We start from the raw sequence: 57,671 nt of genomic DNA on the forward strand, positions 1-57,671 counted from the left end.
ACCATGAAAGTCACTTGGAAGCGATAGCGCCCGTCTTCGACGCACTTATAAGCTTCGGAACGGGGAAACAGCGCCAGCGGCAGCCTGATCCCATACAGCCAGACCTTGCGGCAACGCCAGTACCAGCCGCCGTCGATCACTTCGACCGCCAGACCCAGCCGCACCGGGCCGGTCTGCTCCAGCCATAGGCCGTCCGGCCATGCGCCGACAGGGCGGAAGGTGGAATCCATGCGCTGGCGATCGTCGAAGCGGCGGTTCCAGAGCAAGCGGTCGGACTGGTGGCTGATTTCGACCCTCAGCTCGTGCGGGCCGTCTTGTAGCGGAATCCCCAGCTTGCGCGCGACGGCGCGGCCGAACGGACGCGCCAGACCCTGCCCCAGCGTTATTTCTATCGGACCGGTCAGCACGCCGCCGTGCAGATGAAGCGCCTGCAATAAAGGATGCAGCCGTTCGAATCCGGCGCCGAACCATCGGCTGACCACGCTTTGCATGCGCGTGGAGGCCTGCTTTATCAGCTCGTCCGCAAACGTACGCGTGCGAAGTTGCGCTTGCCGACCTGCAGTACGCCTTCGAATCCGGGGTTGAAATGCGTTTGCGGGTCTTCGACCACCGCGCCGTCCACCCGCACCGCGCGCTCCTTGAGTTTGCGCGTGGCTTCGCCGTTGCTGGGGGTGATGCCGGCCGCGGTCAGCAGCGCGGCGATGCGCAGGCCTTCGGCGGGCACGGTCACCTCCTGCAGCGGCAGCAGCGAAGTGTCGCCTTCGCCGCGGACCACCGCGTGCCAGCCGGCGATGGCTTGTTCGGCCTGTACGGCATCGTGGAAACGCGTGGTCAGTTCGCGCGCCAGGCGTAGTTTGACGTCGCGTGGGTTGAGCGTGCCGGACGCCACTTCGGCCTGCAGGGCTTTGGCCTCGGCCACGCCTATGTCGAAACTGAGCAGCTCTATCCAGCGCCACATCAGCTCGTCGCCGATCTTCATGGTCTTGGTGACGATGTCGATGGCCGGCTCGCTGATGCCGATGTAGTTGCCCAGCGACTTGGACATCTTGTTGACGCCGTCCAGGCCCTCCAGCAGCGGCATGGTCAGCACGATCTGCGGCGGCTGGCCGTAGTGTTCCTGCAACCCGCGGCCCATCAGCAGGTTGAACTTCTGGTCGGTGCCGCCCAGCTCCACGTCGGCCTTCAAGGCCACCGAGTCGTAGCCCTGGACCAGCGGATAGAGGAATTCGTGGATGGCGATGGACTGCTGGGCGGCATAGCGCTTGGCGAAGTCGTCGCGCTCCAGCATGCGCGCCACGGTGTGCTGGCCCGCCAGCTTGATCAGATCGGCGGCCGACATCTGCCCGAACCATTCGGAATTGAAGCGCAGCTCGGTCTTTTCCCGGTCCAGCACCTTGAACACCTGCTCGGCGTAGGTGCGGGCGTTGGCCTCGACGTCTTCGCGGGTCAGCGGCTTGCGGGTGACGTTCTTGCCGCTGGGGTCGCCGATCATGCCGGTGAAGTCGCCGATCAGGAAAATCGCCTGGTGGCCCAGGTCCTGGAACTGGCGCATCTTGTTCAGCAGCACGGTGTGGCCGATGTGCAGGTCCGGGGCGGTGGGGTCGAATCCGGCCTTGATGCGCAGGGGCCGGCCTAGCTTGAGGCGGGCTTCCAGTTCCTCGCGCTTGAGGATTTCGTCGGCGCCGCGGCCGATCAGTTCTAGTGCTGCTGCATGTGGCAAGGGAGGGCTTCCAATTAATGAACAGGCGCGAAGGCCTGCTGACAAAGGTGAATCTAAAGTTAAACCAAAGTTAATCGTGATGCCAGTCAAAAAAGTCAATTGGCTCAAGGGTTTGACGCAGACAATTCGCGTGATTATGGTACCCGGATTGGACTCGCCGTCTTGGGTCCGGGGAAGTCATATAGATGCACACTCACGGTGACGGCCCCGGCCGCAATCAGCGTTTCAAGGAACGCTTGGAAATCCTTCGCGACTCGGCCTTGCATCATCAAGTGAGAGAGCACCTTTCGGCAAGGCGCTGGACGCGGCGGCAGTGGATCCATGCCAGCCTGTTCACCGCTATCGGCGTGATGGTCGCCACCATCGTGCCGGGCTTCTCCACTGTGGTGCAGACTCCGGCCGCCACGCCGCACGCGGTGCTTGCGCTGGACCTGCCCGAGCTCTCCAAGGAACGGCAGGAAGGCACCGCCGGCGACAGCTGGCAGATCGTCAAGGTCAGGCCGGGGCAGACCCTGGGTTCGCTGTTCAAGGAACTGGGCATTCCCCGCGAGACCATGCAACGCATTCTCAAGAACGCCGACGCCAAAGCCACGCTGACCAAACTCAAGCCCGGCACCGAGCTGGCTTTCGACCTGCCCGTCAGCGGCAGCCTGCGCACGCTGCGTTACGACCGCGACGCCGACCACCGCGTCGAGCTGTCGCTGGCCGGCGATACGCTGAAGGAAAAAGTGGTGGCGCGCGAAAGCACCACCCGCACCGTGGTGCTCAGCGGCAAGGTCGGGCGCTCGCTCAACCGCTCGGCGCGCAAGGCGGGGCTGACTTCGGCCAACATCAACTCGCTGACCGACGAGATCTTCAAGTACGACATCGACTTCGATTCGGATCTGGACGCCGACGACCGCTTCAGCGTGGTGGTCGACCAGACCTGGCGCGAGGGCGAACTCATCAGCACCAGCCCGGTGCTGGCCGCCACTTTCACCGTCGACGGCAAGCTGCATTCGGGTTTCCGCTTTTCGCGCCCGAATAGCAAGCCCGAGTACTTCACCGCGCAGGGCCGGCCGCTGAAGAAGACCTTCATCCGCATGCCGATTCCCTACGCGCGCCTCAGTTCCAAGTTCGGCGCGCGCAAGCATCCGGTGCTGGGCACCATGCGCATGCACAAGGGCGTGGATTACGCCGCCTCCACCGGTACGCCGATCATGGCGGCGGGCGATTCGCGGGTGGAATTCATCGGCTGGCAGCGCGGTTACGGCAACGTGGTGATCCTCAACCACGGCCGCGGCTACACCACGCTTTACGGACACATGTCGCGCACCGCCAAGCTGCGCAGGGGCCAGTCGGTTCCGCAAGGCACGGTGATCGGCTACGTGGGCTCCACCGGCATGTCCACCGGCCCGCACCTGCATTACGAATTCCGCGTCAACGGCGTGCACCGCAACCCGCTGTCCATCACCATGCCGCCGCCGGAACCGCTGGCGGGCGCGCAACTGGCTGCATACCGCACCTACACGGCCAACGCGCTGGCCCGCATCCGCACGGTGGAGAACATCATCTACGCCGATGTGGAGCCGGCACCGGCCGCAGCCAAGCCGGTGATGGTTGCAGCGAAGCCGAAAGCCGCTGCGAAGAAAGGCTGATGGGAATCCGGATTGGCGATTTCCGCCGATCATGACACTGCGGCAGCGCGCTCCAAGCGACGCCCAAGCCCATAACCGTTCGTGGTTCGACCAGCTCCCACGAACGGGAATCCAGACAAGCCCGCCATGAGCGAAGCCCTTGGACCGGGAGTTCGTGCAAACTTGCGGAATCTTTCTGGCCACTCTCACTCCATGTCCTCACCCGATCTCTATCTGGGTCTCATTTCCGGCACCAGCGCCGATGGCATCGATGCGGCGCTGGTCCGTTTCGAGCCGCAGTGCGAACTGGTGTTCGGCCGCACCTATCCGTGGGATGCAACGCTGCGCGCGCGCCTGATCGCACTGGGGCAAGGCGGCGAAGCGACGTCCCTGGACGAGCTGGGCGAACTGGACACCACCCTGGCCCGCGCCTTCGCCGATGCGGCCATGCAGGCGATCGCCGATTCGGGAACCGACCGCAACCAGGTGCGCGCGATCGGTTCGCACGGGCAGACGGTGCGCCACCGGCCCGAGTCGTCCGCGGCTTTCACCTGGCAGATGGGCGACGGCAACGTCATCGCCGAACACAGCGGCATCACCACCGTGGCCGATTTCCGCCGCCGCGATGTGGCGGCCGGCGGGCACGGCGCGCCGCTGATGCCTGCCTTTCACGCGGCGATGCTGCGCTCGCCGGACGAAGATCGGGCGGTGCTGAATCTGGGCGGCATCGCCAATTTCACCCTGCTGCCGCGCGCGGGCGAAGTCCGCGGCTTCGATACGGGCCCGGCCAATGCGCTGATGGATGCCTGGTACGAGCGCCATACCGGCCAGGCCTTCGATGCGGACGGCGCATTCGCCGCCAGCGGCACGGTCGATGCGGGCCTGCTGGCGCGGTTGCTGGACGATCCCTGGTTTGCGCTGCCGCCGCCCAAGAGCACGGGACGGGAACAGTTCCATCTGCGCTGGCTGGAATCGCAAAAGGGCGCGGAAGGACCGTCGCCTGCGGATGTGCAGGCGACTCTTCTGGAGCTCAGCGCGATCACCGTAGCGGACGCGCTGCGCGCCACCCAACCGGGCACTGCACGCGTGCTTGGGTGCGGCGGCGGTGTACGCAACGCGGCGCTGATGGCGCGGATTTCGGCGAATCTGCCTGGCGTGGTGGTGGAATCCACGGCGGCGCACGGCTTGGACCCGGACTACGTGGAGGCCATGGGTTTCGCCTGGCTGGCGCGGGAAACCCTCGCAGGACGCCCGGGCAATCTGCCCAGCGTGACGGGCGCGAAGGGGCCAAGGGTGCTGGGCACTATTTATCCAGCTTGAAATCTTGAGCCTTGTGTAACGCCGCGTGGGAGCGCCGTCCCGGCGCGAGCTTTGGAAGGAATGGCATAGAGCTCGCGCCGGGACGGCGCTCCCACGCTCTAGCTGGGTATCGGATTTGAGCGATAAATCGTCAGAAGCCGTGTCCCTGCGGTACGTCTTTCAAGGCGGTGATGGCGGCGGACAGCACGTCCACTTCGCGGTCGTTGAAACCGCTGCGCACTTCGGCCTCGGTGGCGAACAGGCCCTGTTCCAGCAGGTGGAACAAGGTGTCGTGCATGTTCCAGCCGCGCGCCTCGGCCACGCGGCGGATGCGGTCGGCCAGGACCGGGTCTATGTCCTTCATCACGATGTCGGTCATGTCGCCCTCTGGGACCCCGTTCCGCCATCCGCCGGCCCATATTTACGCGTGACCAGACGAATGCACAACAGCAGGGCCGGAATGCCTATCACGGCCGTCCCCACGAAAAACAGGGAATAGGCCTGCAGCAAGGTGCGTCCCGTCTCGAGATGCTCCACCGCCACGCCCGAGAACCCCTTGAATACTTTGCCGAGCAGCGCATAGAACGAGCTCAGCAACGCGTATTGGGTCGCGGTATAGCCGACGCTGGTCAGGCTGGACATGTAGCCCACCAGTGCCACACCAGCGAATCCGTTGCAGAAGTTATCGATGACCATCGCAGCAGTAAATACGCCCGCATCGGCGCCATGCAGGGCGAGGTAGGCGAAAGCCAGATTGGAGCCGGGGCCAAGCACTGCGCCGGCCAGCAGCGTGGGAACGAAGCCGAAGCGCACCGCACACAGTCCGGCCACCGCGATGCCGACGATGGTCGCGATCAATCCGACCGAGCCGCGCACCGCACCGACGGTTTCCTTGGCGATGCCAAGGTCGGCATAGAACGGATTAGCCATCGGTCCCATCACGAAGTCGGGCAGGCGATACAGGCTGATCGTCAGCAGCATCAGCAGCGCCCAGCTGCCGTGCTGGCGGAAGAACGCCAGGAACGGCCCGATCACCGCATCGAACAATCCCTGCGGAGTGAACAGCGCCGGATGCGGCGTTGTCGCCGCCATCACCGTCGCCACCGGTTCGCGCGCCAACAGCGTGGCGACGACGCCCACGCCCAACAGCAGCGCCATCACTTGATACGAGAGCGACCACCCCATGCTCGCGGCAAAGATAAGAATCAGCGAATCGGTGACCAGCAACGCGCCGCGATAGCCCAGCGTCGAGGTCGAAGTCAGCAGACCCTGCTGCTCGTTGCTGTCGGCGCTTTCGATGCGCCAGGCATCGATCACGATGTCCTGCGTGGATGAAGAGAACGCCACAATCAGCGCCAGAATTCCGAACACCACCAACTGGTCGAGCGCAAAGCCGGCGAGCATGAGCTGCCCTTCGACCGGTTGCACCAGAGCCATGCCGATCAAACCGGCAGCGGCGACAAGCTGCGAAAGCAGCATCCAGCCGCGACGCCGTCCCAGCCAGCGGCCCAGTAGCGGCGCATCGAGCTTGTCGACCAGCGGCGCCCACAGGAATTTCAGCGAGTAAGCCAAACCCACCCACGACAGGAAGCCGATGGTGGAAAGCTCGATGCCGTTCTCCCGCATCCAGAAGCCCAGCGTGTTGCCAACCAGGTAGATCGGGATGCCCGAGCTGAAACCCAGCAGCAACATCACCAGCACCTTGGGCTGGCGCAGGTTGATCAGCACTTGCCTCCAGCCTGGATGCTTGGGTTTCGCCACGACTTGGCTCACAGCGCGTAGTCCACGATGAACGGCGCATGGTCCGAGAACCGCGTGGCGTTGTAGATCGAGCACGCTTCCAGCTTCTCCAGCAACGACGGCGTGACGATCTGGTAGTCGATGCGCCAACCCACGTCGTTGGCGCGGGCAGCGCCGCGGTTGCTCCACCAGGTGTAGTCCTGGCCTTCGGCGTGCAGCGCGCGGTAGGCGTCGACCCAGCCGCGGCTTCCATCAGGGTTGCTGTCGATGCACAGGCCATTGAGCCAGTCGCGCTCGGCCGGCAGGCAGCCGGAGTTCTTCTGGTTCGAGGTCCAGTTCTTGATGTCCAGCCGCGAGCGCACGATGTTCCAGTCGCCGCACAACACGTAATCGCGGCCGCTCTTGCGCCACTCCTCCAGGATCGGCGCCAGCCAGTCCATGACCTTGAACTTGAAGCCCTGGCGCAGCTCGCCCGAAGAACCCGACGGGATATAGAAAGACACCACGCTCAGGTTGCCGAAGCGCGCCTCCAGGTAACGTCCTTCCTCGTCGAACTCTTCCCAGCCCAGCGCGGTGCGGATTTCGTCCGGCTCGCGTTTGCTGTAGATCGCCACTCCGCTGTAGCCCTTTTTGGTGCTCGCATCGCGGAACCAGGCCTTGTATCCCGCAGGCAGGAACTCCGGCCCGGCCAGCTGGTGCTCCTGGGCCTTGGTTTCCTGTACGCACAAAACATCGGCCTTCTGCGCCGCGAACCAGTCGAAGAAGCCTTTGTTGGCCGCCGAGCGCAACCCATTGGCGTTGAAACTGATGATTCTCATGAAAACGGTTGCCCGCAGATCAAAACCGGATTGTGCCCGAACTCCGCCATCCGGTGGCCGCACCCGGCGGCGATGGGCTAGGCTTGCCGTCATTCCACCGCAGAACACGCACATCAGAGCACGCCCATGAGCGATCACAGAAGCCGCTTCCTGCAATTGGCCCTGCATTCCCAGGCCCTGCGTTTCGGCGAATTCACTCTGAAATCCGGACGCCTGAGCCCGTATTTCTTCAATGCGGGCCGTTTCGACAGCGGCGCCAAGCTGGCGGATCTGGCTGCCTGCTATGCCGACGCCGTGGAAGCGTCGGGCGTGCACTTCGACCTGCTGTTCGGCCCGGCCTACAAAGGCATCCCGCTGGCGACGGCGCTGGCCTGCGAATTCGCGCGCCGCGGCCGCGATCTGCCGGTGGCCTTCAACCGCAAGGAAGCCAAGGCCCATGGCGAAGGCGGCATGCTGATCGGCGCGCCGCTGGAAGACCGGCAGGTGCTGATCGTCGACGACGTGATCACCGCCGGGACGGCGATCCGCGAAGCCCTGGCGATGATCCAGGCCGGCGGAGGCCGCGTGGCCGGAATAGTAGTGGCGCTGGACCGGCAGGAAGTACTGGGTGAGGTCGCCGGGGCCGGCGCGGCACGGCGTTCGGCTGCGCAGTCGGTGGCGGCGGAAACGGGAGTGCCCGTGATTGCGGTCGCAAACCTGCACGACCTGCTTGCTTTCGCCGGCGAAAGCGCTGAACTTGTGTCCCACCGCGACCGCCTGCTCGCCTACCGTGCCAGCTACGGCAGCAGCGCGTCCGACTAAGGCAAGGGGGCCTGCGACGACGATGCCGAAACGCAAATTACTGCTGTTAGCCCTGTGCGCGGCGCTCGCGCCTTTGGCCATGGCGCAGACGGAAGGTCCCGCCAAGAAACTCTATTGCTGGAACGAGAACGGCCAGCGCGTCTGCAGCGATGCGCTGCCGGCCGAGGCGGTCAACCGCGCGCGCGAAGAGATCAGCGCGCGCAGCGGGATGCGCACGGGCGGCGTGGACCGCGCGATGACCGAGGAAGAGCGCGCGCTGGCGGCCTCGGACGAACAGCAACGCCAGGTCGACCAGGCCGCCGCCGACACCCGGCGGCGCACCGAGCAGGCGCTGCTGTCGTCCTACCAGAGCGAAGACGAGCTGCGCCGCGTATTCAACGAACGCACCGGCATCGTCGACAACAGCATCCGTACCGCACGCTACAACGTGACCAGCCTGCGCGAGGGCCTGGTCAGCCTGTTGCGGACCGCCAGCGACCAGGAACTGGCGGGCAAGCCGGTGGCGCCGAAGATCGCCGAGAGCATCGGCAGCCGCCATCGCGAACTGCAACGCCAACGGCTGCTGCAGGCCAGCTTCGAGCGGCAACGCGTGGAACTGGATGCGGAAATCGCCGAGATCCTGCAACGTTACCGCGAGCTGAAAGGGATCGATGCCGTGGCGGCGGATCCAGCGGCGGCGGTTGCGAGCGCGCCCGCAGAACAATAGACCTGCAAGCGTGGGAGCGGCGTCCCGCCGCGAGTTTCCGGCTTTGCTAAAAGCTCGCGGCGGGACGCCGCTCCCACGCAATTTCGACTAGTTCAACTAGCAATCAGAACGTCGCGGTGATTTCCGGCGCCACTTTTTGCAGGTGCGCGCGGAATTCGTCCTTGATGCGGGCCAGCGCCTCCTTGTTGTCGGCTTCGAAGCGCAGCACCAGGATCGGCGTGGTGTTGGACGCGCGCACCAGCCCCCAGCCGTCTTCCCAGTCGGCGCGCAAGCCATCGATGGTGGTCAGGCGCGCGCCTTCGAACTGCGCGCTGGCGACGAACCGCGCCACGACCTCGTGCGGACTGCCGGACACCGGCACCTTGATCTCCGGCGTGGACAGCGCGTTGGGCAGCGCGTTGAGCACTTCGCTGGGCGTCTCGGCACGGGCGGCCAGCACCTCCAGCAGGCGCGCGGCCGAATAAAGGCCGTCGTCGAATCCGTACCAGCGTTCCTGGAAGAAGAAGTGCCCGCTCATCTCGCCGGCCAGTTCCGCGCCGGTTTCGCGCATCTTGGCCTTGATCAGCGAATGCCCGGTCTGCCACATCAGCGGCGTGCCGCCATGGCTCAGGATCCAGCCCTGCAGCTTGCCGGTGCACTTGACGTCGTAAATGATCAACGCACCCGGGTTGCGCTCCAGCACGTCCGCAGCGAACAGCATCAGCAGGCGATCCGGGAAAATGATCTCGCCTTCCTTGGTCACCACGCCCAAACGGTCGCCGTCGCCGTCGAACGCCAGGCCGATGTCCGCATCGAAGCGCTTCACGGTCTGGATGAGATCTTCCAGGTTGTGCGGTTCGCTGGGATCGGGATGGTGGTTGGGGAAGGTGCCGTCCACTTCGCAATACAGCGGAATGACCTCGGCGCCGATGGCTTCCAGCAATCGCGGGGCGATATCGCCGGCCACGCCGTTGCCGGCATCGACGACGACTTTGAGCGGGCGGTCCATCTGCACGTCGTCGGCGATGCGCTGCACGTAGTCGGCATCCACTTGGCGCTGCTGCAGCGTGCCGGGCGCGGCGGCCTGGTGCAGGCGGTTTTCGCTGATGCGCGCATACAGATCGGTGATGGCGTCGCCGGACAGCGTCTGCCCGCCGACCACGATCTTGAAGCCGTTGTAGTCCGGCGGATTGTGGCTGCCGGTGACCGCGACGCTGCTGCCGGTACGCAGGTGATAGGCGGCGAAATAAGCGACCGGCGTGGGCGCCATGCCGATGTCGATCACGTTGCGGCCGGCCTTGCGCAGGCCCTCGATCAAACCGGCGGAAAGCTCCGGACCGGACAGGCGCCCGTCGCGGCCGACCACGATGTCGGTCAATCCCTGCTCTTCCAGCACCGTGCCGATGGCCTGGCCGATGCGTTCGGCCACTTCCACGCTCAGCGTTTCTCCCACCACGCCGCGGATGTCGTAGGCGCGGAAAATACCGGGGTCGATTTCGATGTGCTTGTTGTTGCTGGCGGTCACTGCGTCTGGATCCTTGTCGGGGGCGGTCTGCCGGGCCGGCGTGCTCGGCAATGGCTCGCGTTGCAGGGCCTGGACCAAGGTGGGCTCGTTGTCGTCGGCGGCGCCGGCGTGCTTGGCGCGCGGGTTCAGATTCAACCTTCCGCGCGCGACCAACAGCATCAATACTGCCAGCAGCCCGCTTAACGCTGCCGCGACCAGACTGGGAATTGCGCCCAGGCCCAGAGGACCTTCCGTACCATCCGGCGTGGCCGCGACCACCCGCATGCCGGCCTCTCCTATCGGCCGGGCCAGACTTTCGGCCCCATCCGCCAGATTGCGGTCGCCGGCCTCGCCGATGGTGTAGCCGCCCTGCCTTATCGCCACGTAAGCCCGCGCCGGAACCGCGGCCTGATCGAAGCTGCCGGTCAGCAGGGTCAGCGGTACGACCACGTAGGCGACCCCATCGCCTGCAGGCGCGGCCAGGCCGAGCTGGCTCTGCTTGCCTTCGCGCACCACGCGCGCCACCGGCTTGTTTTCGCTGAGCGCCGCTTCCAGCAGGGCCAGCTTGCTGAAGCCGAAATCCGCTGGCGCCGCATACGCAGTCTCAAGGTCGGCGGGCAGCACCTGCACCGGGCCGGCACCTTTCCAGCCTTCGCCGATCGCCCGGGCCGCAGCCGCGTTGTCGCCAGCCCGCAGCGCGGTCTGCACTGGCGCGGCGGCAATCCTGTCGGCCAGTTGTTTGAGTTGTCCGGCCAGCGTCTGTTGGCTGGCCGACAGTACCGAATCGCGCGCCAGCTGCAGGCTCTCTTCCAGACGCGCATCGCGCCACTGCTGCACTCCGCCCCATCCCAGCCAGACGGCGAGCAAGGCGAACAGCGCCGCCAGCATCGGCAACGCGCGCTTCAGGTCCGCAGCCGATGATTGCGACTTGCGTGGTTTGTTCTCAGCCATGGTGTATCGCCTTTTTCAGCGGACGCCTGTGTGGCCGAAGCCCCCTTCGCCACGCGCGCTGTCCGCAAAAGTATCCACTACCTGCAAGCTTACGCGCGTGATGGGCAACACAACTAGCTGAGCGATGCGGTCGCCGGGCTGGATGGTGAAAGCCTCCTGGCCGCGGTTCCATACGCTGATCAGCAAAGGGCCCTGATAGTCCGCATCGATGAGGCCGGTGCCGTTGCCCAGCACGATGCCGTGCCGGTGGCCCAGGCCCGAGCGCGGCAACACCACCGCGCACAGGTGCGGATCGGCCAGATGGATCGCGATGCCGCTGGGAATCAGAGCGGTGTCGCCCGGCGCCAGGGTGAGCGGTGCCTCCAGCGCGGCGCGCAGATCCATGCCGGCGCTGGCTTCGGTGGCATAGGCCGGCAGCGGCCATTCGTCGCCGAAACGCGGATCCAGCAGTTTCACTTCGATGGCCTGCAGGGAAGCGGACTTCGCGGAAGTAGGGTTCATGCGTTCAGGCGCTCCACGATCAATTCGATCAAGTCGTCGGCCAGCCTGGTTTTGGCGCCGGGATTGAACACGCGCTCGCCGTCCTGCCAATAAGCGGTCATCGCGTTCTGGTCGCTTTCGAAGCCGCCGTCGGCCACGCCGACCCGGTTGGCCACGATCAGATCCAGATGCTTGGCCACCAGCTTGCCGCGCGCGTAGCCAGCCACGTTCTCGGTTTCGGCGGCGAAACCGACCACCAGCTTCAACCCCTGGGTCTGCGAGGCCACCTCGGACAGGATGTCGGGCGTGCGCACCAGGTCCAGCGCCAGCGATTCGTTCGACTTTTTGATCTTGTTGGCGGCCGGCGCGCGCGGCGTGTAGTCGGCCACGGCCGCCGCGCCTATGTAGATGTCGGCCGGGAACGCGGCGAACACCGCCTCGCGCATCTGCGCGGCCGAACGCACATCCACCCGCTTCACCCCCGCCGGAGTGGCCAGATGCACGGGGCCGGCGACCAGCACTACTTCGGCGCCCCGCCTTCTTGCGCTGTCGGCAACTGCAAAGCCCATCTTGCCGCTGCTGCGGTTGCCCAGGTAGCGCACCGGGTCCAGGTCTTCGTAGGTGGGGCCGGCGCTCACCACGACCTTCAGCCCTTTCAAGGCCTGATCGACAGCCTGCGGGGATGCCGCGGCCTGCGAAGGCAGCGCCGCCACGATCGCGTCCGGTTCGCTGAGACGCCCGGGGCCCGATTCGCCTTCGGCCAGCGGGCCGTCCTCGGGGCCGATCACCTGCACTCCACGCGCACGCAGGGTCGCCATATTGGCCTGCGTGGCCGGGTGTTCCCACATCCGGTGGTTCATGGCCGGCGCCACCGTGATCGGCGCGGTCGTGGCCAGGCACAGGGTGGTGACCAGATCGTCGGCGAAACCGTGCGCCAGCTTGGCCAGCAGGTCGGCGGTGGCCGGAGCGATCAGGATCCGGTCGGCCCAACGCGCCAGTTCGATATGGCCCATCGAGGCCTCGGCCGCGCTGTCCCACAGGGTGGTGCGGGTCGGGCTGCCGGACAGCGCCTGGAAGCTCAGCGGGGTAACGAAATGCTGGGCGCCTGCGGTCATCGCCACCTGCACCTGCGCCCCCGCCTCGCGCAGCCGGCGCACCAGTTCCAGCGCCTTGTAGGCGGCGATGCCGCCGCCGACGCACAGCAATACGCGCTGGCCCTTCAATTTATCGTCCGCCACGTCGGGGAATTCCTATCGCCGTACAGGCACTTAGCTTACCCGATGCATATGCCATGCCTTATGCCCGGCAGGCATGAGTCAAGGCAAGCTGGTCCTATGCACATACGCGACTGGCCCCTGCAGGAACGACCCCGTGAAAAGCTGCTGGCCCGCGGCCCCGGCGCGCTGTCGGACGCCGAACTGCTTGCGATCTTCCTGGGCTCGGGCCTGCGTGGGCAGGATGCAGTGCAGACTTCCCGCGAACTGCTCGCCGCCCATGGCCCGCTGCGCACCCTGCTGGAAAACGACGCGGCCCAGATGGCGAAACTTCCCGGTCTGGGCCCGGCCCGGGCCTGCAAATTGACGGCGGCGCTGGAGCTGGGCCACCGCCACCTGGCCGCAGCGCTGGAACGCGGCGAAGCGCTGACCGACCCGGCCTCCGCCGGCCGCTATTTCGCCCAGCGCCTGCGCGGACGCGGAAGCGAGGTCTTCGCCGCCCTGTTCCTGGACACACGCCATCGCGCGCTCGCGTTCGAGGAGTTGTTCCAGGGCACGGTCGATTGCACCGAGGTACACCCGCGCGAAATCGTGCGCCGGGCCCTGGCCCACAACGCCTCGGCCGTGATCGTCGGCCACAACCATCCCTCGGGAGATGCCGAGCCTTCTTCCGCTGACCGTGCCGTCACCGCACGCTTGAAGCAGGCGCTGGCCTTGATGGAGGTTCGGCTGCTGGATCACTTCGTGGTGGGTGATGGACCCCCGGTATCGCTGGCGTCCCGGGGCTGGGTCTGAGTGTGTATTGTTGACACTCACTTTATGATGCGTACGATACACACCGAGTGAACAGCAAGGCGCTTATCCGCGAATTGGAGGCGGCTGGCTGGGAACTCGTTCGCACTCGTGGGTCGCACCACGCGTTCCAGCATCCACTGCGTCCCGGCACGTTGGTGGTGCCGCACCCGAAGAAAGAGCTAGGCAAGGGACTGGTTGCCGCCATCCGCAAGCAAGCCGGGCTATAGCGAGATCAGCTTATGCGCTACCCCATCGCCATCGAAGCAGGAACCGGCGGCACCGCCTTCGGAGTCGCCATCCCCGATCTGCCCGGCTGTTTTTCCGCAGGCGACACACTCGATGAAGCCATCGACAATGCCGAAGCCGCTGCTGCTTTGTGGATCGACGCCGCACTCGACGCAGGCCAGACCATTCCGAATCCTTCATCCGTGGATGCCATCCGCAACCGTGCAGACTATGCCGGCTGGCTGTTCGGCCTGGTGACCGTGGATCCCGCACAACTGGACGACACCATCGAACGCGTCAATATCACCTTGCCGCGCCGGGTCCTGCGTCGGCTCGACACCAAGGCGCGGGAAGCAGGTGAAACCCGTTCCGGCTACATCGCCAAAATGGCCATTGGCTGAGACCAGCAAGACCGTACTCGGCTAAAATCCCCGGATTCCGCGCTATCCGCGTTTCCAGCAGAACTCCTTTGAAATCCCAACTCCGCGCCCTGATCGCCCAAGGCATCGACGCCCTGCGCAGCGCCGGCACCTTGCCGGCCGACACCACCACCCCGGATTTCGTGGTCGAACGTCCGAAGGACCGCAGCCATGGAGATTTCGCCAGCAACGCGGCGATGCTGCTGGCGAAACCTGCGCGCAGCAATCCGCGCGCGCTGGCCCAGGCGCTGGTCGCCGCGCTTCCCGCCAGCGACGACATCGCCAAAGTCGAGATCGCCGGCCCGGGCTTCATCAATTTCCACCTGACCCCGGCCGCCTACCAGCGCGAAGTCGCAACGGCCCTGCAGCAGGGCGCCGCTTACGGTCTCAACACTTCCGGTGAAGGGAAGATGGCCGGCGTGGAATACGTTTCCGCCAATCCCACCGGGCCGCTGCATGTCGGCCACGGCCGCGCCGCCGCCATCGGCGATTGCATCGCCCGCCTGCTGCAGGCCAACGGCTGGGAAACGCGTCGCGAGTTCTATTACAACGATGCCGGCGTGCAGATCGAAAACCTCGCGCTGTCCGTGCAGGCGCGCGCCAAAGGCCTGAAGCCCGATGACGCGGGCTGGCCGGAAGCCGGCTACCGCGGCGACTACATCCAGGACGTCGCCGACGCCTACCTGCGGGGCGAGACCGTGGAATCCGACGGCCACGCCATCGTCGGCGCCAAGGACGCGGACGACCTGGACGCGATCCGTCGCTTCGCCGTGGCCGCTTTGCGCCGCGAACAGAACGGCGACCTGGCCGCCTTCGACGTGTCCTTCGACACCTACTTCCTGGAAAGCTCGCTGTACGACGACGGCAAGGTCGCCGAAACCGTGCAGCGTCTCGGCGCCACCGGCCATACCTACGAGGAAGGCGGCGCGCTGTGGCTCAGGACCACGGATTTCGGCGATGACAAAGACCGCGTCATGCGCAAGTCCGACGGCACCTTCACCTATTTCCTGCCGGACGTGGCCTACCACCTGTCCAAGTGGCAGCGGGGCTACAAGCGCGCCATCACCGAACTGGGCGCCGATCACCATGGCTCGCTGGCGCGCGTGCGTGCCGGCCTGCAGGCGCTGGACGTCGGCATTCCGCAGGGCTGGCCCGAATACGTGCTGCACCAGATGGTCACGGTGATGCGCGGCGGCGAGGAGGTGAAGCTTTCCAAGCGCGCCGGTAGCTACTTCACCCTGCGCGACCTGATCGAGGAAGCCGGGCGCGACGCCACGCGCTGGTTCCTGATCGCGCGCAAGCCCGATTCGCAACTCACTTTCGACATCGACCTGGCGCGTCAGCAAAGCAACGACAATCCGGTGTTCTACGTGCAGTACGCGCACGCTCGCGTCTGCAGCCTGCTGCGCCAGGCGGTGGAAAAGGGCTACGCCTACGACCAGGCCAACGGACTGGACCATCTCACATTGCTGGGCGACGAGAACTCACAATTGTTGATGGTCGAGCTGTCGCGTTTCCCCGAAGTGGTGGAGAACGCCGGACAGCTGCTGGAACCGCACCTTATCGCGCAATACCTGCGCGAACTGGCCTATGCTTTCCACACTTGGTACCACGCCACGCCGGTGCTGGTGGAAGACGCCGCCACGCGCGATGCGCGCTTGGCGCTGGCCTGCGCCGCGCGGCAGGTGCTGGCCAACGGATTGGAATTGCTGGGCGTCAGCGCCCCTGAAAAGATGTAACTGGAGAGTAGTTAGATGGCGGCAAGACGCAACAAGTCGCAGGCGCGGCGCAACTCGGGCAACGGCACGCCCGGCTGGGTGTGGCTGATCGCCGGCCTGGTGTTGGGCGCGGCGGCGTTCTTCATCGTGCCGGGGCTGATGAAGAAAGACGGCGACGGCTTCTTCCGCCCGCAGCCCAATCCAGATGCGTTGCCGGCGCAGGTGGCCGATGCCGACAGCAATATCGACGACGTCGCCCCGGAGACTTCCACGCCCACCTCGCAGCCCGACGCCAAGACCGGCGACGATGCGGCCAAGGAAACGCAGTACGACTTCTACACCCTGCTGCCCGGCAAGGAAGTGCAGATGTCCGACGCCGAACTGGCCGCCAGCGCGCGCGAGGAAAAGGCGCGCGAAGCGCGCGCGGCGCAGGCAGCGGCAGCGACGGCAGCAGCAACGACCCCCGCCGTGAACACAGCGACCGACAACCCGAAACCGGTTCCGGAAACGCCAGCCGCTGCGGCAACGACGGCGCCTGCCGTGGCCGCCACCGCAACCGCGACGGCACCGGCAATCTCCAGCGCACCGACCAGCAAGGATGCGCGCTACATCCTGCAGGCCGGCGCATTCGGCGCGTCCGGCGATGCCGAATCCACCAAGGCCAAGATCGCAATGCTGGGCCTGTCGGCGCGCGTGGAATCGGCGCAGATCGGCGGCAAGACCGTCTACCGCGTGCGCATGGGCCCCTACGGCAGCGCCAGCGAACTGGCCGAAGCCAAGCAGAAACTCGCCAGCGGCGGCTTGCCGGCTATGGCTATCAAGGCGCAATGAAAACCGACCCCGTCGCCCTGACACGCTTGGTGCCGCACTGGCCGCATGCACAGGCGGCGATCGGCGCCTGGTCGCGGATGAAACGGCCGCCGCGCGTTTTTTCGTGAAGCTCTCGCGGCCCGGCGCATGATCGACATCGCCACCCTGCCGGGACAGCTGTTTGGTGCGCTCATCGTGGTCTGGGCATGCAGCGAACTCTGGCTGGGTTGGACGCGCCGCTCGCAGGACCGCTCGCGCATGCGCGACCGCGGCACATTGCGGTTGCTGCTGGCAACCGTCTATCTGTGCATCGGCCTGGCGGTGTGGCTGTCGTACCAGACGGCCGGGCGCGTGGGCAACGAAGGCATCCGCCTTGCCCTGTTCTGGACCGGCCTTGCGCTGATGGCCGGCGGCCTGGCCCTGCGGTTCTGGGCGATCCGCGTGCTGGCGCGCTTCTTTACTGTGGATGTGAATATCCAGGAAGGCCACGAACTGATCCACCACGGCCCTTACCGCCTGCTTCGCCATCCTTCCTACACCGGTTCGCTGATGACCTTCCTGGGCTTTGGCCTGGCGCTGGGCAATGGGTGGTCGTTGCTGGTGCTTTTGGCGCCGGTACTCCTCGCATTCGTCTGGCGGATGCGAGTGGAGGAACGCGTGCTGGCCGAGGCGTTCCCTACGCAATATCCCGACTATGCGCGGCAGACCAAACGGCTGATTCCGTTCGTTTGGTGAGGGTGTGCGAACGTCCCGCTCGTGGCGGATCTGTCAAAGACAGGCTCGTCGCGAACAAGATTAAAGTAAACATCCCAACTCACTCTCACCACCGATAAGCTCCCATGACCAAAACCGTTCTCATCACCGGCGCCACCTCCGGCTTCGGCGCCGCCGCCGTCGGGCGTTTCGCCGGTGCGGGCTGGCGCGTGATCGCCACCGGCCGCCGTGCCGAGCGCCTGCAGCCGCTCGTCGAGCGGTTCGGCGCCGACAAAGTGCATGCCGCCGCCTTCGACGTACGCGACGAAGCCGCAATGGAAGTCGCGCTGTCCGCATTGCCCGAAGGCTTCCGCGGCATCGACGTGCTGATCAACAACGCCGGCCTGGCGCTGGGCACCGCGCCCGCGCAGAACGCCAGCCTGCAGGACTGGCGCACCATGATCGACACCAACATCACCGCGCTGGTGACGCTGACCCACCGCCTGCTGCCCGGCCTGATAGAACGCAAGGGCGCCATCATCAACATGAGTTCGGTGGCGGCCAGCTATCCCTACCCGGGCGGGAACACCTACGGCGGCAGCAAGGCCTTCGTGAAGCAGTTCTCGCTGGGGCTGCGCTCGGACCTGCACGGCACCGGCGTGCGCGTGACTTCGATAGAGCCCGGCATGGCCGAAACCGAATTCACCCTGGTGCGCACACATGGCGACCAGGCCGCCTCGGACAAGATGTATGGCGGCGCCAATCCGATGACCGCCGAAGACATCGCCGAACAGCTGTACTACATCGCCACCCTGCCGCCGCACCTCAACATCAACCGGCTGGAGATCATGCCGGTGACGCAGTCGTTCGCGGGTTTCCAGGTAGACCGGAAGTAGGTCGGCCCTACGTGGCCGACGCATCGGACGATGCGGGATTGCTCGCGTCGGGGGCGTAGCCCCGACCTACGCGCTCTTGGCCTCTCCCCTTGCCCGCGCAGCGGGTAAGGGGGAGGTTGGGAGGGGGTGCTTTCCGCAGTGTCTTGAAAGAAGAGCGAGTGCAAGATCAAAAGCAACCCCTCCCCAACCCTCCCCTGCGCCCCGAAGGAAGTCCCCTTGGGAGCTTCGCAAGGGAGGGGGTGGATTGCGTCAGCTGAGAGGTTCGTCGCTTAGATAGGTGTATCCGGTGAGCCCCGCTTCCAGCGCCTCGGCGAGCAGCTTCGACTCATCCGCACCCAGTTGCGCCTTCGCCACCCGTTCGGCATAAGCCGCGCGCAAATCGGCCAATCCGTAACCCACGTAATCCAGCATCACGTCGGTGGTATCGCCGCTGCGTTGCTGGCTGATGCTGAAACCATCGCCGTCGCGCTTCACTTCGATCGTGTCCGTGTCGCCGAACAGGTTGTGGATGTCGCCCAGGATCTCCTGGTAGGCGCCGACCAGGAAGAAACCCAGCCGGTAGCTCTCGCCCGCATTCAACCCGTGCAGCGGCAGCGAGGAATCCAGGCCTTCGTTCTCCACGTAGGTCTTGACCATGCCATCCGAATCGCAGGTCATGTCGGCGATCACGCCGCGACGTTGCGGCGCTTCGTTCAGGCGCTCGATCGGCAGGATCGGGAACACCTGGTCGATGGCCCACACATCGGGAATCGATTCGAACACGCTGAAATTGACGAAATACTTGTCGACCAGGCGCTCGTTGAGTTCGTCCAGCAGGTCGCGGTGGTTGCGCTCATCGCTGCTCAGGCGCGCGCGCACGGCGTGGGCGATGGCGTAGAACAGATCGTCGATGCGGGCGCGGTGGGTCAGGTCGATCTGGCCCAGCGCGTACAGGGAAAGGCCTTCGCTGTGGTGGTGCTGGGCGTCGTGGAAAAGCTCCACCGCCGGGCGCGAATCCAGCTCATCGTGGATCTCACGCAGATGGCGGATCACCGCCGGCTCATCCGCATGCGACGGCGGCACGCGGCCTTCCGGCGCCTGCTCCACTTCCGACACATTGGCCACCAGCACCGCATGGTGCGCGGTCATCGCACGGCCGCATTCGGTGACGACGCGCGGCGGCGCCAGCTTGTGCTCTTCGCAGGCTTCGGCCAGCGGCTGCACGATATTGGAGGCGTACTGGTTCAAGCCGTAGTTGATCGAGCAATAGCTGCGCGAACGGGTGCCTTCGTAGTCGATGCCCAGGCCGCCGCCGACATCGACATGGCTGATGGTCGCGCCCAGCTTGGACAGTTCGACGAAGTAACGCGTGGCCTCGCGCATGCCGTTGGCGATGTCGCGCACGTTGGAAATCTGCGAACCCATGTGGAAATGCAGCAGGCCCAGCGAGTCCTGCAGGCCGTTGTCGCGCAGCTCCTTCCACAGATCCAGCACCTGGCGCGGCGACAGGCCGAACTTGGCCTTGTCGCCGCCGCTGTTCTGCCACTTGCCTGCGCCCAGCGAGGCCAGGCGCATGCGCACGCCCAGCCCTGGCTTCACGTTCAGTGCCTTGGCTTCCTCGATCACCAGTGCCAGTTCGGACGGCTTCTCGATGACGATGAAGGTCTGCAGGCCCAGTTTGCGGCCGATCAGCGCCAGGCGGATGTATTCGCGGTCCTTGTAGCCGTTGCAGACGATCAACCCGCCCGGCCGCGACAGCGCCAGCACCGCCATCAGTTCGGGTTTGCTGCCCGCTTCCAGGCCGAAGCCTTCGCCGGTGTGCGAAGCCAGCGTGCCGGCGACGCCGCGATGCTGGTTGACCTTGATCGGATACACCGCCGTATAGCCGCCGGCGTATTCCCATTCCTGCATGGCCTGGCCGAACGCGGCCTGCAGCTTGCCCAGGCGATCGCCCAGGATGTCGGGGAAACGCACCAGCAGCGGCATGCGTGCACCGTTGGCGCGTGCGCTGTCCACCACCTGGGGCAGCGAGATCGAAGGGCCTTCGGCGCCCTTCGGACTGACCACCACATGGCCGGCCGCATCCACGTCGAAATACCCTTCCGCCCAGTGCGGGATGGAATAGGTCTTGCGGGCTTGGTCTTGGGACCAGCTGGACATGGGGCGGGCTCTGGTGACGAAAACGGACGCGCATTCTAACGCCGTCGTTGTGCCGCTCCGGTTACGGCCGCCGGTAGGCCGGCTCGCCGGCGCTCATCCTGACCGCGCGCGCCTGGGCGGCATCGCTGGAGGCGGTGAGCACGGTGCAGCTTCCCGGCAACCGCAGTTGCGAGGCGATGTGCGGAAGAGCGGCACGCTCGCTGGCCACCGACCCGGCCCAATCCAGCAGCACCAGGAAGTGCGGCATCACCTCGGTGCCGGCCAACGGCCGCTGCGCCACCCACGCCGTGCGCACTTTCTGGTGGCCGCGCAGCGCCCGCGCCAACTCCCGCAGCTGCATCGCTTCCAGCGCATGCGGCTGCAACGCCTGCCCATGACCGTCGCCGGCTCCGCGCAGCGAGTAGCGCGCGCGCAAGGTTTCGACCGCGGCATCGAATGCCGATTCCTCCGGCTGTCCGCGCGCATGGCTGTCCAGTGCGCGCAAGGCCGGCTCCACCAGCGCCGCGTCCAGCTCCATCGCGCGGCCCAGGTGCTGCACGCCTTCGCTTTCGTTGCCGCGCTTCAGCAGCAGCGCGCCCAGCCGATAGTGGCCGTTGGCGTTCGACGGCGCCCGCGCCAGCGCCTCCCGATACAGCGGCAGGGCATCGATGCCGGGCTGATGGTCCTCGGACAGGCAGGCCAGCTCCACCGCTTCGGCGGGCGTATGCGTGCGATGGGCCTGCAGTTCGGCCAGGCGGTGGCGCTCGCGCTGCGCTTGCTGGTGGCCCGCTTTCCACTCGGCGTCGGCGCCGGTGCGCCATTCCAGGCTGAAACGCCGCTGCAGCGTTGCGTCCAGTTCGCCCAGCATGTCCGCCGCCGCGACGCCCGCCGTTCCCGTCGTCCGCGGCAGCTCCACCTGCAGGGCCTCCGCGCGTTTGGCCAGCGTGGGATGGGTGTCGTCCGGGTCCGGTTGCCGGGCCAGCAAGCGTGCGGGAATGCGGATCTCGCGCTGGCGTTCGCGCGAAAGCCCCTGCGCGAGTTGTTCGTGCACGGCGATGGGCGGATAGGCCTGCGCGCGTGTCGATTCGTTTATTTGCGGCCAGAATTCGCCTTCCAGCCAGTCCGACGCCAGCTCGATGCGCACCAATGCGCTGACCGCCGCATCGGCGCCGACGGCCTGCGCCGAAACCGCATCGGCGGCGTACTCCTGGCGGCGCGCCAACACCTGGCTGTAGGCCTCGAAGTAAGGCGCGTACCAGCGGAAGAAGAACCACAGCAGCTGCCCGCCGGCCAGACCTCCGGACATGCCTTCCAGCAGGCGGTGCCAGCTGCTGCGCAACCGGTAGATCCAGCCGGTGAAATGGCCGTGCCCGCCATGGAAATGCCCGAACTCATGCGCAACCACGGCGGCCAGTTCGCGGCGATCCAGCGCATGCAGCAGGGGCAGGCCCAGGATCAGGTAATGGCGCTGGCGCCATAGGCCGAGTCCTTGCGGGACATAGGCCGCAGCGGCATTGAGTTCGGCGTTGATGACGATGCCATGCAGCGGCGCGGCGCCCACGGCCTTGCGTATGCGCTCCACCTCGGCACGCAGTTCCGGCGCCTGGTCAGGTTGCAGGTGGTGGCCTTCCGGCATTACGAAACGGACCCAGAGCGCACGCGCCACGACAGTGCCGGACAGGGCCAGCATCATCAGCGCAATGATCTGGAATGGACCCAGCGAGGGACGCGCGATCAGCAGGTATCCCAACAGGAACACCAGCAAGCCCAGCGTGGACAACAGTGCCAGGCCCAGTACCGCGTAGCCCAATACCGCCAACAGCGCCAGTTTCAGCCGATAACGTGCCGGTGCCTGTTCCGCCTCGCGTTCCAGCCGCTCGACCAGTTGCCGCCGCGCTTCCGCTGATTGCATTCCATCCTCCCCTTGCCGTCCCTGCCGGATGCTAAGCCATCGCAGCCAAGCTGTAACGCGGCATCCGGTACAATTCGCGCCCCCTGACCGTTGAGCCCCGGCGATGACGAACGACAGCAACTGGTACATCGAACACTTCCAGCCCACCGGCTCGGCCATCGGCTTCCGCACCACCGGCAAGCTGGACGAGGTGCAGTCGCCGTTCCAGAAGATCGAGATCTACGGCACCACCGATTGGGGCAACCTGATGCTGATCGACGGCGCGGTGATGCTGACCGCGCGCGACAACTTCTTCTATCACGAGATGATTTCGCACCCGGCGCTGTACACCCACGCCGATCCCAAACGCGTTGTGATCATCGGCGGCGGCGATTGCGGCACGCTGCGCGAGGTACTCAAGCACCCCGGCGTGCAGAGCGCGACCCAGTGCGACATCGACGAGCAGGTCACGCGCATGTCGGAGAAGTATTTCCCCGAGCTGTGCGACAGCAACAGCGATCCGCGCGCCGAGCTGCTGTTCGACGACGGCGTGGCCTACATGGCCAATTGCCCGGCCGGCAGCGTGGACGTGGTGATCGTGGATTCCACCGACCCGGTGGGCCCGGCCGAAGGCCTGTTCAACAAGGCGTTCTACGAATCCTGCTTCCGCGCGCTGAAGGACGACGGCATCCTGGTGCAGCAGTCGGAGTCTCCGTTGGCGCTGCTGGACCTGATCAACGAGATGCGCGGCGAAATGCGCAAGGCCGGCTTCAGCACCTTCAAGACGCTGCCGTTCCCGCAACCGTGCTACCCGACCGGATGGTGGAGCGTGACTTTGGCGCGCAAGGGCGGGAATTTCGATTTCCGCGAAGGCGACGCCAGCAGCAAATCGTTCGAGACGCTGTACTACAGCGCGCACCTGCACACCGGTGTGTTGGTGGCGCCGCCGTTCGTGGCCAAAGCGCTGGGCGAGTAACGTAGGTCGGGGTACGCCCCCGACCCGCATTCAAGCGCAAACCCTACGGGATCCGGTAAAGAAAAGCCCCGCGATGCGGGGCTTTTCTGTGTAGCCGCACGAAGCGCGCCGCGCTGGGAAATGTCAGGCATCGAATTCCTGCCAAGTGGGTATCGCGCGTTGCTTGGCGCTCCAGCGCAGATACCCGGCCATCGTCAGACCGAACAGCACGCCCGCCGCCAATGCCGCGGCCGCACCGATCCAGATCGGCATGCCTTGCCGGCCCCACAGCAACAACCACATGAACAAACCCCAGAACAGCCCGAAGAAACCGCCCATCACCAACGCGTTGAAACCGAAACCCGCCATGTGCGGCGGCGGAACCTTGACGCCCAACCTCCAGAGCAACCGGAACAGCGGAGGGGAATAGGTACTCTTGCCGATGCCCTTGCTTTCCAGCAAAGCGAAGGCCTGCTGCAGACGTTCGTTGAATTCCATTGCTTCGTTTCCCCGCAACCCGCCCTAAAGTGCGTCCGCATCCAGTTCGCCGGTCCTGATCCGCACCACCCGGTCCAGCGCATAAACGAACACCTTGCCATCGCCGATCTTGCCGGTGCCGGCGGCCTTGACGATGGCTTCGACGACTTTGTCGACCTGGTCGTCGGTCACCGCGACCTCGATCTTCACCTTGGGCAGGAAATCCACCACGTATTCGGCGCCGCGGTAGAGCTCGGTATGGCCCTTCTGCCGGCCGAAACCCTTCACCTCGGTCACCGTGATGCCGGTGATGCCCGCCTCGGCCAAAGCCTCGCGCACATCGTCCAGCTTGAACGGCTTGATGATGGCCATGATCATTTTCATGCGTGATTCCCTCAAGAGGTCTGACCGAAGGATATCCCGGTTCGGCGGGCCACGCTTGCGGGCCGCGGGGCGGTCGGGTTCAATGCGGTTCCCACACGGCGTCGGGATAAACTGACGCCGCGCCGCAGACAAAGCCGATGGCGCGATCGCGGCGATGCGTTCAGGCTGCCCCCACAGCCGGAGAAACCTACATGATCGACCTCAACACCATCGACGACCTCGCCCGCCGCCTCAGCGCCCTGGTGCCGCCCGGCCTACGCGACTCACAGGAAGAACTGCAGCAGACCTTCAAGAGCGCGCTGCAATCGGGCCTGTCCAAGCTGGACCTGGTGACGCGCGAGGAATTCGACGTGCAGCGCGCGGTGCTGCTGCGCACCCGCGAGAAGCTGGAAGCGCTGGAGCGCGCGGTTGCCGCGCTGGAGACCCCTGCTTCTCCGCCCCCTTCTCCGCAAACCCCGCAGCACTAAGGCCCCGCCGCCATGAGCCTTGCGCTGGTGCACAGCCGTGCACGGGCCGGCGTGTCCGCACCTCCGGTGAGGGTGGAAGTGCACCTCTCCGGCGGGCTGCCGCAGACGCATATCGTGGGCCTGCCCGAGGCGGCGGTGCGCGAATCCCGCGACCGCGTGCGCGCCGCCATCCTCTGCGCGCAGTTCGAATTCCCGGCGCGCCGCATCACCGTGAATCTGGCCCCTGCGGACCTGCCGAAAGACGGCGGCCGCTTCGACCTGCCCATCGCGCTCGGCATCCTGGCCGCCAGCGGGCAGATCGACCGCAATGCCTTGAGCGAGTACGAATTCCTGGGCGAACTGGGTTTGACCGGCGAATTGCGCGCGGTCGACGGCATCCTTCCGGCGGCGCTGGCCGCCGCGCGCGCCGGACGCAAGCTGATCGTGCCGCTGGGCAGCGGCCCCGAAGCCGCGCTGGCGCGCGAAGTGGAAGCCTATACCGCGCGCACCCTGCTGGAAGTCTGCGGGGCTTTGAACCGCACCAAGGCGCTGCCGATAGCCGCAGCCCCGCCGCCACAGCTCAGCCTGATTCCCGACATGGCCGACGTGCGCGGACAACTGCACGCGCGCCGCGCATTGGAAGTCGCGGCAGCGGGAAATCATCACCTTCTGCTGATAGGCACCCCAGGTTGCGGCAAGACCCTGCTCGCGTCGCGCTTGCCGGGGTTGTTGCCTGAAGCGAGCGAGGCCGAGGCACTGGAGACTGCGGCAATCGCCTCGGTTAGCGGGCGCGGACTGGATCCCGCCCGCTGGAAGCAACGTCCGTACCGTTCGCCGCACCACACCGCCAGCGCGGTCGCTTTGGTGGGCGGCGGAGCGGATCCGCGACCGGGTGAGATTTCGCTCAGCCACAATGGAGTCTTGTTCCTCGACGAGTTGCCGGAATGGGATCGCAAAGCCCTGGAAGTGCTGCGCGAACCGCTGGAATCGGGCACCGTCACCGTGTCGCGCGCGGCACGCAGTTCGGAATTTCCCGCGCGTTTCCAACTGGTCGCGGCGATGAACCCCTGCCCCTGCGGCTGGGCCGGCGATCCGTCGGGGCGCTGCCGTTGCAGTCCGGAGAATGTGCGCCGCTACCGCGCGAAGATCTCCGGCCCGCTGATGGATCGCATCGATCTGCATATCGAAGTGCCGCGGCTGCCGCCGCAGGACCTGCGCCCGGATGCGCCCGCGGGCGAACCCACCCTTGCGGTGCGGCTGCGCGTGGAGGCCGCGCGTGCGCTGCAGCATGCGCGTGCGGGGAAGGCCAATGCGCAGCTCGGGCAATCCGAAACCATGGCCTATTGCCGCCTGGGCGACCGCGACCAGGCTTTGCTGGAACGCGCCATCGAGCGCCTGCAGCTTTCCGCCCGCTCCATGCACCGCATCCTGCGGGTGGCCCGCACCATCGCCGATCTGGCGGGAGAACAGAGCATCGCTACCCCACACCTGACAGAAGCTTTGGGTTACCGGCGCGTGGATCGGGGCGCTGCGCAGAGCGCAGCGTAGCTCTGCCCCCTCCCTTGTGCGCAGCGCAGGGGAGGGGGCAAAGCACACCCCTGCCTTGCGTCACATGCGCCGGCCGCGGCCGCATGCTCCACTGCACTGCGTGTTGCCCATCGCCACCCGCTTTAACCACGCCCGCCGGATGCTCGCCATCCGCATCTCTATCCTCGCTTTGGAGAACCTCCAGATGTCGAACAAACCCGCCCAGCGCTTCCTGTTCCCCGCCACCGCCCTGCTGCTGTCCCTCTCCATTTCCACCGCGCTGGCCCAGGACAAGGCCAGCGCCGCGCAGCGGATCGCGGGCACCGAACTGATCCCGCGCGATGCCCTGTTCGGCAACCCGGAGCGCTCCAGCGTGCTGATCAGCCCCGACGGCAAGAGCCTGAGCTGGCTGGCACCGGTGGAAGGTGTGATGAACGTATGGGTCGCCCCGGCCGCCGATCCTTCCAAGGCGCGTGCGGTCACCAGCGACAAGGCGCGCGGCATCCGCAATTACTTCTGGTCCTACCAGCCCGACACGCTGCTGTACCTGCGCGACAGCGGCGGCGACGAGGACTTCCATCTTTTCAGCGTGGATGTCGCCACCGGCAAGGCCACCGACCTCACGCCGTTCCCGAAAACCACCGCGCAGGTGGCCGGCACCAGCCATGCGCACCCCGAATCGATCCTGGTCGGCATGAACGACCGCGATGCGCAATGGCACGACCTGTACCGCGTGGACCTGGCCACCGGCAAGCGCACGCTGGTGGAAAAGAATGAGCAGCAGATCGCCGGCTACCTGACCGACGACGATTACAACGTGCGCTACGCGACCAGATCCCGCCCCGACGGCGGCCAGGACGTGCTGCAGCCGGACGGCAAGGGCGGCTGGAAGAAATACGACGACATCCCGTTCGAGGATTCGCTTTCCACCCAGCCTGCCGGGCTGACCACCGACGGCAAGACCCTGTACATGGTCGACTCGCGCGGCCGCAACACCGCGGCGCTGTACGCCATCGACGTGGCCAGCGGCAAGAAGACGCTGGTGTTCGAGGACAAGCGCGCCGATGTGGGCAATTCGCTGTCCGACCCCAAGACCGGCGTGGTGCAGGCGGTGGCGGTGGACTATCTGCGCGAGCAATGGTCGCCGCTGGATGCCGGCATCGCCGCCGATCTGAAGAAACTGGAAGCGATCGGCCCGGGCGAAGTCGGCGTCAATGCGCGCACCTACGACGACAAGACCTGGATCGTGGCGTATTCGGCGGCCGAAGCGCCGGTGGTGTATTACCGCTACGACCGCGACGCCGGCGGCAAGCTGACCAAGCTGTTCTCCGCGCGCCCGGCGCTGGACGGCAAGCCGCTGGTTGCGCAGTGGCCGCAGGAAATCGAATCGCGCGACGGCCTGACTCTGGTCAGCTACCTGACCTTGCCCAAGAGCGCCGATAGCAACAACGACGGCAAAGCCGATGCTGCGGTGCCGATGGTGCTGATGGTGCATGGCGGTCCTTGGGCGCGCGACGGTTACGGTTACAGCGGCACGCCGCAGTGGCTGGCCAATCGCGGCTACGCGGTGCTGCAAGTGAACTACCGCGGCTCCACCGGCTTCGGCAAGGAGTTCACCAACGCCGGCAACGGCGAATGGGCGGCGAAGATGCACGACGACCTGCTGGACGCGGTGCAGTGGGCGGTGAAGGAAGGCGTCACCACGCCGGACCAGGTGGCCATCATGGGCGGCAGCTACGGCGGTTACGCCACGCTGGTCGGCGTCACCTTCACGCCGGATGCGTTCAAGTGCGGTGTGGACATCGTGGGTCCGTCCAACCTCAACACGCTGCTCAGCACGGTGCCGGCCTATTGGGCCAGCTTCTACGAGCAACTGGCCAAGCGCATGGGCGATCCGCGCACCGAGGCCGGCAAGCAATGGCTGGTGGATCGTTCGCCGCTGACCCGCGCCGACAAGATCACCAAGCCGCTGCTGATAGGCCAGGGCGCCAACGACCCGCGCGTGAAACAGGCCGAGGCCGACCAGATCGTCAATGCGATGAAAGCCAAGAATATCCCCGTGACCTACGTGCTGTTCCCCGACGAAGGCCATGGCTTCGCGCGTCCGCAGAACAGCAAGGCGTTCAACGCGGTGGCCGAGGGTTTCCTCAGTCAATGCCTGGGCGGCCGCGCGGAACCGATCGGCAACGACTTCGAAGGCTCCAGCATCAGCGTGCCGACCGGCGCCGATGGCGTGCCGGGATTGGCCGACGCATTGAAGACGCATAAGCAGGAAATCAAGAAGTAGTAGTTCCGGCCTCGTGATATTTCTCATCGTCATTCCCGCGTAGGCGGGAACCCAGCGCCTTTGCGTTGGGAGCCATAAGTCGCTGGGTCCCCGCCTACGCGGGGATGATGATCGAGAGTAACGTGCTGAGGAATTTCCCATGACCATCGCCCATGCCCAATGCCTCTGCGGCGACTTGAACCTGGAAGCCACGCTTCCCAGCAAATGGGTAGCGCATTGCCATTGCAGCCTGTGCCGCCGCGCGCACGGCGCGGCATTCGTGACATGGGTCGGAATGGACGCTACGCGATGCGTGTTCGACGATCCCAGGCAACGGCTGCGTTGGTACCAATCCACACCAGGCGCCGAACGCGGCTTCTGCAGCCGTTGCGGCACGATGATGTTCTTCCGCTCCAACCGCTGGCCCGGCGAACTGCATATCGCCCTGGCCCATTTCACTACGCCGGTGGACCGCGCGCCGCAGATGCATGCGTACTGGGAAGACCATGTGCCATGGGTTGCCGTGGATCAAAACGACGGCCTGCCGCGAAAGTAATCGCCTCACCCCCTTCTTTGTAGAGCCGAGCTTGCTCGGCTGCTCTTGCTGTTCGTAGAAAAGCAGCCGAGCAAGCTCGGCTCTACAAAGAAGGGGCTAAAGGCGGCCGAGAAGACGTGGGTCTACAAGGATGTAGAGTTAGGAATCTGCCTACGGACGACCGCAGCAACCGCTGATACTCAAACTGGCGTGGCCGCAGGAAAGTAGCTCCATGGCCAATCCCTCTCTCTTGCGCGGACGCTTCTCACAGGTCGACGCCTGGTACACCATCACCTCGGTGGTTCATGGAAGGCAGCCATTGCTGTCATTGCCGGGCAATGCGGACATCCTCTGCAAGCAATGGCATCGCATCGAACAGGAAGGCAGGGTTCTGACGCATGCCTGGGTGGTGATGCCCGATCATGTCCATTGGCTCTTCCAGCTGCTGCAAGGATCGCTTGGACAATGCATGCAGCGATTCAAATCGAGATCCGCACAGGCCATCAACGAACACATGCGACGATCCGGCCCGCTCTGGCAGTCGGGATACTACGACCATCACCTCAGGAGCGAAGAGGATTTATTGAACCAAGCCCGCTACCTGGTCGAGAACCCGTTGCGCAGGGGCCTTGCGACCAGGATCGAGGATTATCCGGCCTGGTGGTGCCGCTGGATTTCCGGATCGCAGGACCTATGCTGACCAAAATACGCGCCTGCCCACCTTTCGCCTTGTAGAGCCGAGCTCGCTCGGCTGCTCTTGATTTTCGCGGAAAAGCAGCCGAGCGAGCTCGGCTCTACAAAGATGGGGGTGTTAGGTGGATCCTTCGATGCGCCAGACTTCGCCGGCCGGATCCAGCTCCATCGTCACCATCTCCTCGCCGCGCCAGCCGAAACCGCAGATCGCCAACGCGCCTTCGCTGAGGCGATCCAGGCCGAATACCTGCTCCAGCGGCACTTCGTTGATGGCGCAGGTGATGTAGGCGCCCAGGCCGGCTTCGGTGGCCGACAGGTACAGGGTCTGCGACAGGTGCCCCGCCTCCAGGGTAATGGCGCGATAGGCCTTGGCGTGGTTGCGGTATTTCCAGAAGGAGCGGTCGTAGCGCGGCGCCATCAGCGCCATGACGTGGGCGTTGGCGAACCAGTCCTGCTGGGCGACGGCCTGCAGGGCCAGGTCGTACAAGGGTTGCTCGGGCAAGGGCAATGGCTCCAGCGCGTGAGTAGTGGCGTGGTAGTGGTACAGGCCAGGCGCCAGTCCTTCGACGTTCTGCACGATCAGGTAGGCCTCCACCGGATGCAGGCCGCCGCCGGAAGGGCTGGTTTTCTTCAGGAAAACGGTGTCGTCGCTGACCCGCACGTGCGATTGGGCGGCGAATACGCGCTCGATCAGTTGCGCGAACAGGGCATACGGCAACGGCCGTTCGGCATCGAAGTTACGGCAGGTGGCTCGGCGAGCGAGCAAGTGGTCGAAGTCGGTGCGCGCTGTACGTGGCAGCGGAATACGCTGTTTTTCGTCGCCGCGGCCCATCGCTTCCACTGGCGGAGCGCCAAGGACCTGGCGCAGTTCGCCGGCGGTTTCGGTGCCGGTGTCCTGCATGGCTTGAACGGCATCGGCTTCCTGCCAACGGGTGAAGGCATGCAGGGTCGCGGCCAGAGGATGCCAGTGCACGCCGCGCAGGATTTCGTCGCATTCGCGATGGATGGCATGGCGTTTACCGGTGCCCACTATCAGGCCTTTCTTCAGCAGGCTCTTCAGTGCGCCTGCATCGGCCAGCGTGCCGCTGTCGATCCACTCGTCAGGGCTCAGGCTACCCAGCAGCTCGCATTCGGCGGCGTCGACCCTGATTTCCACGCCCAGATGCGGCGCCAGCGCGACCCAGCCGAGCTCGCGGCGCAGCCCGTTGCCGCCCCCCAGCAGCATTTCCAGGTCGAAGCCCACCTCTTCCCGGGGCTCCAGGTACAGCACTTTGCAACGGCGCACCTTCATGGTGCTCTCCCCTGTTTCGACCTCGACGCGCAACCCTACGGTTGTTTGGCAACACGGACAAGGCTAGATTGTCGCGCAAGAGGCCCGTTTCGAGGCCTTCAACTGGGGAACAACATGGCAACTAAGAAGACGGGCGCGTCGGGGAAGGCCGCGCCTCTGGATCCGAAGGTCGCGGGCAAGCTGCTGGATAAGCTGAGCACGGACAACGAGTTTCGCCGGCTGTTCAAGAAGGATCCCAAGGCGGCTTTGGTGCAGGCGGGCTACAAGTTGCCGAAAGGCGATACCGCAGCGTTGGCGGAACTGGAACGCACCTGTTGCTGCATGGCCGTACAGAGCATTGCGCCGAAGGCCGATGTCATCAAGGCACGCGACGCCTTGCATACCATGCTTACGGCAGGTCTGGGAATGACGCCGATTCAGTTGAATGTTTCTAGTACCGCCTTGCGCCGAACTCGCAAATGATCTGGCAACTGGGTTTCGCTCCATTTTGAGTCGAAAGCCAGGAGCTCCTTTCTGGCTTGATCTTCGTTTCCCGCGCCTGCGAGCAGTTCAGCTGCTCGTAGGTGCGCATGCGTGGTGTCGAACACGTCCAGTGGCTGCTGGCACCAAGCGCAACCGATTTCGATATATGCACGGCCACGATGACTGCTCAACCAACGCGCTTGGCCAACCGCCTTATTGATCAGCCCTGCGGCCGCATAGGCCTCCATCAATGCAGCGTGGGTCTGGAAAGGCTCGCTCCCATTCACCAGCGGCTCAAGCAACGCGATGGCTTTGTCCGCGCTCCCCGATAGACGCAGATCGTTTGCCTTCGATACTTCCACCAAGTCGCGCAACGGCCGGTTCGTCAGCAGCTCCTTCCTCTTTTGCAGTTCGGCGGTAACGCTACGAGCTACTGCCGTATCGCCCATGCGTTGAGCGAGTATGCCCGCGCTGACCGCAGCGTATGCATCGTCGGTCGCATCAGCCGCATTCGTCGGATTGGCGACGGCGGATAGCGTCGTGTCGGCGATTCGTCGAATCTCCTTGCGCGTTGATCCATAGTCGCCCTGCGCCCATACTGCAACCGCCGACGGATAGATAGCCAACCGTGCCCGGACCGAGCCCGCAGGCGTCTGCCGCTCCAGCCCGCGCGCCTCTGAGACAGCCGGAGCCCACAGTCCCTGGTCAAGATATAGCGAGACTCTGTCGAAATAGACGCCGCTAACCTTCAACGAAAGCGGCCATGTCTTTATGGCTTGGTCAAAGCGCCGCTGCGCCGCGAACGTGTTCGCTCGGCGAACTACTGCGGATTTGGATCCTCTGGCGATAGCATTGCCAAAAGCCGCTTCGGCCTCGGCGAACTTTTCCTGTCCCAGCGCAAGGCGGCCGACCAGATCCCAGGACAACGGCGCGAATTCGCTCTGTGGAGATGCAGCGCGCTTCGCGAACGGAATTCCTTCGGCGAATCGGTTATCCAGATAGAAAGCGTTGCCGACATTCGCGATGGCGGGATAGAAGTCTGGATAAAGGCTGGACATCTCCTGCCACTTCTGCAGCGCGGCGGAAGGATCGTTGATTTGCGCTGTCCATGCATCCAGATAAAGCTGATCCCTGGGAGGGAGGTGTTCTCGTAGCGCGATGGCTTTATCCAGGTACTGTTTGCCGCCGGCCAGGTCGCTCATCGCGTTGTGCGCGCGCACCAACCCCAGATAAGCCAGCGCGAATTTCGGATCCAAACCGACCGCACGCGCATAGAACGACCGCGCCTGCTCGTACTGCGCCGAGGCGAATGATTTCTGGCCCAGGGCGTACGAACGCAACGCATCCATGTTGGAAGTCGTGACCTCAGGAAGCGGTTCCGAATCCTTCTGTATCGATGCCAACGCCTCGCCAAGCTTGCCGCGCAAAGCAATGGTGACCGCATCTATCGATTCCAACGCAGAGCCCGCTCCCGTGCCATCTACTGATTCGGCGTAGACGGTCGTCTGGGTATGCGGGTCAATGACTTCCGCACTTATGCGCAATCGCCCTCCCACCTCCGACACCGTCGGCAGGATCACCGCACGCACCCCATCGCGCAGCGCGATCTCCGACGCCACCGCGCGGTCCAGCAAAGTTCCCGGCTTGCGCTGCATGCGCGCCAGCGTATCGCGTGCCTTCATGTCGCTGAGCACGTTGACGTAGCGCGACTGCTCCAGGCTGATGCGGAACGCCTGTTCCAGCGAATCGTCCAGCACCTTTTCGCCGGTCAGGTTGCGCAGATCGCCCACCACCACCCAGTCGCGCTCAGCGAAGGCGATGGCCGGTTGCGGCTTGGTGACGAACCACACGCCCACGCCAACGCCGACGATCAGCAGCATTTCCACCGCCAACGCCGCCGGCCGCCGCCACAGCGGCGTGTCGCGCCAGGCCTTGGCGATATTGGAGGGCGCGCGCAACGGCGCAATGCCGATTTCGCCTACCTCGTAGACTTCCTGCGCCTCGGGCACGCCCTTGAAACGCCAGCGCCCGTACGACTTCCACAACAGGTTCTGCCCGCGTTCGCCCAGCTCGCGCGCGGCGCGGTGGGTCAGCGATTCGGCCACCGCCGAGAGCAGGATCTGGCCCGGGCGCGCCAGCGTCATCAGGCGCGCGGCCATTGGCTTGGCCAGGCCCTCCACTTCCAGCGGCTTGGCGCCGACCAGCACCGCCGCATCGCTGTTCTTCCAGGTCAGCACCTCGCCCACGTGCAGTCCGGCGCGCGCCTGCAGTTCCAACCCACGCGCCTGGCCAAGCTCGCGCAGGCCGCGGGTGTAGTCCAGCGCGAAACCCAGACCATCGATAGGCCGCTCGAACAGCAGCAGCAAGCCGTCGGAACGATCGATCAGCCGCCCGCGCCATTCCTGCTGCAGTTTCAGCACCAGATGATCGTGCTCGCGGAACAGCTCCGAGGCCGGCGTATCGCCCAGGCGCTCCACCAGACCCGTGGAATCGACCAGATCGGTCAGCAGCAGCGTCCGCAGCTGCGGACCTTCGAGCGGAAGACGGCCGATATCGTTCATCCCTTCTCGACTCCGCCCTTCAATCCTGCCACTCGACGCGATCGCCGCCGGCGCTCTTGGCGCGGTACAGCGCCTGATCGGCCTGCGCATACCAGTCGTTCCAGTCGCGCGACGGATCGATCAGGCAGGCGCCGACGCTCAGGGTGGTGATCAGCGGCGGCGACGGCTGCATCTGCTGCAGCGCGCGCGCGGTGCTGACCACGAAATCGGCATAGCGGAACATCTCTTCGCGGTGCTGCGCCTTGAGCAGCAGGCAGAATTCGTCGCCGCCCAGCCGGCATGCGAAATCCTGGGAAGCGGACAGCGAGCGCAGGATGTTGGCCACGCTCTGCAGCACGCGGTCGCCGAGCAGGTGCCCGTGCATGTCGTTGACGTCCTTGAACCGGTCGCAGTCGATCAGCAACAGGCCGTAGCCGTGGTAGCCGCCGTTGTTGCGCCCCTGCTCCAGGAACATGGCCAGCCCACGACGGTTGTACAGCGAAGTCAGTTCGTCGGTGCGGTTGAGCTCTTCGCTCTTGTCCAGCCGGTGCGAAGTGACCCGCAGACTGTCCAGCGCAGCCTGCAGCTCCTGGTTGCGGCGGCGCAGGCGGTGGATCAAGCCCTGCTCGTTGGAGACCACGCGCATGATGGCCCGGCGCAGGAAATGCGAGACCAGCCCGGCATTGCGGTCGACCAGCACCTGGAACTCGTGGCTCTTCAGCTCCAGCAGCACGCCATCGGCGATGGCCGTTGCCGATGCGGCGCGGGCGTGATCGCCGATCAGCAGCCCCAGCTCGCCGAAGAATTCGCGCGCGCCCAGATGCTTCTCGTTGAGGTCTTCGCCGAAATCCAGCGCCACTCCGCCTTGCAGGATCACGAACATGGTGGTGCCCAGTTCGCCGCGGGTGAACAGCCTTTCACCCACCGTTACCGGACGCACGTTTCCGACCTGCGCGAAAAGCTCGCACTCCTCCGCCGACAGCACCGCGGTGGTCGGATCGATGGGCAGTTCCTCTGCGGCCGGACGCACTGGCTCGTAGCCAGCGACCAACGCTGCGGTCTCCGGATTCATCACACGCCCCAATTCGCGAATCCGGAGGATATCACCACAATGCGCCCCCAAAGCACAGACGACAGGCCGGTTTCCCGGCCTATCGTCGGATAACGTCAACTGCGGGGCTTTCCGGCCTCAGGCGGCCTTTTCGCCGTGGAATTGCTCCTCCTCGGTGGAGCCTTTCAGGGCGGTGGTCGAGGATTGGCCCTGCTGGATGGCCTGGGTCACGGCGTCGAAATAGCCCGTCCCCACTTCGCGCTGGTGCTTGACCGCGGTGAAGCCCCTGTCGGCGGCGGCGAATTCGGCTTCCTGCAGCTCGACGAAGGCGCTCATCTGGCGGCGGGCATAGCCGTGGGCCAGGTTGAACATGGAGTAGTTGAGCGCATGGAAACCGGCCAGGGTGATGAACTGGAACTTGTAGCCGTAGCCGGCGATTTCCTTCTGGAACCTGGCGATGGTGGCGTCGTCCAGGTTCTTCTTCCAGTTGAAGCTGGGCGAGCAGTTGTAGGCCAGCAGCTTGCCCGGGAACCTGGCGTGGATGGCCTCGGCGAATTTCCGGGCGAACTCCAGGTCCGGCTTGCCGGTTTCGCACCACACCAGGTCGGCATAGGGCGCGTAGGCCAGGCCGCGGCTGATGGCCTGGTCCAGGCCGTTGCGGGTCTTGTAGAAGCCTTCGACCGTGCGGTCGCCGGTGATGAAGGCTTTGTCGTTGGCATCGATGTCGCTGGTCAGCAGGTCGGCGGCTTCGGCATCGGTGCGTGCGACCAGCAGGGTCGGCACGCCCATCACATCGGCGGCCAGGCGCGCGGCGTTCAATTTCTCGACCGCTTCGCGGGTGGGCACCAGCACCTTGCCGCCCATGTGGCCGCACTTCTTCACGCTGGCCAGCTGGTCTTCGAAATGCACGCCGGCGGCGCCGGCTTCGATCATCGCCTTCATCAACTCGAACGCATTGAGCACGCCGCCGAAACCGGCCTCGGCGTCGGCCACGATCGGCTGCAGGTAATCGACGCTGTCGTCGCCCTCGGCATGGTTCAGCTGGTCGGCGCGCAGCAACGTGTTGTTGATGCGCTTGACCACCGCCGGCACCGAGTCGGCCGGGTACAGCGACTGGTCGGGGTACATCTGCCCGGCCAGGTTGGCGTCGGCGGCGACCTGCCAGCCGGACAGGTAGATGGCTTTCAAGCCCGCCTTGACCTGCTGCATGGCCTGGTTGCCGGTCAACGCGCCCAGTGCGTTGACGAAGTCCTCTTTCTGCAAATAACCCCATAGCTTCTCCGCGCCCAGGCGGGCGATGGAATGCTCCACGTGCACGGTGCCGCGCAGGCGCACCACGTCGGCGGCGGTGTAGTTGCGGGTGATCCCGGCCCAGCGCGGATTGCTGTCCCAGTCTTTCTGGATCTGTTCGGCGGTCTGCAGGTTGCTCATGGTCGTTCTCTTCGTAGGTAATGAAAATGGCCGGAGATTTCGTAGGAGCGGACCCTGCCCGCGACAGGGCGTTACCGGTAAAGCCTGTCGCGGGCAGGGCCCGCTCCTACAAGTTGTCAGTCGAGGTATTCGTAGGCCGGCAGGGTCAGGAACTCGGCCAGTTCGTCGGCATGGCTGAGCTTGTCCAGCAGGGCGATGGCTTCGCCTATGCGCGTGCCGCCGGGAATCGCACTGGTGTCGCCGAGCCGCGCCGGCAGATTCAACAGCGCCCGCTCCAGCAAGGCGAAATCGATCAGGGTGCCGTCGGCCAGGTGCAGGTTGTCCGAATGCAGCCACTGCCACAGCTGGGTGCGGGAAATCTCGGCGGTGGCGGCGTCTTCCATCAGCCAATGGATCGGCACGCAGCCGTTGCCGTCCAGCCAGGCGGCCAGATAGCGCACGCAGACTTCCACGCTGCCTTCGAAACCGGCCGCAGTGATCGTGCCCAGCGAAGGCTTGATCAGGTCGTCGCGGGCGACCTTGACGTCTTCGCGCAACACGCCGTGCTGGTTCGGCGCCGGCATGTGTTCGTCGAAGATGCCGCGCGCGATGGGGATCAGCGCCGGATGCGCCACCCAGGTGCCGTCGTGGCCGGCGCTGACTTCGCGCAGCTTGTCCGCGCGCACCCGCGCCATCGCCTGCTCGTTGGCGGCCTCGTCGCTGCCGATCGGAATCTGCGCGGCCATGCCGCCCATCGCATGCGCGCCGCGCTGGTGGCAGGTCTGGATCAACAGCTCCGAATAGGCCTTCAGGAACGGCTGGGTCATGGTGACCTGGCCGCGCTCGGGCAGCACTTTGTCGCGGTGGCGGCGGAAGGTCTTCAGGTACGAAAAGATGTAGTCCCAACGCCCGCAGTTCAGGCCTGCGATGCGCCCGCGCAGCGCATGCAGTATCTCGTGCATCTCGAACACCGCCGGCAGCGTTTCGATCAGCACGGTGACCTTCATCTGGCCCTGCGGCAGGCCCAGCGCGGTTTCGATGTGCGACAGCGCGGTTTCCCACAGCGCGGCTTCTTCCATCGACTGCAGTTTGGGCAGGTAGAAATAAGGGCCGCGGTCCTTCGCAGCCAGAAGCTTCGCGTTGTGGAAGGCGTACAGAGCCAGATCGAACAGGCCGCCGGCGATCGGCGTGCCATCGATCAGCACGTGCTTCTCGTTCAGATGCCAGCCGCGCGGACGCACGATCAGCACGGCCTGCTCTTCGAACGGCTTCAATGCGTACTGCTTGCCGTTGTCTGCGGTGAACCGCAGGGTGCCGGCCACGGCGCCGATCAGCGACTGCTGGCCGGCGACCAGGTTGGCCCAGGTCGGGGAGGTGGAATCCTCGAAGTCGGCCATGAACACCTTGGCGCCCGAGTTCAGCGCATTGATGACCATCTTCGGGTCGACCGGGCCGGTGATCTCCACCCGGCGGTCCTGCAGGGCCGCCGGCAATGGCGCGACCTTCCAGTCGCCTTCCCGGATGGCACGGGTGTCCTCGCGGAAGTCCGGCAGGCCGCCCGCGTCGAAGAAAGCCTGCCGCTCGCGACGGGCGGCCAGCCGCGCCTGGCGCTGGGGCTCGATCAGGCGGTGCAGCGAGGCCAGCAGCTCCAGGGCGGCCGGGGTGAGCAGGGCGGCCTGTCCGGGCGCGGCGGCGGTGATTTCGATTGCGCTGGTGGGCTGGGACTGGGCAAACACGGCAGACATTGGCTACTCCTCGGCAATTACGGGCTACCAGCGCCATCAAAACCTGCCGTCGTCCCCGCGAAGGCGGGGATCCAGCGACTTAAAGCTCATGAGCTGAAGTCACTGGGTTCCCGCCTTCGCGGGAATGACGGCCGTAGGTCTCAGGCCATTCAAGCTGGGCGCTCACCGTGCTCCCACGTCATTTATTTGACAACACAGTTTTATCAATGCAATAAATAAGTTCAGCTTATATGGTGCATCGCAATGCCTGACAAGCCCATCGCAACCCCCCGATTTCCTTACAAATCGGACAGGCTCAAGCCCTTGCGGGCGTTCTGCCAGACGGTACGCCTGGGGTCGGTTTCGCGCGCTTCGGAGGCTTTGTATGTGAGCCAGCCGGCCATCACCCTGCAGCTGCAGGCGCTGGAGCGCGAGTTGGGGGTAGGCCTGTTCGAACGCAGCGGCAGGCGCCTGACCCCCACCCGCGAAGGCCAGCTGCTGTACGAACTGGCCCAGCCGCTGGTCGAAAGCCTGGACGGGCTGGGCAGCAGCTTCCGCGAAAAAGTCCGCGGGCTGGATGCCGGCGAACTCAACATCGCCGCCAACAGCTCCACCATCCTCTATCTGCTGCCCAAGATCGTGGAGCACTTCCGCAGCCAGCATCCGGAAGTGCGCCTGACCCTGCACAACGCGGTAAGCGCCGACGGCACCGACCTGCTGCGGTCCGATGCGGTGGATCTGGCGGTGGGTTCGATGCTGGATATACCGCAGGATCTCAGCTACGAGCCCGTATACCGTTTCGAGCCCCTGCTGATCGCACCGCCGGATCATCCGCTGATCAAGCAGCGCACGCTGAAGCTGGAGGATCTGTCGCCCTACGGATTGATCCTGCCGCCGAAAAGACTGGTGACCTACCGTCTGGTCGACCTGGTGTTCCAGCAGAACCGCGTGCCCTACACGGTGGCGCTGGAAGTGGGCGGCTGGGAGGTGATCAAGCAGTACGTGGCCATGGGCATGGGCATTTCCATCATCACCTCGATCTGCCTGACCGACGCCGACCGCGACCGCCTGGCCGCGCGGTCGCTAAGCCAGTGGTTCCCCGCCCGCAGCTATGGCGTGGTGGTGCGCAAGGGCAAGTACCTGTCGCCACAGGCCCGGGCGTTCATCGAGCTGATCCAGCCTGACCTGTTCACCCGTAGCAGCTACGACGACACCGGTCATTCGGAACGTTAGAAGAATCGGTGCGACAAAAAGCCAACGCCTGGAATCGGCGATCAACGTTGACAGACACAGGCGTCGCTTTTGCCCCCTTTGGAAAAGGGGGCTACGGGGGATTTGCTCTTGATCTTGCTTTGGCCGGCAACCATGCCGGCAAGACCAACAACGTTATTGGTTCTCTGCTGTCGCCTGCCCGATCCACAGCCTGTTTCCGTCGGGATCGTCGAAGCGGAACTCGGTCATACCGTAGAACGAAGTCTCCAGGTCGGGAACGGCCAAGCCGTTGTCGCGAAGCTGTTGGTGGTACTGCTTGATGTCGTCCGGATACAAGTAGAGAACAGACGTGCGCGGACTCTGCGGATGGACGTTGATCGACTGATCCACCATCAGCCGGCATTCGTCGAAACACAGCATCGCCCAGCGCCAGCTATCGTTCCTGTTTTCAACGCTGAAACCGAGCTTTCGATAGAACTCGACGCTCGCGGGCATGCTTCTTACCGGGAGCATCGGGATGAGACGGGTCATCTTCATGGGAATCTCACAAAGTCGGTATATAGCGCCTGAACCAAGCCGGTCTTCGAAACGGTTTCGGCTCGAATGACTGCCAGAAGCAATTCAGTAATCGCACTTCAGGTCTCCCTCGATGACGCTGGAGCCGATGCTGAGGATGGCGCGACCGCCCACTGCATTGAGGTTGAATGAAGGCGGCAGGGCAAGGTTCTTCGGGTTGCGGAACTCCAGGCTGACCTTCCTCGCCTTTTGACTGAAATGCTTGAGCGAGTAATCCGCAGGATCGAGCGTAACCGGCTTGCCGGACCCGAATGTCGTTGAGCTGAAGACGATGACCGGGTCCGCATCCCCATAACCGATAAACTCCAACTCGTAATAGCGGGACGCTTCGCCGGCCGAGAATGTGCAAGCGGTTTGCGAGGCGAGAGCAGGCTGATTCACGAGGGCCAGCAATGTTGCGGCGGAAGCGAGCTTGCGGATCATGGGCCGGACTCCTTGATTGAACCGCGCCGGAAAGCGCAGTGTAGGGCGGGCACTGCCCGCCAGCTTTACCGTGGCGCGGAAACGAGGCGGGCAATGCCCGCCCTACGCCGGGTCTTCTGCAGCGGTAAGCATCAGTCGGCCCATCATTACCCATTGCCGCCCCACTGCTGAGCCGATCCGGGCCGCCAAGCGGCCTCGGTTTGGAGGAATCGTCCGCCCTCATTCCATGGGCTGGCGGATGATGGTTTTCCACTTGGCCGGATCGGCGCGGCGGATGTCGCTCAGATACACCTCATGGTGCTTTCCGGCAAGCGCCGAGCGCGCGCCGATGAAATCATGGACCCGCTGGATGGTCGGACCCTCTTCACTGAAGGGGCCGATGTGGAGTATCTGGGCGCAGGACCCCTCGGCGAACTTCTCCAGCCTGAGCGAATCGATCGCGGCAAGCGCTTTCTTTCGCTTCACTTCCGCAATGGCCGCCCGGATCACCGCCTCTTCCAGGAAATCAGGCTGCATGATCATCATCGTCCATTTCCACTTCGACTTGTCGTTGGCGGCGAAAGAGGACATGTCGTCCGACCACCAGAGCCCTTCGAGAGGCATGACGGCGTAGTCGATGCCGTGCGCTCCTTTCTTCATCATGAACTTCGCCGCGTACGAGACGGAGAACAGGGCTTCCACCGCCTCGGCGTACTTCTGCGATGTGTTGGGGTCGCCTTCGCCGTCGATCATGAGGAACCGGAAAGTTGGCACGTCCACCTGGACCACTTCCTTTGCGGAGGGCTGGTAGAGATGCTTCAGTTCTTTCTTGAGATCGATTTTCTGCACTAGCGGTCCCGAAGATGGCCGACGCCTGGATTGCACCGGCCCGTAGCGGATCGGTCGCGGCAAAGAGTACAACCGAAACCCGGTTTTCTGGGCGCAACCAAGATACCCGCTCGGCCCGAAACGAATCGCCGGTCGAAAGGACGCAGGCCCGCAACGCAGGCATTCACAAGCCACTTCCCCCGCCAATGCAATGATCGAAGCCCTGTTGGTTCGAGGCGACGGTTCGATATGCCCAGTGCTTGGCGGATCTTCGGTCGTTGGCTGCGTTTGCGCAGACGCATCCGGCGCTGGCAGCCCACCGTCTTGCAGAAGCCGCTGCTGGCCGAGGAACCCTTGCGGTCCCAGCTGCTCAGCGCCGAACAGATGGAGCGGCATGGCAGAGCGCTGGCGCGCGAACATCGCGTGCACCTTCTCCCGCAGCCCGACCAGCTGCTGTCGCGGCTGAAAGAGAACGAAGGCCTGCTGGACGACGCCAATTCCCTGCTCACCAAGATGGTGCAGGACGAAGTGCGCATCACTCCCGCCGGCGAGTGGCTGCTGGACAACTACTATCTGATCGAAGAACAGATACGCACCGCAAGGCGGCATCTTCCCAAAGGCTACAGCCGGGAACTGCCGTCCCTGAGCAAGGGCCCTTCCGCCGGACTGCCGCGCGTCTACGACCTAGCGATGGAAGCCATCGCCCATGGCGACGGCCGTATCGACGCCGAGACCCTGAGCCTGTTCGTGGCGGCCTACCAATCGGTGGTGCCGTTGAAGATGGGCGAATTGTGGGCCATACCCATCATGCTGCGGCTGGCGCTGATAGAGAACCTGCGGCGCATGGCGGTGCGGGTGATGCGCGACGGCATAGACCATCGCCTGGCGGCCGACTGGGCGGGCCTGCTCAACGATACGGCCGACAACTCGCCCAAGAACGTGGTGCTGGTGGTGGCCGACATGGCGCGCTCCAGTCCGCCGCTGTCGGGCGCTTTCGTGGCGGAACTGATCCGCGGCATCCATGGACGCAGCGCAGCGCTGGCCATGCCGATGAACTGGACCGAGCAATGGGCGGCCGACAGCGGCCACAGCATCGAAGCGCTGGTGCACGCCGAGAGCCAGCAGCAGGCCTCGGACCAGGTGTCGATAAGCAACAGCATCGGCAGCCTGCGTTTTCTGGCCAACATGGACTGGCGCGAGTTCGTCGAAACCATGAGCCTGGTCGACAAGACCCTGCGCGAGGATCCCGCAGGCACCTACGCGTCCATGGATTTCAGCACCCGCGACGCTTACCGGCATATGGTGGAAAAGGCGGCGCGGCTCAGCGGCGCCGACGAAATGGAAGTGGCGCGCAGCGTGCTGGCATTGGCGCAGGCGCACGCCGGCACGCGCGACATCCGCGCGCATGTGGGCTACTACCTGATCGACGACGGCGTCGCGCAGATGCGTGCGGCGGTAGCCGCGCTGGAGACCGCGCGCAAGCCGGTGCGCCTGCGTCCGCGCAGGATCCCGCTGTCCCTGTACCTGACGCCTATCGTCGCCATCGCCCTGGCCTTTACCTGGATCCTGGTGACCGAGGCCAGCGCGGGCCGCTTCGGCTGGGTCTGGCTGAGCCTGTTCGGCGCGCTGGGCGTCATCGCCTTCAGCGAACTGGGCATCGCCCTGGTCAACTGGGCGGCAACGGTGCTGGTGGCGCCGCAACCGCTGCCGCGCATGGACTATTCCCATGGCCTGCCCGCCGATGCGCGCACGCTGGTGGTGGTGCCCAGCATGATCGGCAGCGTCCAGGGCATCGATGCGCTGGTCGAAGGACTGGAAGTGCGTTTCCTGGCCAACCGCGACGCCCACCTGCATTTCGGCCTGCTGACCGATTTTCTGGATGCCGATCAGCAGATCCTGCCTGGCGACCAGCCGTTGCTGGACCACGCGGCGCATCAAGTGGAACGCCTCAACGCGCGCTACGCGCCGGAGAGCAACGACCTGTTCTTCCTCTTTCACCGTCCCCGCCAATGGAATCCGCGCGAGAAAACGTGGATGGGCTACGAGCGGAAGCGCGGCAAGCTGGCGGCGCTGAACCGTCTGCTGCGCAGCGGCGCCGGCGATCGGTTCCTCAAGATCGCCGGCAATACCGCCGTGCTGAGCAACGTGCGCTACGTCATCACTCTGGACACCGACACCCGCCTGCCGCGCGATGCCGCGCGCGAGTTCGTCGCCACCCTGGCCCATCCGCTCAACCATGCGCGCTTCGACGAGAAGAAACGCCGGGTCACGCGCGGCTACGGCATCCTGCAGCCCAGCGTGGGCAGCAGCATGAGCGGACGCATCAATTCGCGCTACGCGCGCATGTACGGCAGCGAACCGGGCATCGATCCTTACACGCGCACGGTGTCGGACGTGTACCAGGATCTGTTCGGCGAAGGCTCGTTCGTCGGCAAGGGCATCTACGACGTGGACGCGTTCGAGCATGCGCTGGAGAACCGCTTCCCCGCCAACAGCATCCTCAGCCACGACCTGCTGGAAGGCTGCTACGCCCGGGCCGGGCTGGTCAGCGACGTGCGCCTGTTCGAAGACTATCCGGCGCGCTACGCCGCCGATGTGAAGCGCCGTTACCGCTGGATCCGCGGCGACTGGCAGCTGCTGCCCTGGCTGCTGCCGTGGGTACCGCGCCACGGGGGCGGATTCGAACGCAATCCCCTGTCGGGCCTGTCGCGCGGCAAATTGCTGGACAACCTGCGGCGCAGCCTGGTGCCCGCAGCGGCGACCGCATTGCTGGTCCTGGGCTGGACCCTGGTGCCGCGGACTTTGGCCTGGACCTTGTGGGTGCTGTGTCTTCTGCTGTTGCCCATCCTGGTGCCGACGCTGCGCGACTTGTTCGTCAAACCGGTGGACATGGCGCTGGAAACGCATCTGCTGCAGGTGCTGAAATCCTGCGCACGGCAGCTCGCGCGCGCGGTGGTGAATCTGGCCTGCCTGCCTTACGAAGCCTTCTTCAGTCTGGGCGCGGTCGTGCGCACGCTGTGGCGGATGGCGGTCAGCCGCCGGCATCTGCTGCAGTGGAATCCTTCCAGCGAAGTCGAGCGCAGCCTGGGCAGCGGTTTCGGCGCGGAACTGCGCGGCATGTGGTTCGCGCCGGCGTTCGCCATCGCCGTCGCGGCGCTGCTGGCCCAATCCAATCCAATGGCGCTGTGGGTGGCCGCGCCGATCCTGGCCCTGTGGCTGTCTTCGCCCGCACTGATGGCATGGATGGGCAGGGCGCCCAAGCGGAAATTCGCCGAGCTGTCGCATTCGCAGCTGGCCTTCCTGGGCCGCCTGTCGCGCCGCACCTGGGCCTTCTTCGAGACCTGGATCCGTGAGGAAGACCATTGGCTGCCGCCCGACAATATCCAGGAACATCCCGCCCTGGTGGTCGCGCGGCGCACTTCCCCCACCAACATGGGCCTGTCGCTGCTGGCCAATCTGTCGGCCTTCGACTTCGGCTATCTGCAGGCGGGCGGATTGATGGAGCGGACCCAGCGCGCGCTGGCCACCATGGAAATGCTGCCGCGCCATCGCGGGCATTTCTACAACTGGTACGACACCGAAACGCTGCAGCCCCTGCCGCCTCGCTACGTCTCCACCGTGGACAGCGGCAACCTGGCCGGGCACCTGCTGACCTTGCGCCAGGGTTTGCTGGCGCTGCTGGATGCGCCCATCCTGGCCCGCTCCACCTTCAGCGGTCTGGCCGACACCTTCGGCGTGCTGGAGGAAGTGCGGCTGGCGGCGGGTTTCGGCGGCGATGCGCTGGACCCGGCGGTGGAAGCGTTCCGCGAACAACTGGAGGCCGCGTGTACGTGGCTGCCGCTGTCGCTGCCTGGCGCCGAACGCACGCTGGCGTCGCTGGCGGATCAGGCCGCGGCGATCCTGGCGGCCTGGCCGGTGCCCGTGGCGACGGAATTCGACGCCGAACCGCACTGGCCGACCTTGCTGGCCAACGCGTGCCGGTCCGCGCACGAGGAACTGTTGTTCTTCGCACCCTTGCTCTCTTCCTCCGACAAGGAGATGGGCCAAGCGCCGGCCGCGGCGACCGCCGGGCCTATTCCCACTTTGCGCGAATTGAGTTCGCAGACCCACAATGCCCAGGCGCAGGACCGCGCACGCGCGCGCATCCGCGAGCTGGAACGGCTGGCGCATCTGGCCGGCCAGTACTCGCTGATGGAATACGGCTTCCTGTACGACCGCGGCCGCCATCTGCTGTCCATCGGCTACAACGCCGACGAACGGCGCCTGGATCCGGGCCACTACGACCTGCTGGCTTCGGAAGCCAGGCTGTGCAGTTTCGTGGCCATCGCCCAGGGCAAGCTGCCGCAGGAAACCTGGTTCGCGTTGGGACGGCTGCTGACCGAAGTGGACGGGGACGCCACGCTGCTGTCGTGGAGCGGCTCGATGTTCGAATACCTGATGCCGCAGCTGGTGATGCCCAGCTATCCGGACACTCTGCTGGACCAGACCTCCAGGCACGCGGTCGATGCGCAGATCCATTTCGGCGCGCGGCGCAACGTGCCCTGGGGCATTTCCGAATCCGGCTACAACACCGTCGATGCGCGCATGAACTACCAGTACCGCGCCTTCGGCGTGCCGGGCCTGGGCCTGAAGCGCGGGCTGGGGCAGGACCTGGTGATCGCGCCCTACGCCACCATGATGGCGCTGATGGTGGCGCCGGAGGCGGCGTGCCAGAACCTGCAGCGTCTCACCGAGCTCGGTTTCAGCGGGCGCTACGGCATGTACGAGGCCATCGACTACACGCCCAGCCGGGTTCCCCGCGGACAGGACCATGCGTTGGTTCGTTCGTTCATGGCCCACCATCAGGGCATGGGTTTCCTGGCCCTGGACTACCTGCTGCACGACCAGCCCATGCAGAAGCGCTTCATGGCCGACGCGGAATTCCAGGCGACCTTGCTGCTGCTGCAGGAACGCATTCCGCGCATCGGCGTATTCCACCCGCACGAAGCCGAAGCCACCGGCGTACGCAGCGCACCGGCCGCCACGGAAACCCAATTGCGCGTGTTCCGCGATCCCAACACCGCCAGGCCTGCGGTGCAGATGCTGTCCAACGGCCGCTACCACAGCCTGTTGACCGGCGCCGGCGGCGGCTACAGCCGCCTGCGCGACATGGCGGTGACGCGCTGGCGCGAAGACGGCACCCGCGACCACTGGGGCAGCTTCTGTTATCTGCGCGATGTCTACAGCGGCGAGTTCTGGTCGGCGGCCTACCAGCCGACCTGCGTACCGGTGGATCAGTACGAGGCGATATTCTCCGATGCCAAGGCCGAGTTCCGCGGGCGCAAGCGCGGATACGACTCGCATCTCGAAATCGCGATCTCGGCCGAAGACGACATCGAACTGCGCCGCCTCACCGTCTGCAACCGCTCGCGACGCGCGCGCACCATCGAAATAACCACCTATGCCGAAGTGGTGCTGGCGCCATCGATCTCCGATGAACTGCACCCGGCTTTCAGCAACCTGTTCGTGCAGACGCGGATCGTGCGCGACAAACAGGCGCTGCTGTGCACGCGCCGGCCGCGCGCGCACGACGAAGTGCCGCCATGGATGCTGCACCTGGTGGCGGTGCACGACGCCGATATCGACAGCATTTCCTACGAAACCGACCGCGCGCGCTTCCTGGGCCGCGGCAATACCCCGCGCAACCCGCAGGCCTTGTCATCGCTGGAGGCCTTGTCCGATTCCGAAGGATCGGTGCTGGACCCCATCGTCGCCATCCGCTGCCGGATCACACTGGCGCCCGACCAGACCGCCATCGTCGACATGGTCACCGGCGTCGGCGCCGACCGCCAGGCGTGTTCGGCGCTGATCGACAAGTACCGCGACCGCCGCCTGGCCGATCGCGTGTTCGACCTGGCGTGGACGCACAGCCAAGTGGTGCGCCGGCAGATCAACGCCTCGCAAGCGGACGCGCAGCTGTACGAGCGTCTGGCCGGATTGATGGTGTACGCGCATCCGTTCCTGCGCGCGGACGGCGCGGTGCTGATGCAGAACCGCCGTGGGCAATCGGGCTTGTGGGGACATTCCATTTCCGGCGACCTGCCCATCGTGCTGGTGCAGATCGCCGATGCGGCCAACATAGAACTGGTCCGGCAGATGGTGCAGGCGCATGCCTACTGGCGCTTGAAGGGCCTGAACGTGGATCTGGTGATCTGGAACGAGGACCAGGCCGGCTATCGGCAACAGCTGCAGGAGCAGATCCTGGGCCTGGTTTCGGCCGGCCCGGAAGGCAGCGTGCTGGATCGGCCGGGCGGCATCTTCGTACGGCCCGCGCAGCAGATTTCGCAGGAAGACCGCATCCTGTTGCAGACCGTGTCGCGCGTGATCGTCAGCGACCAGCGCGGCACGCTGGCCGCGCAGGTCGGCCGCCATATGGCACCGGAACGCAATATCCCGCTGTTGTTCGCCGACGGCGCGCCGCCGTTGCCGGACGCGCCAGCCGACGAAGCGTCCCTGTCCGGCCTGCCACCCGCGGGCGCGTCGGGCGACGACGATCCGTGGCCGTTCGAAGCGGTGGCCCGGGAATTCCTGTTCGACAACGGCACCGGCGCTTTCTCCGCCGATGGCCGCGAATACGTGATCACCTTGCACGAAGGCGCCGCCACGCCCGCGCCCTGGTCCAATGTGATGGCCAACGCCAGGCTGGGCACGGTGGTCAGCGAAAGCGCGCCCGGCTACACCTGGTTCGAGAACGCGCACGAGTTCCGGCTGACGCCCTGGAACAACGACCCGATCGCCGATACCGGCGGCGAAGCCTTTTATCTGCGCGATGAAGAGACCGGACGGGTATGGTCGCCGATGCCCTTGCCCCGCCGCGGCATCGGTGCCTACCGGACCCGCCACGGTTTCGGCTACAGCGTGTACGAACACATGGAAGACGGCATCGCCAGCGAATTGTGGGTGTACGTGGCGCTGGAAGACGCGGTGAAATTCTCGGTGCTTAAACTGCGCAACCTTTCCGGGCGCGCGCGCAAGCTGTCGGCGACCGGTTACGTGGAATGGATCCTGGGCGATATCCGGGTCAAATCGCAGATGCACGTGATCAGCGAACTGGACAGCGCCAGCAACGTGCTGACCGCGCGCAATCCCTACAACACCGAATTCGCCGGACGGGTTGCGTTCTTCGACGTGGACGGCCCCGCGTCCGACGGCGTGCGCGGCCGCAGCTTCACCGCCGACCGCACCGAATTCCTGGGCCGCAACGGCAGCCTCGGCGATCCGGCGGCGATGCTGCGCGAGAAGCTCTCCGGCAAGCTGGGAGTGGGCTTGGATCCCTGCGCCGCGCTGCAGGTGCCGATCCGCCTGGCCGCCGACGAGACCCACGAAACCGTATTCCGCCTGGGCATCGGCAGCGACTACCGCAACGCCATCCAGCTGGCGCAGCGCTGCAAAGGCCCGGGCGCCGCGCACGACGCGCTGGACAGCGTGCGCATCCATTGGCTGGACACGTTGAATGCGCTGCGCGTGAAGACGCCCGACCCCAGCGTCGACGCGCTCGCCAACGGCTGGCTGATGTACCAGACCCTGGCCTGCCGGTACGTCGCCCGCAGCGGCTATTACCAGTCCGGCGGCGCGTTCGGCTTCCGCGACCAGTTGCAGGACACCATGGCCACAGTGCACGCCAAGCCCGCGCTGACCCGCGAGCACCTGTTGCTCAGCGCCGCCCACCAGTTCCCGCAAGGCGATGCGATGCACTGGTGGCATCCGCCGCAGGGCCGCGGCGTGCGCACGCGCTGCTCCGACGATTACCTGTGGCTGCCGCTGGCCGCATGCCGCTACCTGCAGGTCACCGGCGATGCGAGCGTGTTCGACGAACGCGTGCACTTCATCGAAGGGCGGTTGGTGAACGCGGACGAAGAGTCGTACTACGACCTGCCGTCGCGTTCGGGCATCCAGCAATCTTTCTACGACCACTGCGCGCTGGCGCTCAAGCGCGGCACCGAATTGATGGGCGAACGCGGCCTGCCTTTGATCGGCACCGGCGACTGGAACGACGGCATGAACCGGGTCGGCGAAGCGGGCAAGGGCGAGAGCGTGTGGCTGGGCTTCTTCCTGTACGAGGTGCTGGTGCGCTTCGGCGACGTGGCGCTGGCGCGCGGCGACGAAGCCTTCGCGACTTTCTGCGCGGAATCGGCAAGCCGTCTGCGGACGAACCTGGAAGCGCACGCCTGGGACGGCGACTGGTACCGGCGCGCCTGGTTCGACGACGGCACGCCGCTGGGATCGGCGCAGAGCGACGAGTGCCGCATCGATTCCATTTCGCAAAGCTGGTCGGTGCTGTCCGGCGCCGCCGATCCGGTGCGCGCGCGGCAAGCGATGGCGTCGCTGGACCGCCACTTGGTGAAGCGCGATGCGGGATTGATCCAGCTGCTCGATCCGCCGTTCGACAAGACCCCGCACGACCCCGGCTATATCCGCGGCTATGTGCCCGGCGTACGCGAGAACGGCGGCCAGTACACGCACGCGGCGGTGTGGTCGGCGATGGCGTTCGCGCATCTGGGGGACCGCGAAAAAGCCTGGGAACTGACGGGCATGATCAACCCCATCCACCATGCCGCAGATGCGCAAGCCAGCGCGATCTACAAAGTCGAGCCGTACGTGCTTGCCGCCGATGTCTACGGCGTGGCGCCCCACGTCGGCCGCGGCGGCTGGACCTGGTACACCGGTTCGGCCGGCTGGATGTACCGGCTGTTGACCGAATCGCTGCTCGGCCTGCACCGCGAAGGCGATCATCTGTCGTTGAAGCCTTGCATTCCCGCCGACTGGAACGAATACAAGTTGCACTACCGGTACGGCGGCAGCCTGTATCTGATCGACATCAGACAGATCGACGGCGGCGCGGCGACGTTGAGCGTGGACGGCTTCGACCAGAAAGGCTTGCGCTTCCAGCTGGTGGACGACGAATCCATCCATCACGTGGAGGCGACCTGGCCGCGGCCGCCATCGCAATGAACCGCATGCCGGACGCGCGCGACCGATTGGACGCGGAGTTGGAGAATCTGGAGCGCATGCTGCCGCTCTGGCGCGAAAAACTGCGCCACGAGGCGCAGTTCTGGCCGCAGTTCGATGTTCTTGCGCAGGAAATCCTGGCGCGCGCCGATCCGCAGGACCGCCAGTACGCGCAACTCCGCATAGACGCGATGTTAACGAAACACGTAGCTAAAAGACTTGGCGCATAACGCATGATCCGACCGCGAGTTGGGGAAACGCATTGAATGGCGCATCGGGTCCGCGTAAATATTTACGTCAGGAACGATGTCCGGAACGTCCGATTGCCGGCGTTTGATCGGATAACACCGGACAATGGAGCGGACACGTGGACAAATGCGGAGCATCGGGTGCGACAGGCGATCACCGGCGGCAGCAACGCGCACTGCGCCTGATTTTCGAACAGCGCGGCGACGAAATGAAGCTCGTCTCCACCCAGCGATTGAACATGGTCGTGCCGCCTCCGCAAGCGCTGGTGCCCAAGCGCGACACCCGCGGTTCGTGGTTCGAACTGCGCGACCGCCAAGACCGACCGGTCTACCGCCGCACCATCGACAACCCACAGCAAGGCATGGAAGTGGTGGCCGACGGACCGGGAGATGCCTTACGAAGGATCGACGACGACAAGGGCGTTCGCGCTTTCTTCGTGATCGTGCCGGACATCGCCGGCGCCCGCAAGTTCGTGGTGCACGCGGAACCGCGACGGACGAGCCGCGACGATGCGGCCAAGATGGCGGCCACCGCCGCCACCCACGAATTCGATCTTTCCGACATTGACAAAGGAGCGCAGTGACATGGGCGTTGCAGACGGCACAGTGATCGGCGCGGTCAAGATCGTCGACAACGGCGACCCCGCCGAACGTTTCAACCTGGTGCTGGTCGCCGAAGGCTATCGCCAAAGCGAATTGGGCAAGTTCGCCGAGGACGCCCAGCATTTCGCCAACGGTCTGTTCGGCATCGCGCCGTTCGACGAGCATCGCTGCGCCATCAACATCTGGCGCCTTGACGTGGCTTCCGACGAAAGCGGCGCCGACGATCCCGCCGGCTGCGGCGGCACCGGCGCCACGCCGGATACTTATTTCGATGCGCGCTTCTGCAACGGCGGCATCAGGCGGGCGTTGGTGTGCGACAGCTCATTGGTGTTGAGCACCGTGGCCGCCCACGTTCCGCAATTCCATTCGGCGCAGGTGATCGTCAATTCGGACGTATACGGCGGAACCGGCGGCAGTGTCGGCGTCAGTTCGACGGCGACCAAGAACTCGCTGGGCAACGACATCGACTGGCGCGAGATCATCATCCACGAAATGGGGCATTCGATCTTCGGCCTGGCCGACGAGTATTTCTACTACGCCGGTTGCGGCATAGACGGCCCATCGCAGAACCAGCACAGCGGCTTGGAGCCTTCGCAGCCCAACGTCACGATCTCGCCGACCGCCACCGGCAAGTGGGACGACCTGATCAACGTTTCCACATTGCCGACCCAATCCAATCCCAACTGCAGCCAATGTCCGCCGGACCTGGTTCCCGAACCGCCCAATTTCGTCGTGGGCACCTACGAAGGCGCCCATTACGCGCATTGCGGCGCCTACCGGCCTTCCTACAACTGCAAGATGCGCGTGCTGGGCGAGCCTTTCTGCGCGGTCTGCCAGCGCGAGATCCACGAATTCCTGACCCCGTTCGATCCCGATTTCTGCTTCAAGTTCGACAGGCTGGACCTGTCGCGCTGGGTCGCGGTGGCGACGATACTGTTCGGAGTGATCCAGGATGGCGGCGGCGTCATCATCGTCGGGGGCAAGCCCATTCCCATCGATCCATGGGGACCCTTGCGCCACAGCCTGTGGGCGGCGATGGCAAATCCGCACGATGCCTCGCCCGCCATGCGCGACACCATCGTCGGCCTGGCCATGGACCATCTGTCTTCGCTGGTGTCCTCGGACGCGCATCGCAAGCAGCTGCAGACGCAGACGCGGGCGCTGCTCGACGAGGCGGCCGCAGAGCTTCCGGCTTACGTGATCCGTTGATGGCCGGGCAACGGCGGCCTCCGCTGTAGCGCACCTCCAATCCGCCTTACGAAGCCGGCTTGCCCGGCTTCGTAAGGCTGCTTGCCCTTATCCCTCGGCCCGCATCGTTCTTTCACGATGCAGCCAGCGGTACAGCACCGGCAACACAACCAGGGTGAGGAAGGTGGAGGAAACGATGCCGCCGATCACCACGGTCGCCAGCGGCCGCTGCACTTCCGAGCCCGCGCCCACGTTGAGGGCCATCGGCACGAAACCGAGCGAGGCCACCAACGCGGTCGTCAGCACCGGACGCAGCCGGGCCAGCGCCCCGTCGACGATGGCGTCGTCCAGCCCATCGCCTTGTTCGCGCAGCTTGCGGATGAAGGCGATCATCACCAGCCCGTTGAGCACCGCCACGCCCGACAGCGCGATGAAGCCGACTCCTGCGGAGATGGACAGGGGAATGCCGCGCAACGCCAATGCGACGACACCGCCGGTCAGCGCCAGCGGCACGCCGCTGAACACGATGGCCGCATCCTTGGCCGAACCGAAGGCCATGAACAGCAGCGCGAAGATGATGGCGAGCGTCACCGGCACCACCACCGACAGCCGCTGGCTGGCGGAAATCAGCTGTTCGAACGTGCCACCGTAGTCGATCCAGTAACCGGTCGGCACTTCGACTCCGGCATCGATCCGCTGCCGCAGCTCGCCGACGAAACCGCCCAGATCGCGCCCGCGCACATTGGCCGTCACCACCACGCGCCGTTTGCCGTTCTCGCGGTTGATCTGGTTGGGGCCTTGCAGGGTTTCGATCCTGGCCACCTCGCGCAACGGCACGGTGCGCGGAGCGCCCGCGCTGAAACCACCGCTGCGGCTGGATTCGTCGGCGTTGTCGCTGCCGCCCAGCGGAATGGGAAGGTCGGCCAATGCCGCGGGATCCTGGCGCAAGCGTTCGGGCAGGCGCACGACGATGTCGAAACGGCGATCGCCTTCGAACAACTGGCCGGACACTTCACCCCCGACCGCAGTGGCGACGGTTTCCTGCACCACGCCCGGATTCAGGCCGTAGCGCACCAGCGCGTTGCGATCCGGCGTCACCGTGAGCAAGGGCAATCCCGTGGCCTGCTCGAGCTTGACGTCGGCGGCTCCGGAGACCGATTTGGCCACCTCCTCGATGCGCTTGCCGACCTCCACGAGAGTATCCAGATCGTCGCCGTACAGCTTGATCGCCACATCGGCGCGCACGCCGGAGATCAGTTCGTTCATGCGCATCTGGATGGGCTGGGTGAACTCGTAGTTGTTGCCCGGCAACTGCTTCACCGCGGCTTCTATTTCAGACACCAGCTCGTCGCGCGGCTTGCGCGGGTCAGGCCACTGCGAACGCGGCTTCATCATCAGGAAGGTATCGGCCACCGAGGGCGGCATGGGATCGGTGGCGACTTCGGCGGTGCCCAGTTTGCCGAACACGCGCTCGACCTCCGGGAACCGCTTGATGCGCGCCTCCAGCGTGGATTGCATCTTCACCGCCTGGTCCAGGCTGGTGCCGGGAATGCGCAACGCGTGCAGGGCGATGTCGCCCTCGTCCAGATTGGGGATGAACTCGGTGCCCAGTCGCGTGGCCAGCAGCGCACACAGCGCCATCAACGCCAGCGCGCCGCCCATGACCCACTGGCCGCGCCGCAGCGACCATGTCAGCAGCGGCGCATAACCACGCCTGGCCCATTGCATCACCCGGTTTTCCTTCTCGTCCACCCGCCCGCCCAGGAACATCGCGATGGCCGCGGGAACGAAAGTGAGCGACAGCAGCATGGCGCCGGTCAACGCGAGTACGACGGTGATCGCCATGGGATGGAACATCTTCCCCTCGATGCCGGTCAGCGCGAAGATCGGCAAGTACACGGCGGCGATGATGCCCAGGCCGAACAGGCTGGGCCGGATCACTTCGGCGGTCGCCGAGGCGGTCGCGTCATGCCGTTCTTCCTCGGTCATCACCCGGCCCAGCCGGTGCTGCATTTCGCCGAAACGGCGCAGGCAGTTTTCGATGATGATCACCGCGCCATCGACGATCAGACCGAAGTCCAGCGCGCCCAGGCTCATCAGGTTGCCGGAAACGCCGCCGCGGACCATGCCGAACACGGTGAACAGCATCGCCAGTGGGATCACCGCTGCGGTGATCAGCGCGGCGCGGAAATTGCCGAGCAACAGGAACAGCACCACGATCACCAGCAAGGCGCCTTCCACCAGATTCTTCGACACGGTAGCGATGGTGCGGTCCACCAGGGCGGTACGGTCGTACACCGGCGTCGCCCGCACGCCGGCAGGCAAGCTGGCATTGGCTTCCTCGAGTTTGGCCGCCGAGGCTTGCGCGACCTCGCGGCTATTGGCGCCCACCAGCATGAACACCGTGCCCAGCACCACCTCGTTGCCGTTCTGCGTGGCGGCACCGGTGCGCAGTTCCGGGCCCTCGCCCACTTCGGCCACGTCGCGCACGCGGATCGGCACGCCCTGCCGGCGATCCAGCACGATGTCGCGGATCGCATCCAGATCGGCGGCCTGTCCTGGCACGCGCACCAGAAACTGCTGGCCGCTGCGTTCGATGTAGCCGGCGCCGATGTTCTGGTTGTTGGCGGCGACGGCGGCGACCACGTCGTGCAGGGTGAAGCCTAGCGCCACCAGCTTCGAAGGTTCCGGGGTGATGTGGATCTGCCGCGCGAATCCGCCGATGGTGTTGACCTCGGTCACGCCCGGCGTATTGCGCAGTTGCGGCCGCACCACCCAGTCCTGCAGGGTGCGCAGGTCCGTCGCCGTCCACGGCGTGCCGTCCTTCTTCACCGCACCGGTCTTGGCCTCGACGGTGTACATGAAGATTTCGCCCAGGCCGGTGGCGATGGGCCCCATCTCCGGTTCCAGGCCGTCGGGCAATTGCGATTTCGCCTGCTGCAACCGTTCGCTCACCTGCTGCCGCGCGAAGTACAGATCGGTGCCGTCCTTGAAGGCGACCGTCACTTGCGACAGCCCATAGCGCGAGATCGAGCGCGAATAATCCAGCCCCGGCAATCCCGCCATGGCGGTCTCGATGGGGAAGGTGACGCGCTGTTCGGATTCCAGCGGCGAGTAGCCGGTAGCCTCGGTATTGATCTGCACCTGCACGTTGGTGATGTCGGGCGTGGCGTCGATGGGCAGCTTGGTGAAGCTCCAGGCGCCCAGTGCGGCCAGCGCCAGGGTCAGCGCCAACATCAGCCAGCGATGGGCGATGGCGAAGCGGACGATGCCCTCGAGTGCGCCGCGGGCTTCTTGCTTGCGATCGTCAGTGGTCATGGGAAGCCCCCGACTTTTCGATGTCGGCCTTGATCAGGTAACTCTGTTCGGTCACCACGGCGTCGCCGGCCTTCAGGCCCGACAGCACCTCCACCTGGTCGGCGTCGCGCTTGCCCAGTTCCACCGGGCGCACTTCGTAGGTGTCGCCGACGCGGATGAAGACGACCTCCCAATCGCGGAAGTTCTGCAGCGCCGAGATCGGCACCACCAGCGCGGCCGGTTGCTGTTCGACCGTGATGCGCGCCTTCACCGCCGAACCCGGGCGCCACAGGCCGTCGGCGTTGGCGATGGTCGCGCGCGCCACGGTGCTCTGGCTTGCCGTCGCGGTGCCGGGCAGCACCCTTTCCAGCACGGTCTCGACGGTGGCGCCATCGCTCATGCGCGTGACTTTGACCGGCACGCCGGGACGGATGTGCTGGGCGTCGGAACCGAAGATATGAAGGTCCACCCACAGCGAAGACAGATCGGCGATCTCGAACAGCGGCGAGCCTTCGCTGGCGACCGAACCCACCGAGGCATTGCGCGCCAGCACCACGCCGGAGATCGGCGCGCTGACGGTGTAGGCGGTCAGGCTGAGATTGCTTTCCACCGTGGCCAGCGCCTGGCCCGCGCGCACCTGGTCGCCGACGTTGGCGCGCAACGTGCGGATGGGCCCCGGAAAGCGCGCCATCGCGTTGGCGACGCGGCCTTCCACCGGGGTGAGCAATCCTTGCACTTCGTGTTCGTCGGCGATCACGCCGGGACCGACCGGCGCCACGCGGATGCCGGAATCGGCCGCGATCGCGGCGGCGATCCGGGTACGCCCTTCATAACTGGGATATGCCCAGCGCAGCGCCTTTCCTTCGATCTTGGCCAACACTTCGACGTCGAACGAATGCGGTTCTCCAACGATGCTGGCGGCCATCAGGCTGCCATCCGCCTGCGGCTTGAGGAGATGGTTCTCGGCGATACCGCCGAGACGCTTCAATCTTATTTCCACCGTGCCTGCCGCCGCGGGCAAGGGCTTGTTCCCTTCGTACAACCAGGCCTGGTACTTCGGCGGCGTGCCGTCTTCGGCGATGGCCAGTTCTACCGCATAGCCGCTTTGCTCCAGCAGCCTGCCGCCGTGCTCTCCTTTTCTTGCTTCCTCCGCTTCCGCGTGCCCGCCACCTTCCTCGTGGCCATGCGCTTCGGGCGCGTCCTTTCCGCAAGCGCCCAACAGCAACGCCAATGCCAGTGCGCCGATCAGGTCCTTCGCTTTCATGGTGTCGTTTCCTGTTGGGTCTGCGACGCAGGGCCGGCGACGAACGCCTGGCCGGTGAGACGCTGGATTTCGATCAATGCGCGCTGGGCTTCCAGTGCCGCTTCGAGTTGTTGCTTGCGTGCGTTGGTGCGTTCGGACTGCAACTGCGCCCATTCGAGATAGCTGATCGCACCGCCACGGTAGGCGCGCTCCGCCGCGCTCTCGGCCCTGGCGAGCTTGGGCAGTACATCAGATTGCAATCGGGATACTTCCAGCTGGGCGACGCGGTAGCGGCCATGCGCCTCGGACAGGGTGGAATACAACGACAAGCCTTGCGCCTCGCGTTCGATCTCGACCAGCGCCAACTCCGCTTCCGCGACACGGATGTCCGGCTGGGCGCGGCGCGAGCTTCCCAACGGCATGGCAACACTGCCGATCAGCGCAAAATCATCCGTAGCCTGCAAGCGGCGCACGCCGACCTGCCAATCCAGATCGGGCACGGCCTGGCTCCGCGCCAGTTGCAGCCGCGCTTCGCCTATGCGCTGCTCATCGGCGAACCGCGCCAGTTCCGGCGTGCTGGTCAGCAACACATCCAGTGCGGCGAAGTCGGCGATGTCCGGCAAGACCAGAGGATCTCCCGCAACTACGCCGAATGCGGGATTGCGTTCGCCCCACAAGGCAGCGAGATGCTGGCGCGCGGCCGCACTGCGTTGCCCGGCGCGGTCGCGTTCCATTTCCGCGCGCGCCAACGCGGCTTGCGCCGTCAGCACGACCGACTCGGGCGATGCGCCCGCTGCGAGACGCTGTCTTGCGCCCGCGACGGTACGCTGCCGCTGGGTGACATCCAGATCGGCGATGCGGCGCTGTTCCTGCGCTGCGTTGATGGTGAGATAACGGCGCGCGACTTCGGCCAGCAGATCGAGCCGCTTGGT

General features: G+C 65.4%; 46 protein-coding genes (2 of these 46 only partly in view). 23 read left to right on the forward strand and 23 right to left on the reverse strand.

What is annotated here, in order from left to right:
• A protein-coding gene (locus CSC73_RS04470) for a DUF4166 domain-containing protein (protein ID WP_093288580.1) crosses the window boundary here: on the reverse strand, positions 1 to 491 show its 5' portion. The gene continues 70 nt to the left of window position 1, outside the view; 491 of the gene's 561 nt are visible here — the first part of the coding sequence; it begins with the start codon at positions 489 to 491; its stop codon lies beyond the left edge, outside the window.
• 20 nt (positions 492 to 511) lie between these two features.
• Positions 512 to 1,720 carry a tyrosine--tRNA ligase gene (gene tyrS / locus CSC73_RS04475; protein WP_163839204.1) on the reverse strand — a complete coding sequence of 403 codons (1,209 nt, stop codon included), beginning with the start codon at positions 1,718 to 1,720 and terminating at the stop codon, positions 512 to 514.
• 185 nt (positions 1,721 to 1,905) lie between these two features.
• Here tyrS and CSC73_RS04480 point away from each other — a divergent pair, with 185 nt between their 5' ends.
• Entirely contained in the window at positions 1,906 to 3,357 is a 1,452-nt protein-coding gene (locus CSC73_RS04480) for a M23 family metallopeptidase (protein WP_163839205.1), read from the forward strand.
• Positions 3,358 to 3,549: 192 nt separating this feature from the next.
• The gene (locus CSC73_RS04485; protein ID WP_163839206.1) at positions 3,550 to 4,656 is read left to right on the forward strand and encodes an anhydro-N-acetylmuramic acid kinase; all 1,107 of its coding nucleotides are present in this window, start codon (positions 3,550 to 3,552) and stop codon (positions 4,654 to 4,656) included.
• A gap of 130 nt (positions 4,657 to 4,786) precedes the next feature.
• On the opposite strand, the gene CSC73_RS04490 is transcribed toward CSC73_RS04485, so the two are convergent.
• The 3 genes from CSC73_RS04490 to CSC73_RS04500 are packed head-to-tail and all read right to left on the reverse strand — an operon-like array spanning position 4,787 to position 7,193.
• Positions 4,787 to 5,014: a hypothetical protein gene (locus tag CSC73_RS04490; protein WP_093288592.1), complete on the reverse strand. Its 228-nt coding sequence runs from the start codon at positions 5,012 to 5,014 to the stop codon at positions 4,787 to 4,789.
• Positions 5,011 to 6,408, reverse strand: coding sequence for an AmpG family muropeptide MFS transporter (locus CSC73_RS04495; RefSeq protein ID WP_246197341.1), 1,398 nt, complete (start codon positions 6,406 to 6,408; stop codon positions 5,011 to 5,013). Before CSC73_RS04495 ends, CSC73_RS04490 begins: the two co-directional genes overlap by 4 nt.
• The gene (locus CSC73_RS04500; RefSeq protein ID WP_163839207.1) at positions 6,405 to 7,193 is read right to left on the reverse strand and encodes an exodeoxyribonuclease III; all 789 of its coding nucleotides are present in this window, start codon (positions 7,191 to 7,193) and stop codon (positions 6,405 to 6,407) included. The genes CSC73_RS04495 and CSC73_RS04500 overlap by 4 nt, the downstream gene beginning before the upstream one ends.
• 126 nt (positions 7,194 to 7,319) lie before the next feature.
• On the opposite strand from CSC73_RS04500, the gene pyrE reads away from it, so the two are divergent.
• Together pyrE and CSC73_RS04510 are read left to right on the forward strand one after the other, a co-directional pair.
• On the forward strand, positions 7,320 to 7,994 hold the full coding sequence (gene pyrE / locus CSC73_RS04505) for an orotate phosphoribosyltransferase (RefSeq protein WP_163839208.1): 675 nt from the start codon (positions 7,320 to 7,322) through the stop codon (positions 7,992 to 7,994).
• Between the two features lie 22 nt (positions 7,995 to 8,016).
• Positions 8,017 to 8,700, forward strand: a complete 684-nt coding sequence (locus CSC73_RS04510; RefSeq protein ID WP_163839209.1) for a hypothetical protein — start codon at positions 8,017 to 8,019, stop codon at positions 8,698 to 8,700.
• A 103-nt stretch (positions 8,701 to 8,803) separates the two neighbouring features.
• Here the strand turns inward: CSC73_RS04510 and CSC73_RS04515 are convergent, their stop codons facing one another.
• The 3 genes from CSC73_RS04515 to coaBC form a co-directional block, all read right to left on the reverse strand.
• Entirely contained in the window at positions 8,804 to 11,071 is a 2,268-nt protein-coding gene (locus CSC73_RS04515; RefSeq protein WP_425502271.1) for a phosphomannomutase/phosphoglucomutase, read from the reverse strand.
• Between the two features lie 78 nt (positions 11,072 to 11,149).
• Positions 11,150 to 11,635 carry a dUTP diphosphatase gene (gene dut / locus CSC73_RS04520; protein WP_163839211.1) on the reverse strand — a complete coding sequence of 162 codons (486 nt, stop codon included), beginning with the start codon at positions 11,633 to 11,635 and terminating at the stop codon, positions 11,150 to 11,152.
• Entirely contained in the window at positions 11,632 to 12,852 is a 1,221-nt protein-coding gene (gene coaBC, locus CSC73_RS04525; RefSeq protein ID WP_163839212.1) for a bifunctional phosphopantothenoylcysteine decarboxylase/phosphopantothenate--cysteine ligase CoaBC, read from the reverse strand. Before coaBC ends, dut begins: the two co-directional genes overlap by 4 nt.
• A gap of 96 nt (positions 12,853 to 12,948) precedes the next feature.
• Between coaBC and radC the strand changes: the two genes are divergently transcribed.
• From radC to CSC73_RS04560, 7 genes are all read left to right on the forward strand, one after another.
• The gene (gene radC / locus CSC73_RS04530) at positions 12,949 to 13,623 is read left to right on the forward strand and encodes a RadC family protein (RefSeq protein ID WP_163839213.1); all 675 of its coding nucleotides are present in this window, start codon (positions 12,949 to 12,951) and stop codon (positions 13,621 to 13,623) included.
• 47 nt (positions 13,624 to 13,670) lie between these two features.
• On the forward strand, positions 13,671 to 13,850 hold the full coding sequence (locus CSC73_RS04535) for a type II toxin-antitoxin system HicA family toxin (RefSeq protein WP_163839214.1): 180 nt from the start codon (positions 13,671 to 13,673) through the stop codon (positions 13,848 to 13,850).
• A gap of 12 nt (positions 13,851 to 13,862) precedes the next feature.
• Positions 13,863 to 14,249: a type II toxin-antitoxin system HicB family antitoxin gene (locus tag CSC73_RS04540; RefSeq protein ID WP_163839215.1), complete on the forward strand. Its 387-nt coding sequence runs from the start codon at positions 13,863 to 13,865 to the stop codon at positions 14,247 to 14,249.
• A 68-nt stretch (positions 14,250 to 14,317) separates the two neighbouring features.
• Positions 14,318 to 16,006 carry an arginine--tRNA ligase gene (argS, locus tag CSC73_RS04545; protein ID WP_163839216.1) on the forward strand — a complete coding sequence of 563 codons (1,689 nt, stop codon included), beginning with the start codon at positions 14,318 to 14,320 and terminating at the stop codon, positions 16,004 to 16,006.
• 15 nt (positions 16,007 to 16,021) lie between these two features.
• Positions 16,022 to 16,816: an SPOR domain-containing protein gene (locus CSC73_RS04550; protein ID WP_163839217.1), complete on the forward strand. Its 795-nt coding sequence runs from the start codon at positions 16,022 to 16,024 to the stop codon at positions 16,814 to 16,816.
• 126 nt (positions 16,817 to 16,942) lie between these two features.
• Positions 16,943 to 17,530 carry a methyltransferase family protein gene (locus CSC73_RS04555; RefSeq protein WP_170299051.1) on the forward strand — a complete coding sequence of 196 codons (588 nt, stop codon included), beginning with the start codon at positions 16,943 to 16,945 and terminating at the stop codon, positions 17,528 to 17,530.
• 104 nt (positions 17,531 to 17,634) lie between these two features.
• Complete coding sequence (locus tag CSC73_RS04560; protein ID WP_163839218.1) at positions 17,635 to 18,384, forward strand: SDR family NAD(P)-dependent oxidoreductase; 750 nt, start codon at positions 17,635 to 17,637, stop codon at positions 18,382 to 18,384.
• A gap of 249 nt (positions 18,385 to 18,633) precedes the next feature.
• Here CSC73_RS04560 and speA read toward each other — a convergent pair whose 3' ends face one another.
• Together speA and CSC73_RS04570 are read right to left on the reverse strand one after the other, a co-directional pair.
• Positions 18,634 to 20,523, reverse strand: coding sequence for an arginine decarboxylase (gene speA / locus CSC73_RS04565; protein WP_163839219.1), 1,890 nt, complete (start codon positions 20,521 to 20,523; stop codon positions 18,634 to 18,636).
• A gap of 61 nt (positions 20,524 to 20,584) precedes the next feature.
• Positions 20,585 to 22,414 carry a M48 family metallopeptidase gene (locus CSC73_RS04570; RefSeq protein ID WP_163839220.1) on the reverse strand — a complete coding sequence of 610 codons (1,830 nt, stop codon included), beginning with the start codon at positions 22,412 to 22,414 and terminating at the stop codon, positions 20,585 to 20,587.
• Between the two features lie 103 nt (positions 22,415 to 22,517).
• Here CSC73_RS04570 and speE point away from each other — a divergent pair, with 103 nt between their 5' ends.
• A complete protein-coding gene (speE, locus tag CSC73_RS04575) occupies positions 22,518 to 23,369 on the forward strand; it encodes a polyamine aminopropyltransferase (protein WP_163839221.1) in 852 nt (283 codons plus the stop codon).
• A gap of 123 nt (positions 23,370 to 23,492) precedes the next feature.
• Here speE and CSC73_RS04580 read toward each other — a convergent pair whose 3' ends face one another.
• Both CSC73_RS04580 and CSC73_RS04585 read right to left on the reverse strand, forming a co-directional pair.
• On the reverse strand, positions 23,493 to 23,846 hold the full coding sequence (locus tag CSC73_RS04580) for a DUF6404 family protein (protein WP_163839222.1): 354 nt from the start codon (positions 23,844 to 23,846) through the stop codon (positions 23,493 to 23,495).
• 24 nt (positions 23,847 to 23,870) lie between these two features.
• Positions 23,871 to 24,209: a P-II family nitrogen regulator gene (locus CSC73_RS04585; RefSeq protein WP_163839223.1), complete on the reverse strand. Its 339-nt coding sequence runs from the start codon at positions 24,207 to 24,209 to the stop codon at positions 23,871 to 23,873.
• Between the two features lie 191 nt (positions 24,210 to 24,400).
• Here CSC73_RS04585 and ubiK point away from each other — a divergent pair, with 191 nt between their 5' ends.
• The 5 genes from ubiK (at position 24,401) to CSC73_RS04610 (ending at position 29,683) form a co-directional block, all read left to right on the forward strand.
• Positions 24,401 to 24,676 (forward strand): ubiquinone biosynthesis accessory factor UbiK, encoded by a 276-nt coding sequence (gene ubiK, locus CSC73_RS04590; protein WP_163839224.1) that lies wholly within the window; start codon positions 24,401 to 24,403, stop codon positions 24,674 to 24,676.
• Positions 24,677 to 24,688: 12 nt separating this feature from the next.
• The gene (locus tag CSC73_RS04595; RefSeq protein WP_163839225.1) at positions 24,689 to 26,203 is read left to right on the forward strand and encodes a YifB family Mg chelatase-like AAA ATPase; all 1,515 of its coding nucleotides are present in this window, start codon (positions 24,689 to 24,691) and stop codon (positions 26,201 to 26,203) included.
• A 184-nt stretch (positions 26,204 to 26,387) separates the two neighbouring features.
• Positions 26,388 to 28,469, forward strand: a complete 2,082-nt coding sequence (locus CSC73_RS04600; RefSeq protein WP_163839226.1) for a S9 family peptidase — start codon at positions 26,388 to 26,390, stop codon at positions 28,467 to 28,469.
• A 139-nt stretch (positions 28,470 to 28,608) separates the two neighbouring features.
• Positions 28,609 to 29,004 carry a GFA family protein gene (locus tag CSC73_RS04605; protein ID WP_163839227.1) on the forward strand — a complete coding sequence of 132 codons (396 nt, stop codon included), beginning with the start codon at positions 28,609 to 28,611 and terminating at the stop codon, positions 29,002 to 29,004.
• Between the two features lie 211 nt (positions 29,005 to 29,215).
• Complete coding sequence (locus CSC73_RS04610) at positions 29,216 to 29,683, forward strand: REP-associated tyrosine transposase (RefSeq protein ID WP_163839228.1); 468 nt, start codon at positions 29,216 to 29,218, stop codon at positions 29,681 to 29,683.
• Positions 29,684 to 29,794: 111 nt separating this feature from the next.
• On the opposite strand, the gene CSC73_RS04615 is transcribed toward CSC73_RS04610, so the two are convergent.
• Positions 29,795 to 30,967, reverse strand: coding sequence for a putative peptide maturation dehydrogenase (locus tag CSC73_RS04615; RefSeq protein WP_163839229.1), 1,173 nt, complete (start codon positions 30,965 to 30,967; stop codon positions 29,795 to 29,797).
• A 114-nt stretch (positions 30,968 to 31,081) separates the two neighbouring features.
• On the opposite strand from CSC73_RS04615, the gene CSC73_RS04620 reads away from it, so the two are divergent.
• Positions 31,082 to 31,429: an NHLP-related RiPP peptide gene (locus CSC73_RS04620; RefSeq protein ID WP_163839230.1), complete on the forward strand. Its 348-nt coding sequence runs from the start codon at positions 31,082 to 31,084 to the stop codon at positions 31,427 to 31,429.
• Here CSC73_RS04620 and CSC73_RS04625 read toward each other — a convergent pair.
• The 4 genes from CSC73_RS04625 to aceB form a co-directional block, all read right to left on the reverse strand.
• Entirely contained in the window at positions 31,384 to 33,990 is a 2,607-nt protein-coding gene (locus CSC73_RS04625) for a putative peptide modification system cyclase (protein ID WP_163839231.1), read from the reverse strand. The genes CSC73_RS04620 and CSC73_RS04625 overlap by 46 nt on opposite strands.
• Positions 33,991 to 34,009: 19 nt before the next feature.
• Positions 34,010 to 35,041, reverse strand: coding sequence for a GGDEF domain-containing protein (locus tag CSC73_RS04630; protein WP_163839232.1), 1,032 nt, complete (start codon positions 35,039 to 35,041; stop codon positions 34,010 to 34,012).
• Positions 35,042 to 35,158: 117 nt separating this feature from the next.
• Positions 35,159 to 36,451, reverse strand: coding sequence for an isocitrate lyase (aceA, locus tag CSC73_RS04635; protein ID WP_163839233.1), 1,293 nt, complete (start codon positions 36,449 to 36,451; stop codon positions 35,159 to 35,161).
• 116 nt (positions 36,452 to 36,567) lie between these two features.
• Positions 36,568 to 38,175 carry a malate synthase A gene (gene aceB / locus CSC73_RS04640; RefSeq protein WP_163839234.1) on the reverse strand — a complete coding sequence of 536 codons (1,608 nt, stop codon included), beginning with the start codon at positions 38,173 to 38,175 and terminating at the stop codon, positions 36,568 to 36,570.
• Positions 38,176 to 38,418: 243 nt separating this feature from the next.
• Between aceB and CSC73_RS04645 the strand changes: the two genes are divergently transcribed.
• A complete protein-coding gene (locus tag CSC73_RS04645; protein ID WP_163839235.1) occupies positions 38,419 to 39,387 on the forward strand; it encodes a LysR family transcriptional regulator in 969 nt (322 codons plus the stop codon).
• 153 nt (positions 39,388 to 39,540) lie between these two features.
• On the opposite strand, the gene CSC73_RS04650 is transcribed toward CSC73_RS04645, so the two are convergent.
• The 3 genes from CSC73_RS04650 to CSC73_RS18440 all read right to left on the reverse strand — a co-directional run bounded on the left by CSC73_RS04650 (position 39,541) and on the right by CSC73_RS18440 (position 41,592).
• Positions 39,541 to 39,903, reverse strand: coding sequence for a VOC family protein (locus CSC73_RS04650; protein WP_163839236.1), 363 nt, complete (start codon positions 39,901 to 39,903; stop codon positions 39,541 to 39,543).
• Positions 39,904 to 39,987: 84 nt separating this feature from the next.
• Positions 39,988 to 40,365, reverse strand: coding sequence for a hypothetical protein (locus CSC73_RS04655; protein ID WP_163839237.1), 378 nt, complete (start codon positions 40,363 to 40,365; stop codon positions 39,988 to 39,990).
• A gap of 219 nt (positions 40,366 to 40,584) precedes the next feature.
• The gene (locus tag CSC73_RS18440) at positions 40,585 to 41,592 is read right to left on the reverse strand and encodes a GyrI-like domain-containing protein (protein ID WP_246197342.1); all 1,008 of its coding nucleotides are present in this window, start codon (positions 41,590 to 41,592) and stop codon (positions 40,585 to 40,587) included.
• Between CSC73_RS18440 and CSC73_RS04665 the strand changes: the two genes are divergently transcribed.
• The 4 genes from CSC73_RS04665 to CSC73_RS04680 all read left to right on the forward strand — a co-directional run bounded on the left by CSC73_RS04665 (position 41,557) and on the right by CSC73_RS04680 (position 52,220).
• Complete coding sequence (locus CSC73_RS04665) at positions 41,557 to 50,163, forward strand: glycoside hydrolase family 94 protein (protein ID WP_163839356.1); 8,607 nt, start codon at positions 41,557 to 41,559, stop codon at positions 50,161 to 50,163. The two genes, CSC73_RS18440 and CSC73_RS04665, sit on opposite strands and share 36 nt — an antisense overlap.
• Positions 50,160 to 50,390 (forward strand): hypothetical protein, encoded by a 231-nt coding sequence (locus CSC73_RS04670; RefSeq protein ID WP_246197344.1) that lies wholly within the window; start codon positions 50,160 to 50,162, stop codon positions 50,388 to 50,390. Before CSC73_RS04665 ends, CSC73_RS04670 begins: the two co-directional genes overlap by 4 nt.
• 137 nt (positions 50,391 to 50,527) lie before the next feature.
• A complete protein-coding gene (locus CSC73_RS04675) occupies positions 50,528 to 50,992 on the forward strand; it encodes a hypothetical protein (RefSeq protein ID WP_163839238.1) in 465 nt (154 codons plus the stop codon).
• Position 50,993: 1 nt separating this feature from the next.
• Positions 50,994 to 52,220 carry a M64 family metallopeptidase gene (locus tag CSC73_RS04680; protein ID WP_163839239.1) on the forward strand — a complete coding sequence of 409 codons (1,227 nt, stop codon included), beginning with the start codon at positions 50,994 to 50,996 and terminating at the stop codon, positions 52,218 to 52,220.
• Positions 52,221 to 52,307: 87 nt separating this feature from the next.
• On the opposite strand, the gene CSC73_RS04685 is transcribed toward CSC73_RS04680, so the two are convergent.
• The 3 genes in view from CSC73_RS04685 to CSC73_RS04695 are tightly spaced (each overlapping or abutting the next) and all read right to left on the reverse strand, a layout consistent with a single transcriptional unit that may run on beyond the window.
• Positions 52,308 to 55,517, reverse strand: a complete 3,210-nt coding sequence (locus tag CSC73_RS04685; protein ID WP_163839240.1) for an efflux RND transporter permease subunit — start codon at positions 55,515 to 55,517, stop codon at positions 52,308 to 52,310.
• Positions 55,507 to 56,760 carry an efflux RND transporter periplasmic adaptor subunit gene (locus CSC73_RS04690; RefSeq protein WP_163839241.1) on the reverse strand — a complete coding sequence of 418 codons (1,254 nt, stop codon included), beginning with the start codon at positions 56,758 to 56,760 and terminating at the stop codon, positions 55,507 to 55,509. Before CSC73_RS04690 ends, CSC73_RS04685 begins: the two co-directional genes overlap by 11 nt.
• Positions 56,757 to 57,671, reverse strand: partial view of a TolC family protein gene (locus CSC73_RS04695; RefSeq protein WP_163839242.1) — the 3' portion only. The gene runs 366 nt beyond the window's last position; only the last 915 of its 1,281 coding nucleotides appear in the window; its start codon lies beyond the right edge, outside the window; the stop codon is at positions 56,757 to 56,759. The genes CSC73_RS04690 and CSC73_RS04695 overlap by 4 nt, the downstream gene beginning before the upstream one ends.

It is taken from the genome of Pseudoxanthomonas sacheonensis (assembly GCF_010093305.1).
GTDB lineage: Bacteria > Pseudomonadota > Gammaproteobacteria > Xanthomonadales > Xanthomonadaceae > Pseudoxanthomonas_A > Pseudoxanthomonas_A sacheonensis.

What these genes read in the sequence shown, in the direction of transcription:
- CSC73_RS04665 (WP_163839356.1), top strand. Translation starts at nt 41,557, where the DNA reads ATGGAGCGGCATGGCAGAGCGCTGGCGCGCGAACATCGCGTGCACCTT.
- CSC73_RS04650 (WP_163839236.1), bottom strand. Translation starts at nt 39,903, where the DNA reads ATGAAGATGACCCGTCTCATCCCGATGCTCCCGGTAAGAAGCATGCCC.
- ubiK (WP_163839224.1), top strand. Translation starts at nt 24,401, where the DNA reads ATGATCGACCTCAACACCATCGACGACCTCGCCCGCCGCCTCAGCGCC.
- CSC73_RS04595 (WP_163839225.1), top strand. Translation starts at nt 24,689, where the DNA reads ATGAGCCTTGCGCTGGTGCACAGCCGTGCACGGGCCGGCGTGTCCGCA.
- CSC73_RS04555 (WP_170299051.1), top strand. Translation starts at nt 16,943, where the DNA reads ATGATCGACATCGCCACCCTGCCGGGACAGCTGTTTGGTGCGCTCATC.
- CSC73_RS04585 (WP_163839223.1), bottom strand. Translation starts at nt 24,209, where the DNA reads ATGAAAATGATCATGGCCATCATCAAGCCGTTCAAGCTGGACGATGTG.
- CSC73_RS04570 (WP_163839220.1), bottom strand. Translation starts at nt 22,414, where the DNA reads ATGCAATCAGCGGAAGCGCGGCGGCAACTGGTCGAGCGGCTGGAACGC.
- CSC73_RS04670 (WP_246197344.1), top strand. Translation starts at nt 50,160, where the DNA reads ATGAACCGCATGCCGGACGCGCGCGACCGATTGGACGCGGAGTTGGAG.
- speA (WP_163839219.1), bottom strand. Translation starts at nt 20,523, where the DNA reads ATGTCCAGCTGGTCCCAAGACCAAGCCCGCAAGACCTATTCCATCCCG.
- CSC73_RS04615 (WP_163839229.1), bottom strand. Translation starts at nt 30,967, where the DNA reads ATGAAGGTGCGCCGTTGCAAAGTGCTGTACCTGGAGCCCCGGGAAGAG.
- CSC73_RS04560 (WP_163839218.1), top strand. Translation starts at nt 17,635, where the DNA reads ATGACCAAAACCGTTCTCATCACCGGCGCCACCTCCGGCTTCGGCGCC.
- pyrE (WP_163839208.1), top strand. Translation starts at nt 7,320, where the DNA reads ATGAGCGATCACAGAAGCCGCTTCCTGCAATTGGCCCTGCATTCCCAG.
- CSC73_RS04500 (WP_163839207.1), bottom strand. Translation starts at nt 7,193, where the DNA reads ATGAGAATCATCAGTTTCAACGCCAATGGGTTGCGCTCGGCGGCCAAC.
- CSC73_RS04480 (WP_163839205.1), top strand. Translation starts at nt 1,906, where the DNA reads ATGCACACTCACGGTGACGGCCCCGGCCGCAATCAGCGTTTCAAGGAA.
- aceA (WP_163839233.1), bottom strand. Translation starts at nt 36,451, where the DNA reads ATGAGCAACCTGCAGACCGCCGAACAGATCCAGAAAGACTGGGACAGC.
- CSC73_RS04610 (WP_163839228.1), top strand. Translation starts at nt 29,216, where the DNA reads ATGGCCAATCCCTCTCTCTTGCGCGGACGCTTCTCACAGGTCGACGCC.
- CSC73_RS04540 (WP_163839215.1), top strand. Translation starts at nt 13,863, where the DNA reads ATGCGCTACCCCATCGCCATCGAAGCAGGAACCGGCGGCACCGCCTTC.
- speE (WP_163839221.1), top strand. Translation starts at nt 22,518, where the DNA reads ATGACGAACGACAGCAACTGGTACATCGAACACTTCCAGCCCACCGGC.
- dut (WP_163839211.1), bottom strand. Translation starts at nt 11,635, where the DNA reads ATGAACCCTACTTCCGCGAAGTCCGCTTCCCTGCAGGCCATCGAAGTG.
- CSC73_RS04685 (WP_163839240.1), bottom strand. Translation starts at nt 55,517, where the DNA reads ATGACCACTGACGATCGCAAGCAAGAAGCCCGCGGCGCACTCGAGGGC.
- aceB (WP_163839234.1), bottom strand. Translation starts at nt 38,175, where the DNA reads ATGTCTGCCGTGTTTGCCCAGTCCCAGCCCACCAGCGCAATCGAAATC.
- CSC73_RS04490 (WP_093288592.1), bottom strand. Translation starts at nt 5,014, where the DNA reads ATGACCGACATCGTGATGAAGGACATAGACCCGGTCCTGGCCGACCGC.
- CSC73_RS18440 (WP_246197342.1), bottom strand. Translation starts at nt 41,592, where the DNA reads ATGTTCGCGCGCCAGCGCTCTGCCATGCCGCTCCATCTGTTCGGCGCT.
- CSC73_RS04655 (WP_163839237.1), bottom strand. Translation starts at nt 40,365, where the DNA reads ATGATCCGCAAGCTCGCTTCCGCCGCAACATTGCTGGCCCTCGTGAAT.
- CSC73_RS04550 (WP_163839217.1), top strand. Translation starts at nt 16,022, where the DNA reads ATGGCGGCAAGACGCAACAAGTCGCAGGCGCGGCGCAACTCGGGCAAC.
- CSC73_RS04515 (WP_425502271.1), bottom strand. Translation starts at nt 11,071, where the DNA reads ATGCTGGCGGCGCTGTTCGCCTTGCTCGCCGTCTGGCTGGGATGGGGC.
- CSC73_RS04485 (WP_163839206.1), top strand. Translation starts at nt 3,550, where the DNA reads ATGTCCTCACCCGATCTCTATCTGGGTCTCATTTCCGGCACCAGCGCC.
- CSC73_RS04680 (WP_163839239.1), top strand. Translation starts at nt 50,994, where the DNA reads ATGGGCGTTGCAGACGGCACAGTGATCGGCGCGGTCAAGATCGTCGAC.
- CSC73_RS04580 (WP_163839222.1), bottom strand. Translation starts at nt 23,846, where the DNA reads ATGGAATTCAACGAACGTCTGCAGCAGGCCTTCGCTTTGCTGGAAAGC.
- radC (WP_163839213.1), top strand. Translation starts at nt 12,949, where the DNA reads ATGCACATACGCGACTGGCCCCTGCAGGAACGACCCCGTGAAAAGCTG.
- CSC73_RS04690 (WP_163839241.1), bottom strand. Translation starts at nt 56,760, where the DNA reads ATGAAAGCGAAGGACCTGATCGGCGCACTGGCATTGGCGTTGCTGTTG.
- CSC73_RS04510 (WP_163839209.1), top strand. Translation starts at nt 8,017, where the DNA reads ATGCCGAAACGCAAATTACTGCTGTTAGCCCTGTGCGCGGCGCTCGCG.
- CSC73_RS04620 (WP_163839230.1), top strand. Translation starts at nt 31,082, where the DNA reads ATGGCAACTAAGAAGACGGGCGCGTCGGGGAAGGCCGCGCCTCTGGAT.
- CSC73_RS04605 (WP_163839227.1), top strand. Translation starts at nt 28,609, where the DNA reads ATGACCATCGCCCATGCCCAATGCCTCTGCGGCGACTTGAACCTGGAA.
- CSC73_RS04630 (WP_163839232.1), bottom strand. Translation starts at nt 35,041, where the DNA reads ATGAATCCGGAGACCGCAGCGTTGGTCGCTGGCTACGAGCCAGTGCGT.
- CSC73_RS04625 (WP_163839231.1), bottom strand. Translation starts at nt 33,990, where the DNA reads ATGAACGATATCGGCCGTCTTCCGCTCGAAGGTCCGCAGCTGCGGACG.
- CSC73_RS04600 (WP_163839226.1), top strand. Translation starts at nt 26,388, where the DNA reads ATGTCGAACAAACCCGCCCAGCGCTTCCTGTTCCCCGCCACCGCCCTG.
- CSC73_RS04645 (WP_163839235.1), top strand. Translation starts at nt 38,419, where the DNA reads ATGCCTGACAAGCCCATCGCAACCCCCCGATTTCCTTACAAATCGGAC.